Genomic DNA, 42,275 nt, shown 5'->3' with positions numbered 1-42,275 from the left:
AAAGAAAAATACTGGAAATGATTTATACGATCTGGACAACAGAAAAGAAATATGATAAAGCATACTTACAAAAAACAAATGCAGCAGCAGTATAAAAAGAGTTAGGGCGAATAAAACACGAAGTTATACCGCCCTAAACAGGCTGACATAAAGCCGCCTTAAGTAAACAAAATTAAAAATTATTTGATAATTAACACAGAATCTCTCTTCAACTTCGTTGGAAAGAGGGTCAAAAAAGTTAATTCTAAGTTTCAATTCCCTCTTTCCAACGAAGTTGAAGAGAGGGGTGTCGGGCGCAGCCTCGACGGGGTGAGTCTTAACCTTGGTTAGTTTCCGTCATTTCACCTTCAGAGTTTCGCGAAATTTTATCGTTCAGGATGACAAAAATTTTTTCAAAAAGCATCATGAAAAGTTGTAAAATTTGGAGAACTCTAAAGGAGGAAATAACAAGCGGCGAAAGACTTACGAAGTTTTAAAAACTTCGTAAGTCTGGGATTCTCCCCTTGTTATAAATACCTCACAATCGCAGCCTTATTAATGTGCTTCCAGCCAATTCAAGCCTGTACCAATCTCAACCATAATGGGTACAGTTGTTTGAATAGCAGTTTTCATATTATGCATAATAATAGGCTTCACTATTTCAATCTCGTTATTTGGCACGTCAAACACCAACTCATCATGCACCTGCATAGTCATGCGGGCCTCCAGGTTTTGGGCTTTAAATTCGCGGTGAATATTGATCATGGCTATCTTGATCATATCTGCAGCCGAGCCTTGTATGGGCGCGTTGATGGCATTTCGCTCGGCGAAGCCACGTACAGTCGCGTTGGCCGAATTGATATCCCTTAAATACCTGCGCCTACCCATCAGTGTGCATACATAACCATTCTCGCGGGCAAAGTTCATGGTATCACTCATGTATTGCTTAATACCAACAAACTGCGCAAAGTATTGCTCAATAATATCGGCAGCTTCCTTACGCGGAATGCCCAGGCTCTGCGATAAACCAAATGCCGATTGCCCGTAAATGATCCCGAAGTTAACGGCCTTGGCATTACGGCGTTGTTCGCTGGTTACTTCATCCAAAGCAATACCATAAACATTGGCAGCGGTTGCGGTGTGTATATCCAGGTTATCAACAAAGGCCTGCATCATGTTGGGATCTTTGCTGATCTCGGCAATAATGCGCAGCTCTATCTGCGAATAATCGGCAGATATAATGCTATGCCCGTTATCTCTTGGAATAAATGCTTTACGCACTTCGCGGCCACGCTCTGTACGGATAGGAATATTTTGAAGATTAGGATTAACGCTGCTCAATCTGCCTGTTGCAGCTACGGCCTGGTTATAAGAGGTGTGCACCCTGCCCGTTTTAGGATTTACCATGAGCGGCAAGGCATCAACATAAGTAGATTTTAGTTTTTGCAGCTGACGAAAATCTAATATATCCCTTACAATATCGCTTTTGGCAGCCAGGGAAAGCAATACATCTTCGCCTGTTTGATACTGACCGGTTTTGGTTTTCTTTGCCTTGGGATCAAGCATCAGTTTTTCAAAAAGCACTTCACCCAATTGTTTTGGTGACGCAATATTGAACCTCACTCCTGCTTTCTCAAAAACTGTTTTCTCTAATTTGGCTACATCCGTTTCTAACTCTTTGCTAAACTCACGAAGGGTATCATGGTCTATTTTCACGCCTTCGTACTCAATATCAGCCAGTACATATATCAATGGATGCTCTATTTCATGAATCAGCTTTTCGCTTTCAACTTCTTTTAATTTAGGTTCAAATACGGCTTTCAACTGCAGGGTAATGTCTGCATCTTCGGCTGCATATTCTTTTATTTTCCCTATCTCTACATCGCGCATGTTGCCTTGGTTTTTACCTTTGGCACCAATGAGCGAAGTGATAGAAACCGGCTTATAGTTCAGGTAATTTTCTGACAAAACATCCATACCATGGCGGGTATCCGGGTCTATAACATAATGCGCCATCATGGTATCAAACAGCTTGCCCTTAACCTGCACATCGTACCATTTCAGCACCAGGATATCAAATTTGAGGTTTTGCCCTATTTTACTGATTTTTTCATTTTCCAATACCGGCTTAAACTCGTTAACAATGCTTTTAACAGCTTCCTGGTCAACAGGTACAGGTATGTACCAGGCCTCGCCTGCCTTTACCGAGAATGAAAGACCTACCAATTCACAATTATTGGCGTCGGTGCCGGTTGTTTCCGTATCAAAACAAAACGACTCCTGCTGTTTCAGCATGGCAATTAAGCTGGCGCGTTTTTCAAAGGTATCGGCCAGGTGGTATTCGTGCGGAACGTTATCTATATTTTTAGAGGCAATAATAAAATCCTCCCGGATATCCTCTATATCAACGGTCATGGTAGTACGCCCGGTTGCAACCTCGTTGCCAAACAAATCTGTTTGCGTACCAGCAGGTTTCATTTCCGTAATGCTGAAATCATCGCCAAAAACACGTTTCCCCAGCGTGCGGAACTCCAGTTCGGCAAAAAGCGGCTCCAACAGTTCCTTGCTTGGCGCGCAAATCTCCAGCCCTTCCTCGTCCAACTCCACAGGCACATTCAAAAGAATAGTAGCCAGTTTTTTTGACAGCAAACCCTGCTCGGCAAATTGCTCTACGTTTTCGCGCTGCTTCCCTTTTAACTCATGGCTATGGGCGATGATCTCTTCCATAGAACCATATTGTTTAATAAGCGACTTCGCGGTTTTTTCGCCAATCCCCGGGATACCAGGAATATTATCTACCGCATCGCCCCATAAACCCAAAATATCTATTACCTGTTCAACACGTTCAATTTCCCATTTCTCCAGCACTTCCTTAACGCCCAATATCTCCATTTCGTTACCCATACGGGCGGGTTTGTAAATGCGGATATTATCAGATACCAGTTGTGCAAAATCCTTATCGGGTGTCATACAGTAAACCTGGTAACCTTTCTGTTCGGCTTTTTTGGCCAGGGTACCAATGATATCATCTGCCTCATACCCGTCTGATGTAATAACAGGGATATTGAAACCTAAAATCAGCTTAACCACATAAGGCAATGCTTTGGACAGATCCTCGGGCATGGCTTCGCGATGTGCTTTATAATGCTCATAATCTGTATGCCGTTCGGTTGGCGCTTCGGTATCAAAAACAACTGCCATGTGAGTTGGCTTTTCTTTTTTCAAAACATCCAGCAGGGTATTGGTAAACCCCATCACTGCCGATGTATTCATCCCGCCCGAGGTAAACCGCGGACTTTTACTCAAAGCAAAATGCGCCCGGTAAATAAGGGCCATACCATCCAAAAGAAATAGTTTTTTCATAATTAATTTTTCACGAATTACACGAATAGGGTCAAATTTTCACGAAACCCGCGTGCAATGGGCTTTTGCAAAGTACACGAATTTATACGATATTTTAGAATCACGCTTAATCAAATTCATCATTAAATAGATGCAAATCAATTTGTGTAAGTCAAAAAACCTCCACCACTAATTCGTGTAATTCGTTCTCATTTGTGCCATTCGTGTCTATTAAAATTCATGTAATTCGTTCTCATTTGTGCAATTCGTGTTTATTAAAATTTATAGCTACACTCCGGAATATGATCATTCACCATTCCTGTTGCCTGCATATGGGCGTAACAAATAGTGGTACCAAAGAATTTGAAGCCCCGCTTTTTCATGTCTTTGCTAATAGCGTCAGATTCGGCTGTGCTCGCAGGTATTTTGTGGAAGTGATTTATAATAGGCTTACCACCGGGCATAAAACTGTACAGGTATTTATCAAACGAGCCAAATTCCTGTTGAATGCCGATAAACAGCTTCGCATTGCTGATAGCCGCCAGAATTTTAAGTCGGTTGCGAATAATACCCACATCCTGCATCAGGCGTTCCACATCCTCATCTGTAAAGGCAGCTACTTTATGCACATCAAAATCTGCAAAGGCTTTTCTATAGCCATCTCTCCTACGCAAAATAGTGATCCAGCTTAAACCGGCCTGGGCCGATTCGAGGATTAAAAACTCAAACAGAATGTGGTCATCATGAACTTCCTTGCCCCATTCTTCATCGTGATACTTGATATAAAGTTCGTCGGTCCCGGCCCATGAGCAGCGGGTTATTTCGTTGGTTTGTTGATTCATCGTTGCCATAAAAATGTGTATGCTATGGTAAATTTATTGATGCATTGTTTTTGTAACACACTTATAATATTTTTAATAATCGGGTAAGGGGTCTCTCCATCAGCTTGAATTTCGATGGGTAACGTTGCGTAATGTAATTTAACTGAGGCTCGTTCTGCACACTTTACCCAATTATAAAATTCATCATTACATGATAAATCCGGCAGAATACCGGCCTGGGAGTAATAGTCAGAAACATTGTAATAATTGTTAATATACCGCTTTAATGCACTCAGGGGCATGCCGATAACATCGGTTTTGCCAAATTTGGTTACTTCTCCCCCGGTAAATGGGATATGATATATTTCGGCCATTTGTTTTAAAACATCTTCGCGTATTTCAGGAGATTTAAGTGCGAGCATAACTTTGTTTTGTCCAACCAAAACACTTATGAAGTCAAAATCCGGATCACGCGTATTAAATGAATGCCCAGCTGGTAAATTGATATTGATGGGATAACGTGCAACCGGTTTTCCGTAAACCAGCAAAAACATCAGTATAATTAATGCTAAATTAACCATAGGAAACATGTCAACATAAAACAGTTTGCGGCTTGATTTAGACTTATACATAAGTTTAGGATTAAGTGATAACAATTATAAACATGCACCGCACAACTATTGGATCTCCGCTGCACTGGCCGACCTTCTTTCACCTACGGTGCAAAGAGGGTAAGGAAATTTATTTTTCTGCCCCTCTATGCGCGAAGCGGAGAGAAAGGTGACAAGCGAAGCGATGTCGGGGTGAGTCGACTCGTCGCCATGCATCCAGATATCACGGATTTACCAATTGCAACCACTCAGCGGTTAGCTAAACCTCATTCAACTCATCCCAATACTCCACTGCCCGGCGGTAATGCGGTATAACGATGGAGCCTCCTACCAGGTTGGCAATCATAAAGATCTCGTTCATTTCATCGTGCTTTACACCAGCCTCAAAGCATTTGCCGAGGTGATATTTAATACAGTCATCGCAACGCAACACCATGCTGGCTACCAGGCCCAGCATTTCTTTGGTTTTTACATCAAGGGCTCCATCGGCATAACTGGTGGTATCAAGCGCGAAAAAGCGTTTGATGTTGGTGTTAGCAGTCTCCATTATCCTGTCGTTCATTTTAGAACGATAGGCGTCAAATTCTTCTATTAGTTTTCCCACTTTTTAATTATTGAGTTATTGAATGCCTTAACAATAGCAAATTGTTGGATTAGTGATTGCCTCAAATAATTTATAAAATTACCTTTAGCCATTTACCCTACAATTTTACTAATTTATTTAGCATTTAAAGTTATAAATCTTTATTTTTATCTCAAGAATTTTATTTCAATTTTTACCGAACAATCAAAGAAAACATGGAAAGTTTATCACCCAATATTTTTGTTAAGGATATTAACGAAACCATCAAATTTTACCAGCTGCTGGGTTTCGAGCTGGTAGTTACCGTGCCCGAAACCGGCAACAACCTGGTGTGGGCTATGATGGCCAAAGGTAATGTTACGTTTATGTTTCAAACCATGGCCAGCCTGGGCGAGGAACTGCCCGATATCAGCCGGCAGGATGGAGCCTCCATGCTATTCTATATCAAACTTAAAAACATCCGCACTTTTTTTGAGGGGATAAAAGAGCTTGTACCTGTAATTAAAGGACTGGAAACCACTTTTTATGGGGCTACCGAATTTTCTATCAAGGATAATAACAATTATGTGCTGACTTTTGCGGAGGATGAGTAGTAACTCCTGTTTTAAAAGTTTTTTTTGCACCCCCTCATGAGTAATGACGGTAATTTATATTCTTTTCAATGATCAACTTTAAACGTGCCGACCACATTCACATTTGCGTTTCACCAGAAAAACTGGAGGAGGCAAAACTATTTTATACCAACGTTATCGGGCTGGAATTGATTGAAAGGCCCGATGTATTCACTTCTGCAGGTTATTGGTTCGCTATCGGCAATATTGATCTACATATTGGTGTTGAACACTTATTGCCGCGCACCATCAGGCATAGCGCTTTTGAGGTAACGAGTATTGTTGCTGCCCGAAAACATCTGCAAGATCACGGTATTGAAATTGTGGAAGAGCCCAAAATTGCAGGGCGTGAACGGTTTGCTTTTATAGATCCCTTTGGTAACCGGATGGAGTTGCTAGAGATGACCAGGTAGTGTTATTTATTCCAATTACTGAGCCAAAGCATCCTCTAACTGCTTAATTAATACATCTCTGTTCATGGGGAAACCGGCTTTTGATTGTTCGTACGATCCATCTTTTTTGATCACTACATAAGTAGGATAACCGTTGCCTTTTACCTTCGCCATAATATCTTGAGATAGGTTTTTGTTGGCCAAGATATGTGTACCTTTTAAATCAAAGTAGGCTATAAGGTTTTTCCATTCCTTTTCGTTTTGTAAATCAAAATTGGCAACATATAAATAACTTAACCCTTTATCTTTAAAATGGGCTTTTATAGCAGCACTATTTTTTTCAATTTCTCCACGGCATGGTCCGCACCATGTTCCCCACATATCTAATAGTATGGTTTTCCCTTTTGTAATTGCAAGTACCTCATCAAAATTATTAAGCCTTATACCATTATCGGTAACAAAAACCATATCAGCTGTCAGGCTTTGCCGCTGCTTTCTTTTAACGGTATCAATTGAAGGACTAAACCACTCCACATATTTACTGTGTGGGTACCGCTGTTTAAAGCGCTCAAAGATCTGGACTATATTTTTAGGATTTCGATCCCCCATAGCATTGTCAAATAACACCGCGTAAAGGTATTCGGCCGCCCTTCCTGTAAAATATTTATTGATGATCTTTTCTTTCAGAAAGTTTTGCTGATCTTCATTAAATAGTTTTGGCCCGACGGTTGTATCGGACTTATACCATTCTTTAAAAAAAGCTACGGGATTTTTAAAACTTTCACCCCATAGCCTTTCCTTTTCTCGCATTAGAAAACTGCGAATCAAGCCTGTATAACTATTGGAGATTAGAGCATCGTTATTGTTAAGTTTAATTATTGCAAACAAGCTGTCGTTTACATGTTGCCATTTGTCAAAATTTCGGGTATATGCATCCCGTACCTGGAATTTATTATTTTCTTTAAAATTATAATAAGTGTTTGCCGCATTATATTGCACATTATAATTGATGTTTTTTATAAAAGCCGCTGTGGGTTTAAATTGTTTAATATAACTTTCGGCGTTACTTTTATAAAATGATTGTTGATGGTTGATAACATCTATAACCCGATTAGGTATTGTATCACCGTAATACTTCATTAAATCAATGTCGCCGAAACTCCCAATTAATGGTTGGTTGTTGTTTGCTCCTTTGCCGGTAACAACAATACCATTATTGTTTTTACTAAAATCGACCTTAAAAAAAAGATTATCTCCCGGCGACAAAAAGAAAACATATCTCAACGAATTAGAACGGGTTGAATCTCTTGAACAGAAAAAGGAAACAAATCTTGGCTGAGTTAAATTGAAGGCATATGACAATTTATATCCTTTACCTAAATGAATATCGATATCTCCTTTTTTCAGATAATCAAAATCAAAGGCATCACTGGTGGACAATGAACAATCAGGATTAGCAGAATTTAACAAGGTGATATGTAAAACCGCTTTCTGAGCTGCGGCTACTTTTAGAATAAATAAAAAAACAATAAATCCGACAAAAGGTTTTTTCATGATTAGGTAGGATTTGTAGAGTGAATAACGATATTTTTTAAACATTGTTATATCCTACCCTCAATCACAACGCCAGCTCAATATTAGGATCCCAATACACCGTTTTAAAATCCTGCACCTGGTCGTCAACTACTTTTACGCCTTCGCTTTCCAGCATCTCCTGCATGGTGCTACCGCCGAAATGAAATTTAGCGGTGAGCAAGCCTTGCCTGTTAACTACCCTATGTGCCGGAACCGGTGGATTAACCCTGCCAGCCGCTTGCATGGCGTAGCCCACCACGCGCGAGGAGCCTTTGGTGCCCAGGTATGAGGCAATAGCACCATAAGAAGTTACCCGGCCTTTAGGTATCAGCCGGGCAACCTGGTAAACTTTATCGAAAAAATTGATATCTTCCATTGATTAACCTACGCAAAAGAAAACTTAAGGTAGTTAATGTTCTTATTATCTTTTAAATATTTTTTCTCGTAGTAAGTTTTAATGGATAAAACCTCATCTGCATATTCCGAATGATATAGATCTTCGGTTTTAGCATGCAGTTTCAGTTTTAGCTCTTCTATCTTTTCGGCAGTATAAGCATGCAGGTCGTCATTATCCGTTTTAAGGTTAACACAGCCCGATGGTTTTAGGATTTCAATATACTTATCTAAAAAGCGTGGCGATGTGAGGCGTTTCTTTTCGCGACTTAACTGCGGCTGCGGATCGGGGAAGGTGATCCAAATTTCATCAACTTCTCCATCGGCAAAGTAATCCAGCAGGTTCTCTATTTGTATCCTCAGGAAGGCAACATTAGTTACGTTATCTTCAATAGCGGTTTTAGCGCCGCGCCATATACGGTTACCCTTGTAATCAATACCAATAAAATTTTTATCGGGGAATAAATTGGCCAGGTTTACGGTGTATTCGCCCTTACCACAGGCAAGCTCCAAAACTACAGGGTTGTTGTTATTGAAAAAACCGGTATTCCATTGTCCCTTAAAAGGTTTACCGGCATCTAACTGTAATACATTACTAAAGGTATCAATCTCAGCAAAGCGTTTTAACTTATCTTTTCCCACTTTATATTTTAAAAATAAAGTGCAAAAATAGGTTTTTATGTTAATTGAGCAGAACGCGGTTTAAAATAGCTTTAAACAACTGCCCCGGTTGCCGGTTTTTTATAAGGTTCAGGCTTATAATCGCCAGTTGATTTCTTTTTGGTGAATTTTTCAAAAATCCCCTTTACTGTACCCCAAATGCCCGAAACCGAATCTTCGTTAACGTAGTTTGATGCTTTTTGTGATACCAGCCCTACCAATGTTTTAATTAAAAAATTGGAGTTTTTAAAAATGGTTTTATTTAGGGTTAAGGGAATAACGAACCGCGAAATAAGGTTTATAATATCCGGATGAAAAAGCCCTGAACTGCGCACACCATCACTATCAACAGAGCGCGGAAACATTGACAGAACAGATGAAAATATGGCAGAAGGACTACTAAAACGCGCCTTTAATGCAAAGCTTTGCTGACTCTCCAATGTTTTCAGCCTGAAAATCTCGTCCTGCAAATCGTTTATACTTCTTATTTTATAACTCATTGTGACTACCGTTTAAATATTTTCTGGATAAAGATGTTAGCCAAAGGCTTTTCAAAAGCACGTTTATTAAGCTTTATAATAATGGCGATTATTAAATAAATAAGGGCCACGCAACCAAAGCCCTCCCACAATGATTGAAACAGATCACCTAAATAAAAAGCGAGTGTAAAACTGGCAAATATAAAAGCCAGTAACATGCTTATTGCAACAATAACATCGGTAATAACGCTTGCTAAAATTGAAGTACTCCCGTCTATAGCCTCATATTTTAAAAGTTTAAAACGCGTTTCGGCGTATTCCTTTAACTGATCGATAATGGGCGGTAATGGTGGTGGTGTTTCTTTTTGGGCTTCCATAGGTGTTTGTTTGTTTTATAATTTTATAATCCCGGATAATTCACACAAAATGAATTATCCGGGTAATTTAAAATTATGCATGTTCCAAATCGTCCTGGTACTCTTCTTCGGCACCCCTTATCTTTGATTTAATGTTTTCAACTACCTTGTCTTTTAACCCAACAAGGTTATCAATTTCTGCCGCAGCGGTTTCTTTTATAGAGTCGCCAAGGTTCTTTAATGATTCTGTAAGTTTATCGCGTGTTTCGCCCCCTTTATCCGGAGCAAATAAAATACCTAAAGCTGCTCCTGCCGCCAGGCCTGCAAGTAAAGCAACAACTACTTTTGTGTTATCGTTCATTGGAATATAATTTAAAGTTGAACATTGATTGATTAATACTAAATACCTTGCCAAATATCATCAATTGTATTATTTGTATACAATTTCTGTATAAATAGTTTTTTTACTTATTGTGTTTTTGATACTGTGTTTACAAAAGTGAGCATTATAACTGTCAGTTTTCTGGCACTGTACGTATCCTTTCCAGTCGGTCGGCAGCTAAACGGTTCGTTTCATAAATCTCCAGTAACAATAAAAAGTAAGATAACAAAACCGGACCAAAAACCAAGCCCAAAATTCCAAAAAGAGGAATTCCGATGAATACCCCAACGATAGATATAATAGGATGCGTATTGGCTATGCGTTTGTTAATGATCATTCTTAGAAAATTATCAACGTTGCCAATAAACAATAAGCCATAAGCCAGCAACAAAACTCCCTGCCAGTTATGGCCCTGTGCAAATAAAACTATACTTGCCGGTATACACAATGTTGGCGCGCCCACAACCGGTAAAAACGAAATAAATACAGCTATAACTCCCCAGAATACCGGGTCGGGTATGCCAAATATCAAAAAGCCATTTGCCAGCAGCACACCCTGTGTCAGGGCTATTATTCCTTGTCCTAAAACGTTAGAATAGGTAGAATCGCGCAGGGCGGCTGCAAATTTTAACGCGTGCTGTTCACGAAAAGGCGCATATTTGAGCAATCCGGCTTCAAACTCACTCATCTGTGTAAGCATAAAGTACAAAATAAAGTACAAAACCAGCAATGTAATAATAATGCTGGCCGCGCTGCTTAATATGGATGGGAACAAACCTGCGCCAATGCTGCCCAGTTTTTGAAGTGTATCTTCGGCAAAGTGTGGCTGATTGAGGTTTGCACCCGCAAAAGCATCAATTTTTGAAGTCCATTGATCAATAGGAAGATCTTTAATATTTATACTCGATATTTTGCCTACCACCATTATGCTTAGCGTAAGAAAAGGGATAACGATAATAATAAGGGAGGTGAAAATAATGAGCAGGGCTACCAGCGAGCCGTTCCAGCCCCTTTTATCGGACAGGTTAATATACAAAGGCCTAAAAATAGTGTATAGCACAATGGCGCCGAGTATGCTGCTAAACAAACCGCTAAGCGCGTAAAGCAAAAAGCACCCCAATATAATGATGCTTGCCAGGATGATGTTGTTGCGCTGCTTATAATTAAAAATTGACATTAAAGGCTTAGCTAAAGAATCAAAAGGTTAAAGTCAGGAATCCGGGTAGAAAAAAGCACCAAAACCAATATCTCTTGATTCCTATATCTTAATTCTCTTCCATATTAAACAAAAAAACGCCAAAAAGTTTTGGCGTTTTTTAAAAGAATATCCTTTGTATTTAATTTAATGAGTATCGTTTAACAGGTCATTTATTTTGGTTGAACTTGTTGAAATAGTATCAATATAAAACATGCAATCCTCGCTGATATCGGGCAGTTCATACTTTAGCTGTTCAAGCGCAAGGTGAATGTTTGAAAGCTGATTTTTTATGTCGTGCTTTAACTTGCGCAGGTTTTCATCCTCGCCTGTCCCCTGATTTTGTAGTAAATCCATCTTTTATTTAAGGTTGATGGCTTTCATTTTGTTATACAGCGTTTTCCTGTCTATCTTCAATATCTCGGCGGCCTTGGTCTTGTTAAAGTTCACTTCTCTTAAAACCCTTATAATGGTTTCATATTCTGCTTCAAGCGCCGCGTTTTTCAAATCATGACGATTTTCCCTTATTTCCGGCGCATCATGTGGTATTGAATTAGAATTATGGGAGTGCTCAAACGATGGTGTTTTAAAATTTGATATCTCCAAAGGCAATGCCTTCATCGTGATCTCATTATCCTCGGCAAGTAAAGCCGCCCTCCTGATCACGTTCTTCAGTTCGCGGATATTTCCCGGCCAGCGGTAATTCATAAAACAATCAATTACCTCGGGCGAAAAAGTATCTACATTACGTCCCAATTCATTGTTGGCTATCCTTAAAAAATGATCGGCCAGCAGCATGATGTCATTACCACGTTCGCGCAAAGGCGGCATATATATAGTAAACTCGTTAAAACGATGATACAGATCTTCCCTGAATCTTCCTTTTTGTATGCCCTCCTGCAGACTTTCATTAGTGGCTATAATAATGCGTACATCCAGATCAATCTCCTTAGTACTGCCTATTCTTTTAACCTTACGCTCCTGTACGGTACGCAATAAGGCAGCCTGAATTTCATAGGATAGGTTGCCTACCTCGTCCAAAAACAAAGTGCCCCCATTAGCCATTTCAAAGTGACCTATTTTTGTATATAGCGCCCCGGTAAATGATCCTTTTTCGTGACCAAAAAACTCACTTGCAGCAAGCTCTTTTGTTAATGAGCCGCAATCCATAGCTATAAAGGGCTGATTATGACGAGGGCTGTTCAGGTGGATGCTTTTGGCTACAGATTCTTTACCCGTACCGCTTTCGCCCAAAATAATCACACTGTAATTGGTTGGTGCAACCAATTCAATCTGCCGCAAAAGCTCCTTGGAAGTTTTGCTGACACCTGCAACAAACTCACTTGCAAAAACCTGCTTTTTGTTCTCCTTGCTTTTTGATTTATCAGCAACTACCGTAACAGCATTTCCCGACTCTTCGACCAGTGCGTAATGGGTTTCAAAGGCTTTATTAATGGTATTTAATATCTCGTCGGGGTACAAAGGCTTGGTGATATAGTCATAGGCTCCCATTTTAATGAGCTCGACAGCCATTTTTATATCCGAGTAGCCTGTAATAATAATAACACCCGTTTTGGGATAATGCATTTTTATATTACGCAACATTTCGCGGCCATCGGTATCCTCCAGCCTAAAATCGCAAAGCACCAGGTTGTACTCGCTTTCTTTAAGTGCCTCCATTCCGCCTGTGCCGCTTGTTGCGGTCTTTACATCAAAACCATTGCGTATTAAAAATTTAGATAGCAATAAGCCTACATTAACTTCATCATCAATGATGAGGATTTTCTTCATATCAGTTATAACAGGTGATGGTAAATGTATTAAAGGCGTTAAGTTACAAACAATGTTGCTAATTTGATGATGTTTTGTTGAATAATAGTTGTTCACAGGTTAAAAAAATGTCAGAGAACAAAAAAGGGAGACCAAATCTGGCCTCCCTCTTTAATAGGTATAAGTAGGATCGATATTAAAATCCGTAAGCTACACGTACACCAATAAAGTTTACTTTACTTGCATCAACGCCAGTAGCATACTTGGTAGTAGCCTCGTAACGTACACCGGCATCAATAAAGCTGCTTTTGCTTACAGGGAACTGAACACCAATTTGCGGAGCATAAACAAACGCGGTTGATTTAGTATAGCCAAGATCACTTTTGTTTAACAAAAACGCGGCTCCTGCTTCACCCTGAACATAAAAGTTTTCGATAGGGAAGAATTTTAAACCAGCTTTTACAGGTATTAAATGAAAATCAGTTACATCTGCATTAGCAACACCACCAATATTCTTTTTACCAAAAATGTTATTGTAACCCGCATTAACAGTTACAAACAATTGGTTTTTGTAAACCGGGATATCTGCCTGTACCGAACCGCCTAAGTTCCATTTGTAGTTATCTTTAAAGTTACCTACAGGTATACCTGCATCAACACCAATGCTGTAACGGATACCGCCCGGGGTAGTAGTTGTAGTAGAAGTAGTTGTTGTGGTAGTTGTTGTTTGGGCTGATGCGCCAAGGCCTAAACCGGCAAAAGCTAAAATTAAAGCTGAAATTTTGAATGAATTTTTCATAACAATTGTTGTGTTTTGATATTTGTTTTTGTTTTAAACACAGGGCAAATTAAAGCACCAAATCATATATGATTTTTCATCCCAAAGTCACGAGTATTTAATCAATTGATTAATAGTATTTTATTTTCTGACCATAAGGGTACCATGGTCAGGCTATTGTCAAATGGGATTACAATTGCCTTTTTACTGTCAAAATTAACACAGAATTAACATTGGACTTCAAGGCACAGAAAGGGGTTTTCTGCGTGAATTGATCTTTTTTCAGTTTAGATTGAAATTTATAAAGCATGAACGTGGCGAATTCAGCTATTAAGCACCCCGGGCGGGTTACTAAAAACAATCAGGATGGGGTAGATATTGAATACCCCATCTTAGCCAATTTTTGTTCTCTGGAATTACTTCCCTTTAAATTCTGCTTTACGTTTCCCTAAAAAAGCGGCAACACCTTCTTTAAAATCTTCGGTACCGAAACATTTTCCAAACTCTTCTATTTCGGTTTCAAATCCGTTTACCCCATCATTAAAACCGGCATTTACAGACCGGATAGCAGCAGCAAGGGCTAAAGGAGCGCGAAGCAATATTTTTTTCATTAACTCTTCGGCTTTTTCCAACAACGCTTCCGGAGCAACCACATGGGTAACTAATCCATAATGAAGCGCATCGGCCGCATTGATCATGTCGCCTGTTAAAATCATCTCAAAGGCTTTGCCTTTACCCACCAATTGGGGTAAGCGTTGGGTACCACCATACCCCGGAATTAATCCCAGGGTAACTTCGGGCGTGCCCATTTTTGCGGTTTCGGCAGCCACGCGGATATGGCAGGCCATGGCCAGTTCAAGGCCTCCACCCAAAGCAAACCCGTTTATGGCCGCAAGCACAGGTTTATTGCCATTAGCAATCTGGTCAAAAACTTCAGTTTGGTTATTGCGGGCAAGCGCGGTACCCCCGTCAACAGCCAGGTCTGCAAATTCACTAATATCGGCGCCGGCTACAAAAGCCTTTGTTCCTGCCCCGGTTAAAATAATGCCTCCCACAGCCGGGTTATTAAACGCATCAAAAAATGCGGTATGCAGTTCGGCAAGGGTGGCTTTGTTGAGCGCATTGAGCTTGCTTTCCCTATTGATAGTAATATACTGTATACGATCTTGATTGGTGATCAACAAATTTTGAAACTCCATTGCAATAGCTATTTAAAAGTTACGGTGCTTATGCACCCAATCCGTTATATATTTAACAATGTCCTGCGTGCTGGTTCCTGGCGGAAAAAGTTCACCTACGCCCTGCTCTTTCAGGGTTATCATATCATCATTTGGGATAATCCCGCCGCCGGTAACAAGCACGTCATCCATCTGCTTCTCTTTTATAAGCTTGAGTATTTTGGGGAAAACCGTCATGTGCGCTCCGGATAATATGGAAATACCAATGGCATCCACATCTTCCTGCAGGGCGGTGTTCACCACCATCTCGGGTGTTTGGCGCAAGCCGGTATAAATTACTTCCATACCGGCATCGCGCAGCGACGTAGCTATAATGCGTGCGCCGCGGTCGTGCCCGTCAAGCCCTACTTTGGCAACTAAAACGCGGATGGGTCGGTTAAAGGTATTACTCATGTAAACCGGATTGGTTGCCGTAAAAGTAATAAGAATGAAAGATAATATCGAATACTGAATTTAGAGTCCCGAACATCGAAATTGATGATCAATTAAAATTCATTTTGATATTGGTTATTGAATGTTCGGGAGCAAACAAGCTGAGGCAAACTGAACAGGCAATTTATTGTTTTTTTAGCCGGTAGGTATAACTATAGCCATCGCCACCTTTAACCAGTATTAAACTGTCTCCTTTATATTCTGCAGAATAAGTACCACTTAATAAAAGACTCCAGTTAAAATTAGCCGTGTGTACCAGGCTATCTGTAAAAGCAATCTGATCGTTATTATTTAAGGCAAAGGTTCCTTTGCTGCTCAGTGGCAAAAGTCCCGTAGTAGGAAAAGCGTGATAATTATTGCCTGTTATTTCCACTTTAAAATCAATAACGCCCGGTGTTGATTGAACACCCTGGGTAACCAGCCTGCCTGTGTAATTACCCTGAAGCTTTTGCGATGAAACGTTATCCTTTTTGCAACCACCCGCCACTACAAGCGCGATGAATAAAAACAGTAGGCCAAATGCTTTCATAAAATCATTTTTATACCATTACGATAAGCATTGCACTTGTGTTACAGTTTGTTAAATAACATTTATTTATTGGCTTAGTAACGGCCTGGTAAACATCTCAAAAAATAAATTTTAACTTTGCCATGTTATGATGATCAGTGAGGCCACAACTTTCAACTTGCTTGAACAAGATCTTTTACTCCTCCCACAAAAAGCCATTTACTGGCAACAGCAAAAAGCTTTAATCATTACCGATGTGCATTTTGGTAAGGTGGGGCATTTTCGTAAAGCCGGCATAGCCGTGCCCCGCGACATGGAGCAAAGCGACCTGGCTACCCTATCTGATCTCATCCACGAACACAAACCCGAAAAGCTGTTATTCCTGGGCGATTTGTTTCATAGTGATATGAATAACGACTGGGATTGGTTCATACTTTGGCGTAGCCAGTTTCCGCAATTACAGATTATCCTCATAAAAGGTAACCATGATATTATTGCCGACAGCCACTACCAAAAACTTAACGTCGAACTACATAACGAACTGTTGATCGCCCCGTTCCTGATGCTTCACCATCCTTTGCCCGATGATAAGCTGCAAAACGCCGCCGCCTATGTTTTTTGTGGCCACATTCACCCCGGTATAAACTTAAGCGGCCGTGGCAGGCAAAGCATAACCCTACCCTGTTTTGCTTTTGGCAGCAGGCAGGCCATACTACCTTCTTTTGGCAAGTTTACTGGCAGGGTGGCTATCCGCAGCGCCCAAAACGATAAAATATTTGCCGTTTTAAAAGATAAGGTAATAGCAATTGCTTAATTCTCCCTGCTTTAACCCTTATTTTAATCATAATTACGGTGTAATTGCACCGTAATTTCTTAGATTGATTCTAAATAACTTTTTAGCCGCTAATAAGCCGAATCCATTTATATCTTTTGGCATTTAATAAATACTTTTGCCAAAATAAATCTATTTCATAATGAGCGAAATTAAACAAACCTTTAACTCATCGCTGGGAAAAAAGCTTATCATGGCTTTAACAGGCTTGTTTTTGTGTACTTTTATCATAGTACACCTTGGGGGCAACCTGTTGTTATTTAGCAACGATAATGGTTTTGGTTTTAATGTGTATGCCAATTTTTTAACACATTTTCCACCTATCGAAGTTATTGCATACCTGCTTTACCTGTCTATCCTGGTACATGCGTTGTACGCAATTATTTTAACAGTAAAAAACCGCAAGGCACGCCCTGTAGGTTATGCTGTAGCACCAAAATCAGATGCAACATGGTCGTCAAAAAACATGGGACTGCTTGGTTCAATCCTGTTTTTATTCATCGTGATTCACATGAGCGATTTCTGGTTCAGTTATCATAACGATAAAACTATGGGCTTTAAAGAGTACCGTACCGACCTGAAAACCGGCGTGACTACAGATGTTGATTACAACCCTGGCTATGCCGAGTTCAACAAATCAGTTTCTGTTGTAAACGATGTGGAAATTGTAAGGGTGAAAGACCTGCATGCACGCGTGGTTAGAAGCTTTAGCAGCTTATGGTATGTTGTATTCTATGTAATTGCCATGGGTGCTTTATCATTCCACCTGCTACATGGTTTCCAGAGTGCTTTCCGCACGTTGGGCTGGGTACACCGTAAATACACACCTGTAGTGTATGCAGTAGGCACCTGGTTTTTTGCGGTAATTATTCCGCTGGCTTTTGCAGCGATGCCGGTGTATTACTTTTTTGTGCACAGAGGTTAATTAAGTTGGATTTGGTTGATGAAGTTAAATTGTAATTGATTAAAACCATGCACAATTCTCCCTATCAACTACTCACTAATATAAAATTATAAAAGAAATGAGTTTAGATGCTAAAATTCCTCAAGGCCCATTAGCCGAAAAATGGAGCAAGCATAAATTTGACCTGAAGCTGGTTAACCCGGCCAACAAGCGTAAATACGATATCATTATTGTAGGTACGGGTTTGGCAGGCGCATCAGCCGCGGCTTCATTGGCCGAGCTTGGTTATAACGTAAAATCTTTTTGTTTCCAGGATAGCCCCCGTCGTGCACACTCCATTGCAGCACAGGGTGGTATCAACGCAGCAAAAAACTATCAAAACGATGGTGACAGTGTTTACCGTTTGTTTTATGATACTATTAAAGGTGGTGACTACCGTGCCCGCGAAGGTAACGTTTACCGCCTTGCCGAAGTATCTGTTAATATAATTGACCAATGTGTTGCACAGGGTGTTCCTTTTGCACGCGAATACGGCGGCTTGCTGGATAACCGCTCATTTGGTGGTTCGCAGGTATCACGTACGTTTTATGCACGTGGCCAAACCGGACAACAATTACTTTTAGGTGCTTACTCGGCATTAAACCGCCAGATACACGCCGGTAAAGTTAAAATGTACACCCGTACCGAAATGCTGGATGTTGTTACCATAGATGGCCATGCCAAAGGTATTGTTACCCGCAACATGATCACCGGCGCTATTGAAACACATGCAGGCCATGCGGTATTGTTATGTACCGGTGGATATAGCAACGTTTTCTACCTGTCAACAAATGCCATTGGCTCCAACGTAACTGCGGCCTGGAGGGCACACAAACGTGGCGCTTTCTTCGGTAACCCATGTTATACACAAATTCACCCAACATGTATCCCGGTAAGCGGTGATCACCAGTCAAAGCTTACGCTGATGTCTGAGTCGCTGCGTAACGATGGACGCGTTTGGGCTCCAAAAACTGTAGAGATTGCTGAGCAATTGCGTAAAGGCACTATCAAGGCCGACCAGGTAAAAGAGGACGATCGTGATTACTTCCTTGAACGTAAATATCCGGCGTTTGGTAACCTTGTTCCGCGCGACGTGGCTTCACGTAACGCCAAGGAAATGATTGAAGAAGGTAAAGGCGTAGGTGGTTCAGGCTTTGCGGTTTTCCTTGACTTTGCCGATGCTATTAAACGTTTGGGCGAAGAAACAGTGAAAGCCAAATATGGTAACCTGTTTGATATGTATATCCAGATAACCGACGAGAACCCGTACAAACAGCCAATGCGTATTTACCCTGCTGTTCACTATACCATGGGCGGCCTTTGGGTTGATTATAACCTGAGCACCAATGTACCGGGATTATATGCTTTAGGTGAGTGTAACTTCTCTGACCACGGCGCTAACCGTTTAGGTGCATCTGCTTTGATGCAGGGTTTATCTGATGGTTATTTTGTAATACCTTATACACTTGGCGATTACCTGGCAAAAATTGGCCCTAAAAAGGTTGACATTTCACACCCTGCTTTTGAGAAAACCAAACAGGATGTAATTACATATATCAATAAACTGTTGGCTTTAAAAGGCAATAAAACTGTTAACGAATACCACCGCGACCTTGGCCATATTATGTGGGAATATTGCGGAATGGCACGTACAGAAGAAGGACTGAAAAAAGCTAAAGGATTGATCCAGGCACTGAAAGTTGATTTCTGGAAAAACGCCATCGTAACCGGCGAAAACGAAGAAGTAAACGCTTCGTTGGAAAGAGCGGGCCGGATTGCCGATTTCATTGAACTGGGCGAACTGATGGTTGATGACGCTTTGATGCGCCGCGAATCATGCGGCGGTCACTTCAGGGTTGAATCACAAACCGCCGATGGCGAGGCACTGCGCGACGATGAAAACTTCGCGTTTGTGGCAGCCTGGGAGTTTAAAGGTGAAAACCAGCCAGAAGTATTACATAAAGAAGCATTGGTATTTGAATCAGTTCATCTATCGCAAAGAAATTACGCGTAAGTAGCGATATAGTAGCAATTAGTTAGTATCAAGTATCAGGACGGAAGCAAAAAAATCTTGATACTTGATACTTTCGAGTTGATACTAACAACAAAACATTTGATACAAAATCTTAAAGAGATGAGTAACGGAAATATGAACCTGACGCTGAAAGTATGGCGTCAAAAAAACGCTCAAACATCGGGCAAATTTGTGACCTACAAGGCCGAAAGTATTTCGCCTGATATGTCATTCCTGGAAATGCTTGACGTTGTTAACGAAAGTTTAACCCACAAAGGCGACGAGCCTATCAACTTTGATCACGATTGCCGCGAAGGTATTTGTGGCATGTGCTCGTTATATATCAATGGCCACCCACATGGGCCTAAGCGAGGTGTTACTACCTGCCAGCTGCACATGCGTACTTTTCATGATGGTGAAACCATTACTATTGAGCCATGGCGCGCATCAGCATTCCCTGTTGTAAAAGACCTGGCTGTTGATCGCTCTGCTTTCGACAGGATCCAGCAGGCTGGTGGTTATGTATCAGTTAATACCGGTGGTGTACCCGATGGTAATGCCATCGCTATCCCTAAAGTTATTGCCGACGAAGCATTTAACTCTGCAACTTGTATCGGTTGCGGTGCCTGCGTTGCAGCATGTAAAAATGCTTCGGCCATGCTTTTTGTTGGAGCAAAGATAACCCAGTTAGGCTTGTTGCCGCAAGGCCAGCCAGAGCGTTACCGTCGTGCACAATCAATGGTTGCCCAAATGGACGAAGAAGGATTTGGCAGTTGTACCAACACTGGTGCATGCGAAGCTGAATGCCCTAAAGAAATTAAGCTGACCAATATTGCCCGCATGAACAATGATTTTTTCAGTGCTAAGCTGTTTAGAGAAGAAGAGATCCACGAAGACAAACACTAAGATTGTTCTGTTTAAAAATATTAAAAGGTCTGGAGTTTTCCAGACCTTTTTTGTTAATTAGAAATATTAAAACCATCTGCCATGTCGGGCAGATCGTCGAACGTTTTCCCTGGATATTGTTTATCCATAGTACCAATCCACGTAAAAGCATCTGAAATATAGTTTCCTTGCGCTATTAGTTCAGCAACAGCATCTCTTAAGGTTGTTTTAGTTATATTTTTTACAATAAACATATCAGTAGCCCAAAATACTGAACCATCATCCCTGCTCATGAGGGACCCAATGTTTTGCAAAGTAAATGCTGTTGCAAAATACACATCTCCATTTTTGAGAATAATGTTGATGTCAATATTATCCATCAATTCATCGGCTTCACCGTATCCACCGGGGAAAATAATTTTAAAGTCTTTGAGGATATGCATTTGCGTGTTATTACTTAGCCGTTAAACATACATATTCCCCTTGAAAATTCAATTACTCTATCACATCCACCACCAACTTCCCTACAGTCTTCCCATTTTCTATGATCTCATGCGCCTGTTGTGCTGTTGCCAGGGTAAATTTTCTTTCATCAACCAAAGGCTGCAGTTTACCTGCTTCGGCAAGTTTGGTAGCCGCCCGCATAATCTCCCCATGACGTTTACGGCCTTTTCCGGTGATCATTGGCATGAGCGTAAATACGCCTGAATAGGTTGCTCCTCTGAATGATAGTGGCGCCAACTTGTGCTCGCCCCAACCGAGGCTACTTAATACATGACCTGTATAATAACGTGCGGCGTTAAATGATGCATCAAGCGTTGCGCCGCCAACGGTATCATACACAATATCAAAACCATCTCCCCCGGTATATTTATTTACATATTCATCAACCGTAGTAGTCCGGTAGTCAATAAAAGTGGCGCCCAGGCTTTCTATATATCCCTGTTGCGCTGCGCTGCCCGTTGCAAAAACATCGGCGCAATAAGCTTTGGCTATTTGTATGGCCAAATGCCCTACGCCACCTGCCCCACCGTGAATCAACACCTTTTGCCCAACGCTTACTTTAGCCCTGTCAACCAGGCCTTCCCAGGCGGTAATAAAATTCAATGGCAATGCGGCCACCTGGCGCATACTTAGGTTAGCCGGTTTTATAGCCAGCAAGTCGGCGTCAAATGCGCCATATTCGGCAAGAGTGCCCTGCAGGCCGCCGATACCCCCTGCCATACCATAAACCTCGTCGCCAGGTTTAAAGTTAGTAACGCCTGCACCAACTTCCTCTACTATTCCGGCAAGGTCCATCCCTAAAATAGCGGGTAAAGCCTGCTTTGCATGCGCGCCGCCGCCTGTACGGATTTTATTATCAAGCGGACTTACGTCGCTGGCCACTATACGCACCAGAACCTGGCCCGCGCCGGCAACCGGCCGATCAACCTCTGTAAGTTTAAATGGGGTATTGGCAGCCTCTAATACAAGCGCCATCATTGTTGTTAGGTGGTTAGTTTTCATCGTTCTATTTTGTTTTAGCGATGTAAAATTATGCAAGAAAAGAACCAAAATCCTTGCACAATATTTCGTAATAATTGTACATTTATGCTATGGTAAAAGATAACCTGTATCAGCCGTTTGAGATAGTACTCAGAGAACCTATGGATGTATGCCCCCGTAACATGCACTCGCACAGTTTCTTTGAGTTTATTTATATTGTGAGCGGTACAGGTAAGCAGTGCATCAACCAAAGTAAATTTACCTATAAACCGGGACATTTGTTTTTACTTACGCCCAATGATTCGCACTATTTTACTATTGAAACTACCACACAATTTCTGTTTATCCGGTTCAATTTAGATTATATTAAACAGCACAACCTATCCGGTGAGATGCTGAAAAACCTGGAATTTATTTTAAAAAATGCTAACCAGGCGCCGGGCTGTGTGATCAAAAACTATGATGACCGGCCGGTTATGAAATCTATAATGAATGCTGTAATAACCGAGCATTTAAATCATGGCCTATATAGCAAAGAGCTATTGCAACAGTATATATACACGGTTATTATGATTGTTACCCGCAACATTGCCCTTAGCTTGCCCCAGGAAGTTGACGAAACAACCGAAGAAAAGGCATTGAATATTTTGCAATATATCCAGGCGAATATCTACTTCCCCGAAAAATTAAAGGCAGAAGTTATAAGCGATAAAATGGGGATCTCCGAAACCTATCTGGGCCGCTATTTCAAAAAACATACCAGCGAAACCATGCAGCAGTACATCATCAATTACAAGCTCAAACTAATTGAAAACCGCTTGCTTCATAGCAATATGCGCATGGCCGAAATTGCCAATGAACTTGGTTTTAATGACGAAAGTCACCTTAACCGGATCTTTAAAAAATATAAACATGTAAACCCATCTGATTTCAGGAAGATGGGCGTGAAAGAAAAGTTAACGGCAACAATCTGATTAAAGAAGAGCCTCCGTTATTTAGCCACCAATACGCCTTTCAACGGCCATACCGGCGATTGCAAACCTATATTCAAAAACCCAGCCTGCTGTTTATCGGCCAAAGTGTTTAAATAATTATTTAACATATTGCCTGCTTGTGTAATACTATTGCTTGTGCTATTCATCCCTCTTCTATAGCTTTTTTTTGCGACTTGAATAGTTTCAAAACCACTGATAATTTGCCATTTAACAATACTAATCCTTATGGCCCAGGCATAATAAAAATTATAATCGATACGGAATACCTCAACCTCTGAATTATAAAAGCTTGTATCGCCACTAAGTTTACTGGTATATAATTGCAGTTGTTGGTTAGTTATTGTTTGCAGCGGTATCTGAGCGGCGTCGCCCCCGCAATCGTTATATTTATCGTCATACTCTTCCTTAAAGCGATTAAAATCGGTCATGTACTCCGTGTAAAGATCATCATACATTTGCCGGGTGGCTATAGCATGCCTGTTATGGGCTGCACCATCTTTTATGTGTTGGGCAAAACTAATATTTACCCGTTCTTCAATTTCGCTTTTAGTTCGCCGGCACTCACTGCAGAACAGGCCATCCTTGTATTCCTGCACATTAAATTCGTACTTTCTTCGCCTGTCGTCAATTTTTACTTTGATTTTTTCGAACTTAATTTTGCACCCATCATCGGGATTATCGGCCAGAACAGTAGTTTGCGCCAATGCCTGAAGGCACCCTGCCAGGAAAATAACTATGCTCCATACGATTTTCATATTCAAAACCCACCTACGTTTGAATCAGGGTAAAATAATTGGCACTTCCTTACAATAACCCTCCAACTAATTTAAATATAATATTTGATACAAATCTTATAATCAGGACATTATTTAAGAAGTTACCTTGCTGGATCTCAATTTATATTTTGTGCAAAAGCCAATACATTGACTACCTACTTAGTTTTTTGCTAATATGTTTTGGTTTGACCTAACTACAATGAGTAACAACACGCTCCCCCCAATAAAAAGCAGGAGTTTTTGACAATTTGAATGAGCATAAAGAGAATAATATAGCTTTAATCCGGTTAATAATTGATATCTTATCCAAACAAAACAGCCATTGTGAGTTAAATTTACTCGTATTATTTACCATATTAATACCTAAATCCTGTTAAAAATGAAAAATCAATTAAAATATTCACAAAAAAATCAAAATAATTTGCTTTTTTATCAAAAACACTTCATAAATTACATTTTTAAAAATAACTGATTAGTAACTTTTACATTTTCATCATTTTTTTATGCAGGAATCAGCTTATTTTGATAAATATAACCCCATTGAAGGTGTTTGGGACGAAATGTACGGCTCGGACAGCAATGTTCGCGAGCATTATCGTAAGGTAATTGAATATATTTCACAAGAATCGGCCGATGATCTCAACAAAAAGGAAGAGCTGGCCAAGCGCCTGTTCATGAGCCAGGGTATCACCTTCACCGTGTACAACAGCGGCGAGGGTATCGAAAAAATATTTCCGTTTGATATCATCCCCCGTATTATTACCGCCAGTGAATGGGCCTTTGTTGAACGCGGTATTAAGCAACGCCTTACCGCGCTTAATCTTTTCCTGAAAGATATTTACCATAACCAGTTTATTGTAAAGGACGGCATCGTGCCTATTGATATTATATATTCGTGCCCGCATTTTTTGCGCGAGATGTACCAGCTGAAAGTACCGTATGATATTTATGTACATATTTCGGGCATCGACCTGATCCGCGATGAAGACGGTATCTTTTACGTACTCGAGGATAACCTGCGCACCCCATCTGGAGTAAGTTATATGCTGGAGAACCGGGAGATAACCAAACGCCTGTTCCCTGATCTGCTGCCGCAATGCGGGGTCAGGAGCGTGACGGAATATCCAACCATATTGTATAAAAACCTACTGGCATTATCGCCCAGGCAAATCTCCAACCCCACCATTGTATTGCTGAGTCCGGGGATTTATAACTCTGCTTATTTTGAGCATACTACTCTTGCCCGTTTAATGGGTGTTGAACTGGTTGAGGGGCGCGACCTGGTGGTGAATAACCACAAGGTTTATATGAAAACCACTACCGGTTTGCAACAGGTTGATGTAATATACCGCAGGGTTGATGATGAATATTTAGATCCACTTGTATTTAACCCGGCAAGCATGCTGGGTGTTGCGGGTATTATGGGCGCTTATCGTAAAGGCAATGTTGCCATTGTAAACGCTATAGGCACCGGGGTTGCCGATGATAAGGCGGTATATGTTTATGTACCCGATATGATTCGCTATTACCTGAACGAAGAACCGATACTGAAAAACGTACCCACCCACCAATTAGGGAACCGCGATGAGCGCGACTATGTGTTTAAAAACCTTAATAAAATGGTGGTTAAAAAAACCAATGGCAGCGGTGGATACGGCATGCTGATGGGGCACGCGGCATCTGAGCAGGAGATTGACGATTATAAAAAAGAGATCCTGAAAGATCCCCGTAACTTTATAGCGCAACCAACTATCAGCTTGTCATCGGCGCCATGTTATATGCAGGGTTCACTAACACCCCGCCGTATTGATCTGCGCCCCTATGCATTATATGGCCCGGATGGCATAGAAATAGTGCCCGGCGGACTAACACGTGTTGCCTTAAAAGAAGGCTCACTGGTAGTTAATAGCTCGCAGGGCGGTGGCAGTAAGGATACATGGGTATTGGCGTAGGGTTTGGGAGCAAGGATTAAAAGACAAAAGAATAAGGACAAAAATAAAGGATAAGTAAATCCCAAATCGAACATCCCAAATCCGAAATTAAAAGATATATGTTAAGCAGAGTTGCAGCAAGTTTTTATTGGTTAAGCCGCTACATTGAGCGCAGCGATGGTATGCTACGGATGCTCAAAATTAATTATGCCTCATCGCAGGATACCATCCAGGAGTTTACCTGGGAGCCGGTGATCAGGATATTTGCCGGGGTGAATGAAGATGAGGCCGATAAGCTGGATAATGACAGCCGTGCGGTTTTAAAATATATGGTTACGGGCAAAAACAACCCTAACTCGATCCTCAGCATTATAACGCTGGCCCGCGAAAACGCGCGTGGCGTACAGGAACACATCACCAAGGACTTATGGCAATGCCTTAACGAGTATTACCATACGGTGAAAGACTCGCGCCTGGAGCGCTCCCTACAGCGCGAGGACCCTATTGGTGTGCTTGACGTATTAATAAAACAGGTGATGCTTTATTATGGCACGGTTGAGATAACGATGGAACGGGGCGAAGGCCGGAGTTTTATGAATATTGGTAAATACCTGGAGCGGGCTATACAATCAGTGGATATTTTGGATACCAAATTTAGTTCGATAAGTGATAACCCCGATCTGTTGACGGATACCACTTATTGGAAACATTTATTGCTTTCTTTAGGCGGATATGAGTTATACCTTAAAACCTACAGGGAAGGCTTTGAGGCCGAGAATGTGCTGGAACAGGTTGTTTTAAACAACGATTTCCCACGCTCGGTTATCTATTCGGTAAATAACATCCAACGTTATTTTGATAGGTTAAAGAATGATACCAATGTTGATACATTCCGCGAGATGTCATTCCAGATCGGTCGTTTACAAAGCCGGATCAAATACAGTTCGGTAAGGAGCATCCGGGCCGAGGGATTGCATTTGTTTTTAACACAAATCCGAACGGAGCTCTATGGTATAGGTAACTCACTAAACGAATATTACTTTGCCAACTCATAAATTAATTTGAGAGTTCGCTGATTTGAAAATTTGAAAATGACTAATAAACAATTTGAGGATTAATAATGGATGAGTTGATTCATTTTCAAATCGTCAAATTAAACAATTGAAAACATGCCTGAATTTAAAATACAACATATAACCAAATACACCTATGAAGGGATGGTACGCGATAGCGCCAACCAGATCATACTGTACCCCATCAAAGATGAATACCAGGATGTAATTCACCAGGAGATGCAAATTACTGGTAACCCTGTTGTGGATACGCATACTGATTATTACGGCAACGAGGTGGGTAGCTTTACTTACAGCGAACGGCATTCGGTAATGCTCATCAATTCAAAGCTAAGTGTTACCACCAGGCAACGACCATTACCGGTAAATGATATCTTCCCCGAGCAACAATGGGAATACCTGAAAAACATTCAATATATGGTACCTTATATTGATTTTTTAAAGCAGGAGTATTTTGAAGGCTTACCCGAATTGCAGGTTGTAGTTGACCGGGAACGGAACAAAGATGATACCCCCTACCAGATTGCCCTCCGTTTTTGCAGCTATGTTTATCAAAACTTCAACTACATAAAGGGCGTTACCACGGTTGAAACCACCCTTGATGAGGTATGGAATTTAAAAGCTGGTGTTTGCCAGGATTTCGCGCATATTTTAATGGTGATGCTGCGCTTATTAAAGATCCCTGCACGTTACGTAAGCGGCTATATATGTACTCATAGCAGTAATATGCGTGGAGAAGGCGCTACCCATGCCTGGGCCGAAGCCTATATCCCGGATTATGGCTGGCTGGGTATCGATCCTACCAATAACTGCGTCGCCAATGAAACCCATGTGCGCCTGGCTGTTGGTCGTAACTTTTCTGATTGTTCGCCGGTGAAGGGCGTATATAAAGGCTCATCAGGCCATAAACTTGAAGTTGCTGTTACCGTTGACGATGGGAACGGGTTTTGCATTGACGATAAACCACATTATGACACCCCGCTTCAACAAGTAACCGATATTCCTAAAAATAGCTACCAGCGCTATATGGAGATCATTCAGCAACAGCAGCAACAACAACAGCAGCAATAGATGTGCAGGTGTGTTAAGCAAAAAACGTCATTGCGAGGTACGAAGCAATGACGCGTGGGAGATATCAGACATCAAAACAAATCATCTGCTCATTTGAAATCTGAAATCTGCAATCTTCAGCTTACACTTTCTTAATCGTCTCCATCAATACCGGAATTTTTGGCACTTTATCAAAGGCCTGGAATAACTTTCCGTTTTTGTCGTAAATGGCGATGTATGGCGTTGTTTGCACGTGATAATATCGTTGCACTACATAAGTGTACCCTTCGGTACCAATGGTAATATTGTGGTATTTGGCCAGGTCAAAATCACGCTGAAAAACCTGGATAGCTTTTAACTGATTAACAAAGGTGATCATAACTATCTGTACTCCTTTCAGCTTATCCATCTGTGGTTTCAGGTCATACATCAAATGTTGGCAATGGCTGCAATCCGGCGAAAAATAGATCACCATTACAGGCTTATTCTTTTTCAGGTCGGCGGGCGTTACGTAAACGCTGTCGGTTGTCAGTATGTGATATGGTGCAATTTTGCTGTTGGCAGGCATGGTTTGAGCCTGGCTGCAGCCTGCAGCTACAATAAGGCAAAGCAACAAGTATATTCTCTTCATTGTATTGATAAAATTTTTCATTAAAGCATAGTTACGATATTTTTAACTCTCCAGCAATTCCAACTGCCAGGCAATATGTTCTTCTGTTACAGGGAATAACGCGTTTTCGCGCACGGTATGATACACCGCATCAAATAATCCATTGTAATTACCTTTGTCTGACGGAAACCACTCCACTGTTTTCTGATTATCGGTGCCCATCAGCACCAATTTTCCTTCACTACCTAAAGGTTCTATACCAAAACCTTCGTCGGTTGGCATCATGCCTGTATCCAATTGGGCTTCCTGTACATCGGTGCGTAATTTAACAAAACTGCCTAATGTTCCGTGAATCACAAAGCCGGGCAACGCCTCGGCAATAAGTAATCCCGAAGTTAAATAAACATGCAGCTGATTAGGATAGGTTAAGTGAATATTGAAGTAATCATCCACCTGCGAGCCGGGCCGGTGAGTGGCAGTAGTTTTTATATAGCTTAATGGTCTGCCAAATATACTGATCGCGTTATCAACAAGGTGTGCACCCAAATCATAAGTTAAGCCATTACCGGGGGTGCCTTTGGTTTCTTTAAATTGTTTTACACCAATAGGCATCCGGTACCTATCCAACCGAAAATGAACCTCTATTAACTCACCAAGACGCCCGCTTTCAATTACCTTTTTCACCGATAGAAAACCGCTGTCGTATCTGCGGTTCTGGTAGATCATTACCTTAAGATTCAACTTTCTGCCTAAATCAAACAAAGCCTTTACCTCTGCAGAAGTTACTGCCGCAGGTTTTTCTATCAGCACATGTTTCCCGGCATTAAGGGCCTGCATGGCATAGTCAAAGTGGGTATTGTTGGGTGTGTTAACTACGATCAGTTCAATTTCAGCATCATTAAGCAGTTCATCAACTGAATTATAGCTAATTACATCCGGATATATTTTACCGGCCTTTTTTTCATGACGTTCTACAACTGCTTTAAAAGTAAAGCCGGGGTTAGTGGTTAAAAATGGAGCATGAAAAATTCTGCCCGACATGCCGTAGGCCATCAGGCCGGTTACTATTGGTTTTGTTGACATAGGTGTTTGCCTTTAGTTTGGGAGTAAAAATAAGATTATTTGCGGGAGGTTTTTAGATAATGATAAAGTTCTTCTGTAACGTCATTGCGAGTTTTAAAACCCCGGATTCTTGAGGGAGAATGATGTTGTTAAAAGGGCTGTCATGCTGAGCCCCGTCGAAGCATAGTGGGCAATGGCCTCAACGCGCGAGTCTTCGACAGGCTCAGACTGACAGGCCTACCCACCTCGAAAGACAAAACATCATGGGTAGAAACGAAGTAATCCCCTATCAACAGAGTAGCCAGGTAAATCCGATCTGCATAGTTGAAGATTGCTTCGTCCCTCGCAATTAGGGGTTGGAAAAATCCTTAACACAAAAAAGCCCGGCTGAACTAATCCAGCCGGGCTTTACAATGTATTTAACTAAAACTTAGTTTTTTTCGTCTTTAACTTCTTCAAAGTCAACATCAGTTACAGTATCGCCATGATCCTGCGCACCTGCTCCTGTGTTACCTTCAGGCTGACCACCTTGCTGAGCGTCACCTGCAGCTTTGTACATCTCTTCAGATGCAGTAGCCCATGCAGCATTCAGTTCAGTTTGAGCGGCGTCTATCGCATCGAAGTTTTTAGCAGCATAAGCTTCTTTCAACTTAGCTAAACCAGCTTCGATAGGACCTTTTTTGTCGGCAGAAATTTTATCGCCGTACTCTTTCAGTTGTTTTTCTGTTGAGAAGATCAAAGCATCAGCACCATTCAGTTTTTCAACTTCTTCGCGTGCTTTTTTATCTGATTCAGCATTTGCTTCAGCCTCATCCTTCATCTTCTTGATCTCAGCATCAGTTAAGCCAGAAGAAGCTTCGATACGGATTTTTTGCTCTTTACCGGTTGCTTTATCTTTAGCAGATACATGCAATATACCGTTGGCATCAATATCAAAAGTTACTTCCACCTGTGGTACACCACGAGGTGCTGGTGGAATACCATCCAGGTGGAAACGGCCTATAGTACGGTTACCCGCAGCCATTGGGCGCTCACCCTGTAATATGTGAATCTCTACAGATGGCTGGCTATCAGACGCAGTTGAGAAAGTTTCAGATTTTTTAGTTGGGATAGTTGTGTTTGCCTCAATTAATTTTGTCATTACACCACCCATAGTTTCAATACCTAATGAAAGTGGAGTAACATCCAATAACAACACATCCTTAACCTCACCTGTTAACACACCACCTTGAATAGCAGCACCAATTGCAACAACTTCATCAGGGTTAACACCTTTTGAAGGAGTTTTACCAAAGAATTTTTGAACAGCTTCCTGTATTGCAGGGATACGTGTAGAACCACCTACAAGGATAACTTCGTCGATATCAGAAGTGCTGTAACCAGCATTTTTCAATGCAGTTCTGCAAGGCTCAATAGTACGTTTGATCAGGCTATCTGCCAGTTGCTCAAATTTAGCACGGGTTAAAGTTTTAACCAAGTGCTTTGGCATGCCATCAGCAGCAGTAATGTATGGTAAGTTAATTTCTGTTTGTGCAGAACTTGATAACTCAATTTTAGCTTTTTCGGCAGATTCTTTTAAACGTTGCAAAGCCATTGGATCTTTCCGCAGATCAATACCTTCATCGCTTTTAAATTCATCAGCCAACCAGTCAATAATTACCTGGTCAAAGTCATCACCACCTAAGTGAGTATCACCATCAGTTGATTTTACTTCAAAAACGCCATCACCTAATTCAAGGATTGATACGTCATGTGTACCACCACCGCAGTCAAAAACTGCAATTTTCATATCCTTGTGTGCTTTATCAAAGCCATAAGCTAAGGCAGCAGCAGTAGGTTCGTTAATGATACGACGTACTTTTAAACCAGCAATTTCACCGGCTTCTTTAGTGGCCTGACGTTGTGCATCGTTAAAGTAAGCTGGTACAGTGATAACAGCTTCTGTAACTTCATGTCCTAAAAAGTCTTCAGCAGTTTTCTTCATTTTCTGAAGGATCATTGCAGAGATCTCTTGTGGAGTATATTTACGGTCGCCAATTTCAACACGCGGAGTGTTGTTGTCACCTTTAACTACATTATAAGGTACACGTGCAGCTTCACTTGTAACCTCGTTAAACTGGTTACCCATAAAGCGTTTGATAGATGAGATGGTTTTTGTAGGGTTAGTGATTGCCTGACGCTTTGCAGGATCGCCAACTTTACGCTCGCCGTTATCTATAAAAGCTACTACGGACGGCGTAGTACGTTTGCCCTCGCTGTTTGCTATAACTACAGGTTCGTTACCTTCCATTACAGCCACGCAGGAGTTTGTTGTTCCTAAGTCGATTCCAATTATTTTAGACATATGATTGTTTTTTCTTGATTTTATTAATTTACTACAACACCTATTTAACAACGTTTGTGCCAATACCTATTTGGCAGGGCATATGGTCAGGATGACAATTATTGAGTCAGAAAAGTCATTCCCAGTGGTGACAGGTTGGCAGAAAAAAGTTTCTTATATTAGCGTCATGGCTAAAATGAGTAATGAAGATTCTGTAAAGTGGTATATTCTAAACAAATCAATTTATGAAAAACTTTCTGATAAAATATTTAGCATAGTTTTGGAATTAATTGAAGAAAGTAGAATTGCAATTCACGCAATAAGCCATAGAACCAAAGAAGTAGAGAGTTTCAAAAACAAGATATATGATCCTAAATATGACGATCCTGTAAATCAAATTACAGATTTTTCTGGAATACGTATAATTGCATATGTAGAAGATGATTTAAAGCCTATCTGCAAGATAATAGAAGATGCTTTTGATATCGACCATCTGAACAGTGGCGATAAATCAAATGAATTAGGGATAGATAAAGTAGGATATAAATCCATACATTATATAGCTAAAATAAAAGCGGATCGCCTCGATTTACCAGAATATAAAAAGTTTAAAAATTTAAGATTTGAGATTCAAGTAAGAACCATACTACAGCATGCCTGGGCCGAAATAGAGCATGACAAGAATTATAAATTTCGGGGTGTATTGCCCCCTGAAATAAAACGTCGATTCAAAATAATAGCCGGAACATTAGAATTAATTGACAGGGAATTTAATTCTTTATCAATAGAAATTGACAAAATCAAAGAAGATGTGCAAAACGCATCCAGTAGCCAAACCTTAGAAACAATTGAAATTAGCACAACTACAGTTAGGGAGTTATTATTAGAAAAATTCAATTCTCAAATTGATGCAAAAAAGGTAGTTGATAGATTTAGTGACCCAGAAACAGGGATTATAGAAGAAGTTATCGATTACGGGATAAATAATCTAAAAGACTTAGATGCGATATTAGATGAAAGATTAATGAATTTCATCAACGAGACGATTCAAATTAGAAGCGTTAATCTAACTTCTATAATAAGAATTGCTCTTCTTGCTAATGACTACAAAAAATATTTCGCAAAATCTTGGAAAAAGAAATGGGTGAAAATCCACAAAAGCTTTGCTCAAACCTTAGAAGACATTGATAAAGAAATCATAGTAGAAATTCATAAACATAAAATCGAGATCAGTTAGATTTTATTAACTTTAATCCAACAAACAAAACGCCTCTGTTACCGAACACTCCAAACAGGCTTATTACTACGCCTGGAATTGCATAACAAAAGCTTTGTACACAAAGCTTACCTTTCACTTTAAAAAAGAGAACTGGTTTACTATTGTTATTTAATTCTAAACAAATCAAATGTTTTTTATCGAATCGGAACGGTTAAAACTGATGCCGCTAACACACCAGCAACTTTTGCTGCTGAGGCAAGACCGCGCACTCATGGAAATTTCTATTGGGTTAATACCGTCATTCATGCTTGTCGAACCCTTTTACTATGCCGAAATCATAGATGCCCTCGACAACTTCTGGCTACCCAACACCCTCGCCCACCCCGAAAAATATCTATGGTATACAGATTGGGAACTGGTGCATAAAAGTGCAAATACCTCGGTAGGCGGCATGGGCTTTGCAGGCTACCCAAATGAAAATGGCGAAGCAGAGATTGGCTATATGATTGATGGCAATCATCACAACAAAGGCTTCGCGACAGAAGCTTTACAAACAATGATTGCCTGGGCATTCACGCATCAATTTGTAAAAGCCATTATTGTGCATACCTATGCAGATAACCTGCCTTCGTGCCGCTTGTTAGATAAATGTGGTTTTGAACAGGTGGAAGACGTGGAAGGGTTGCTTACTTATAGGTTGGAGAAGTAATCAATTTATCAGCACCGGGATTAATCAGATTCAGCTGATTCCTGGATTTGATTGTGAGAGACGCGATGGCGGCAGGTAAAATCCCTTAATCCGAAAAATCCTGTTAATCCCGGTTCAGACAAAAAGTATTTCACAAAAAAACGCCCTGCTCAAATGAACAGGGCGTTTTTCAATATCTAAAAGGTAGATGAAATTATTCTCCTTTTTCTTCTGCTTCCGGAGTTGCAGGAGCTTCAGTTTCAGCAACTGGCGCTTCTTTAACTTCTTCGGCAACAACAGCTTCTTCAGCAGCAACAGGTGCAGCAGTTTTAGCTTTTGCAGAAGCACCACGACGACGAGTTGATTTTTTAGCCGCAGCTGCAGTATCAACGCCGTAAACGGTGTTATAATCAACTAACTCAATCATTGCCATTTCAGCGTTATCACCTAAACGGTTTTCTAACTTAATGATACGAGTGTAACCACCTGGACGGGTTGCTATTTTCTCAGCAATTTCGCGGAAAAGGATAGTAACTGCATCTTTATCCTGCAGGTAGCTAAATACTATACGACGAGAGTGTGTAGTATCGCTTTTTGATTTTGTTAAAAGTGGCTCAACATAACCGCGTAAAACTTTCGCTTTAGCTAATGTTGTAGTGATGCGCTTGTGTAAGATAAGCGAAGTTGCCATGTTGGCCAGCATCGCTTTGCGGTGGCTGGTAGTACGGCCTAAGTGATTGTTTTTGTTTCCGTGTCTCATTGTTTTTAATTATTTCACGTGCATACCGTCTGGCGATCAACTCAAGCCTTCGGAATTATGCCTTCGCTATTTTTATTATTAGATTGAAGAATTAAGAGTCAAGAATCAGGATCTTTTCTTATATCTTGATTCTTAACTCTTGATTCTTTTTTATTATTCTTCGTCTAACTTAAATTTAGACAGGTTCATACCAAAAGATAAACCTTTTGATTTAACCAGGTCCTGAATTTCAGTTAATGATTTTTTACCAAAGTTTCTGAACTTCAACATATCAGCAACATCATACGATACTAAATCGGCAAGGCTGCGGATATCAGCAGCTTTAAGGCAATTCAATGCACGTACAGACAAGTCAAGATCAACCAATTCAGTTTTAAGGATCTTACGCATGTGTAATATCTCTTCATCAACTTCTTTGGTTTCTTCTTTGGCCTGAGCTTCAAGCATCATGTTCTCATCGCTAAATAACATAAAGTGCTGGATAAGGATCTTAGCAGCTTCTTTTAATGCATCTTCAGGATGGATAGATCCATCGGTAGCAATATCTAAAACTAATTTTTCATAATCAGTTTTTTGCTCAACACGATAGTTCTCGATAGTATATTTTACGTTTTTTATAGGCGTAAAGATAGAATCGATAGCAATAACACCAACATTTGCATCCGGGTTTTTATTTTCCTCGCTTGGAACATAACCACGGCCTTTACCAACAGTAAGCTCAATTTCAAGCGTTACTGATGAATCCATATTGCAAAGTATCAGATCAGGATTTAATACAGTAAAGTTGTTGGAGAATTTAGTGATATCACCAGCTTTAAATTCATCCTGACCATTTATGATAACAAATACTTTCTCGTTATCGCCAGATTCACCTGTTTTTTTGAAACGAACTTGCTTAAGGTTCAAAATGATCTCGGTTACGTCTTCAACAACACCTTTGATGGTTGAAAACTCATGCGTAACTCCTGAAAAACGAACAGAAGTTATTGCATAACCTTCTAGTGATGAAAGTAAGATACGACGTAGAGCATTACCAATGGTTATACCGAAGCCTGGTTCTAACGGACGAAATTCAAACGTTCCATCAAAATCATTCGATTTCTGCATGATAACCTTGTCTGGTTTTTGAAATGCTAAAATTGCCATTTATATCCTTTATTTATTGTTTGCTAATTGAAATGATTTAAACCACGAAAATGATTGACATAACATGCCAATCATCACGTGGATAAGTATCGTTATTATTTTGAGTACAACTCAACGATTAAATTTTCCTTAATGTTTTCAGGTATCTCATCGCGGTTAGGATAGTTAAGGAATTTACCTGTTAAGGCATTTGCATCCCACTCTAACCAGCTGTATTTGTTGATTCTTCTCCCGGCTACTGATGTAGTAATAGCTTCAAGTGATTTAGATTTTTCACGTACAGAAATCACATCACCTGCTTTTAACGCGTAAGATGCAATGTTTACAACAGCACCATTAACGTTAATGTGTTTGTGATTAACCAGCTGACGGGCTCCAGAACGTGTAGGTGATATACCTAAACGGTAAACAGCATTATCTAAACGAGCCTCTAAAAATTTCAGCAGGTTTTCGCCTGTGATACCTTCTTTAGCCGATGCACGGTGAAACAAGTTTTCGAACTGACGCTCTAATACACCGTAAGTGTATTTAACTTTTTGTTTCTCCATTAACTGGGTTGAATATTCTGATTGCTTTCCACGACGTTTGGAAGCACCATGCATTCCGGGTGGATAGTTTTTACGTTCTAACGCCTTATCCGGACCGAAGATCGGCTCACGGAAACGACGTGCTATTTTGGACTTTGGTCCTGTATATCTTGCCATTGTTGTGTGTTCTTAAAGTATCATGCAACCTTACGCTGCAGAATCTTAGCTTTAAAATCTGTTAATTAAACTCTTCTTCTTTTAGACGGACGGCAACCATTGTGTGGAAGCGGCGTAATGTCTTTTATCGTGGTAACTTCAATACCTGCAGTTTGCAAAGTACGGATAGCTGACTCACGACCGGCACCAGGGCCTTTTACAAACACTTCTACCTTGCGTAAACCTAAATCATAGGCAACTTTACCGCAATCGCCGGCAGCTTGACCTGCAGCGTAAGGAGTATTCTTTTTTGAACCCTTAAAGCCCATTTTACCAGCTGATGACCATGAAATAGCCTGGCCGGTTTTGTTGGTAAGGGTGATAATGATGTTGTTAAAAGTTGCATTGATGTGTGCTTCGCCAACCGGCTCTACAATTACAATGCGCTTTTTGGTAACTTTTTTACTTTTAGCCATTTTTTTGATTATTGATTTTACGAATTACTTGGTTAATACCATAACCAGGACCCGTAACCATTCTTTATAACTTATTCCTAATGATCTTAAAGCAATAATAAATTACCACCTCTCAACCACTAATCAATTATTATTTAGTAGCCTTCTTTTTGTTGGCAACTGTTTTACGTTTTCCTTTACGGGTACGTGAGTTGTTCTTAGTACGCTGACCACGTAATGGTAAACCTTTACGGTGACGTGTACCACGGTAGCAACCTATATCCATTAAACGCTTAATGTTTAATTGAACTTCTGAACGAAGTGAACCTTCAACCTTGATCTGATCGTTAATGATTCCACGAATTGCGGCTAACTGATCATCGCTCCAGTCTTGCACCTTGGTATTAAAATCAATACCTGCTTCAGTCAAAATCTTTTGAGCTGTTGAGCGGCCTATACCGAAAATGTAAGTAAGTCCGATTTCTCCTCTTTTATTTTTTGGTAAATCAATACCTGATATCCTTGCCATATTTCTTTTTTATTTATTGAGTTATCGAATCATTGAATTATCGAATTCCTTAAAATCAGTAATTCAATCTTTCTCCAATTCAAAATTGTTCTTAGCCCTGGCGTTGTTTGTACTTAGGATTCTTTTTGTTAATAACATAAAGTTTCCCGTTACGGCGAATGATCTTGCAATCAGCGCTGCGTTTCTTAATGGATGCTCTAACTTTCATCTCTTTTATTATTTATATCTATAGGTTATTCTACCCTTACTCAAATCGTACGGACTCATTTCTAATTTCACTCTGTCGCCAGGTAAAATCTTGATATAGTGCATACGCATCTTGCCGGAAATATGTGCAATAATCTCGTGACCATTTTCAAGTTCAACCCTGAACATTGCATTTGACAATGCCTCCCTAATTGTACCGTCTTGCTCAATCGAAGATTGTTTAGCCATATTTTGTTGATTATTACTTAATTATCCGCCCTAAAACCGGGATGCAAAATTAATAAAAATTATTTAATTATTATTCTTTTCTTTTAAAACATTATCAACATATTCAAACGTTGATAAAATGTCTGGTTTACCTTTGCCAATAGCAACTGTATGCTCATAATGCGCCGATACCTTTTTATCTGCAGTTGATACTGTCCAGCCATCATCCCAAAACTTAACACCGGCACGGCCTGCATTAATCATTGGTTCAATAGCAATCACCATACCTTCTTCCAGTTTGGTACCTGCACCACGCTTGCCGTAGTTTGGTACTTCGGGCTTTTCATGTAACTGAAGCCCTACCCCATGCCCTACAAGCTCTTTAACAACACCAAAGCCATTCTTCTCAGCATGTTCCTGTACAGCATAGCCTATATCGCCTATGCGCATACCTACAACAGCTTTTGCAACGCCCAAGTCTAAACACTCCTGCGTAACACGCATAAGCTTCTTAGTCTGTTCTGATACCTCGCCAATGGCAAAGGTATATGCAGAATCGCCAAAGTATTTGTTTAAGATAACACCGCAGTCAACAGAAACAAGATCACCGTCGGTTAAAACATGCTTGCCCGGAAAACCATGCACCACCTGATCGTTCAGGGAGATGCATAGTGAAAATGGGAAGCCGTGATAGTTTAAAAAAGCAGGTATACCGCCATTATCGCGTATAAAAGTCTCAGCCAGCTTGTCAAGCTCGATAGTTCTCACACCGGGTCCGATAACCTTAGCTATTTCCCCAAGGGTCTTAGATACGAGTAACGAACTTTCCCTTATGAGTTCTATCTCCTCGACAGACTTATAATTGATTTTTGACATCTTATATGTTAGATCGCTGTCGGACTTGTTCCGGCAGCAGCAGGCATTGCTGTACGTCCTTTAATTCGTCCGGTTTTCATTAAACCATCATAATGGCGCATCAACAGGTGACTTTCTATTTGTTGCAATGTATCCAACACAACACCCACCAGGATGATCAGCGACGTACCACCAAAGAATCTTGCGAAAATTGGAGACACACCAACCAAACTGGCAATTGCAGGAATGATTGCTATAATAGCCAGGAAAATAGATCCTGGTAAAGTAATTTTTGAAATTACACCATCTATATAATCTGCAGTTGTTTTACCTGGTTTAACGCCTGGGATAAAACCGCCATTCTTTTTCATATCATCAGCCATTTGGTTAGGATTAACCGTAATTGCTGTATAGAAATAAGTGAACAGGATTATCAGTACGCCAAACAGCAAATTGTGCTGCCATGAGTTATAATTTGATAACGCAATTAAAATACCGTTTGATGAAATGCTTGGCAAAAATTGTTGTACCGTTTGTGGTATAAACATTAAAGCCTGGGCAAATATGATAGGCATTACACCTGCCGCGTTTACCTTTAAAGGAATGTACTGACGTACGCCGCCGTATTGTTTGTTACCTACTATTCGTTTAGCATACTGCACCGCAATTTTACGGGTACCCTGTACTATCATGATAGTGAACATTACCACACCAATCAAGGCTACAATTTCAACAATGAAAGTTATCAAACCACCAGTACCTGTGGTACGTGATGTAAACTCTGTTAAGAAAGCGCCTGGCAATTGGGCAATAATACCAACCATGATGATCAGTGATATACCATTACCAATACCTTTATCCGTAATTTTCTCTCCCAGCCACATTACAAATAATGTACCCGCGGTTAAAACAAACGTATTAAGTATAGTAAACATTGGATTGCTTATCAGCATAGCATCAGGAGCAACCTGCGATTTAAGGTAACCTATAGCCTGTAAAAACGTGATACCTATAGTTAGGTACCGCGTCCACTGGTTAAGTTTATTACGACCGCTTTCGCCTTCTTTTTGCAATTTGGTGAAGTAAGGAACAGCGATACCTAATAATTGCACCACAATTGAAGCCGAGATATAAGGCATTACACCCAATGCAAAAATTGAGGAACGTGAAAACGAACCTCCCGCAAACATATTCAGCAATCCTACTAATCCTTCTGCTTTTTGGCTTGATACTGATGCGGGATTAACCCCTGGCAGAACCACAAATGAACCGACGCGATATATTAAAAGAAATAAGAGTGTGTTTATAATACGCACTCTCAGATCTTCGATTTTCCAGATATTGGATAATGTGGTGAAAAATTTCTTCATCCTAAAATTATAGCTTAACTATGGTACCACCAGCTGCTTCAATAGCTTTTTGAGCTGTAGCAGTAAATGCATGTGCCTCAACTTCTAATTTGGCTTTTAACTCGCCACGACCAAGGATCTTAACCAGGTCATTACGAGATGCTAAACCGTGTTCTTTCAAAGTAGCGAAATCAACTTTTGTAAGTGTATATTTTTCAACTAATTCTTGAAGTACATCAAGGTTAACGCCTGTATACTCTACACGGTTAGGGTTTTTAAAACCAACCTTAGGCACACGACGCTGTAAAGGCATCTGACCGCCTTCAAAACCAACCTTTGTGCTTGTACCTGAACGTGACCCGGCGCCTTTATGGCCACGGGTTGACGTTCCACCACGGCCAGAACCTGTACCACGGCCAATTCTTTTTCTATTTTTAGTAGAACCTTCTGCAGGTTTTAAATTACTTAAATTCATGATATTAAATATTTTCTACCGCTACCAGGTGATTAACTTTTCTAACCATACCTACTATAGCAGGAGTTGCCTCAACTTCCACACTGTGGTTAATTTTACGCAAGCCTAATGCTTCGATCGTCCTTTTTTGGCGCTCACTTCTATCGATCACGCTTTTAATCTGAGTTATTTTGATTTTGGCCATGACTGATTATCCGTTAAATACTTTACCTAAACTAACGCCACGTTGCTGAGCTACAGTATGTGCATCACGTAATTGTGATAATGCAGATACAGTTGCTTTAACCACGTTGTGCGGATTTGATGAACCTTTTGATTTTGCCAATACGTTGTGGATACCTGCAGACTCTAACACTGCACGCATTGCACCACCCGCAATAACACCGGTACCATTAGCTGCTGGTTTAATAAAAACAAAACCACCGCTAAATTTACCTATTTGCTCATGAGGTACAGTACCGTTAATAATTGGCACTTTTACCAGGTTCTTTTTTGCATCATCAATACCTTTAGCAATTGCTTCAGTAACCTCTTTTGCTTTACCTAAACCGTAACCTACAACACCGTTCTCATCACCCACTACCACAATGGCACTGAAGCTAAAAGTACGACCACCTTTGGTTACTTTGGCAACACGTTGTATGCTTACCAAGCGGTCTTTTAATTCGATTTCGCTTGTTTTTACTCTTTTTATGTTGATTGTTGACATTTCTCTTTTCGATTAAAAGTTTAAACCACCTTCACGTGCACCTTCGGCCAGTGACTTAACACGACCATGGTACAAATAACCGTTCCTGTCGAAAACCACATCTTTAATACCTGCTGCGATAGCTTTCTGAGCTACCAGTTTGCCTACGGCTACTGATTGATCAGATTTTGTGCCTTCTGCTGCAACAAAGTCTTTTGATAAAGATGATGCTGATACGATAGTTTTACCGGTTAAATCGTCAATGATCTGCGCGTAAATACCTTTATTGCTCCTAAATACTGACAGGCGAGGACGCTCTGTTGATCCTGAAAGGCGTTTTCTGATACCTTTTTTAATCCTGTCTCTTCTTGATAATTTAGCTCCCATGACGATTATTTTTTAGATGCTGATTTACCTGCTTTTCTTCTCAATATCTCGCCTACAAACTTAATACCTTTACCCTTGTAAGGCTCTGGAGTACGTAACGAGCGTATTTTTGCAGCTACTTGTCCAATTAACTGTTTGTCAATTGATTCAAGTATGATAGTTGGGTTTTTACCCTTATCAGCAGTGGTTGTAACTTTAATTTCTTGTGGTAATTCAAATACATAGTGGTGAGAGTAACCCAACACTAAATCCAATGTATTACCTGTATTAGTAGCACGGTAACCCACACCCACTAATTCCTGTTGTATTTTGTAACCTTCTGTTACACCTACTACCATGTTATTTAAAAGCGCACGGTATAAACCATGTAATGCTTTGTGACGTTTTTGATCAGACGGGCGTGTAACCAGTAACTGACCGTCTTCCTGTGCAATGGTGATATCGCTATCAACCGCTTGCTGCAATTCACCTTTAGGGCCTTTTACAGTAACAACATTATCTGCTGATACGGTAACAGTTACTCCCTGTGGCATTGCTATCGGT

49 protein-coding genes (1 of these 49 cut by a window edge) are annotated in these 42,275 nt (G+C 40.5%); 12 read left to right on the top strand and 37 right to left on the bottom strand.

Annotated elements, in window-relative coordinates:
- Positions 1 to 534: 534 nt before the first annotated feature.
- The 4 genes from polA to AC1D0K_RS21190 form a co-directional block, all read right to left on the bottom strand.
- Positions 535 to 3,342 (bottom strand): DNA polymerase I, encoded by a 2,808-nt coding sequence (gene polA, locus AC1D0K_RS21205; protein WP_477398897.1) that lies wholly within the window; start codon positions 3,340 to 3,342, stop codon positions 535 to 537.
- 254 nt (positions 3,343 to 3,596) lie between these two features.
- Positions 3,597 to 4,163 carry a DNA-3-methyladenine glycosylase I gene (locus AC1D0K_RS21200; RefSeq protein WP_477443457.1) on the bottom strand — a complete coding sequence of 189 codons (567 nt, stop codon included), beginning with the start codon at positions 4,161 to 4,163 and terminating at the stop codon, positions 3,597 to 3,599.
- A complete protein-coding gene (locus AC1D0K_RS21195; RefSeq protein ID WP_477398893.1) occupies positions 4,160 to 4,774 on the bottom strand; it encodes a biopolymer transporter ExbD in 615 nt (204 codons plus the stop codon). The genes AC1D0K_RS21200 and AC1D0K_RS21195 overlap by 4 nt, the downstream gene beginning before the upstream one ends.
- A 238-nt stretch (positions 4,775 to 5,012) precedes the next feature.
- Complete coding sequence (locus AC1D0K_RS21190) at positions 5,013 to 5,357, bottom strand: carboxymuconolactone decarboxylase family protein (RefSeq protein WP_477398891.1); 345 nt, start codon at positions 5,355 to 5,357, stop codon at positions 5,013 to 5,015.
- A gap of 194 nt (positions 5,358 to 5,551) precedes the next feature.
- Between AC1D0K_RS21190 and AC1D0K_RS21185 the strand changes: the two genes are divergently transcribed.
- Both AC1D0K_RS21185 and AC1D0K_RS21180 read left to right on the top strand, forming a co-directional pair.
- Positions 5,552 to 5,929: a VOC family protein gene (locus AC1D0K_RS21185; protein ID WP_477398889.1), complete on the top strand. Its 378-nt coding sequence runs from the start codon at positions 5,552 to 5,554 to the stop codon at positions 5,927 to 5,929.
- 68 nt (positions 5,930 to 5,997) lie between these two features.
- Positions 5,998 to 6,360 (top strand): VOC family protein, encoded by a 363-nt coding sequence (locus AC1D0K_RS21180; protein ID WP_477398887.1) that lies wholly within the window; start codon positions 5,998 to 6,000, stop codon positions 6,358 to 6,360.
- A gap of 15 nt (positions 6,361 to 6,375) precedes the next feature.
- Here the strand turns inward: AC1D0K_RS21180 and AC1D0K_RS21175 are convergent, their stop codons facing one another.
- The 13 genes from AC1D0K_RS21175 to AC1D0K_RS21115 all read right to left on the bottom strand — a co-directional run bounded on the left by AC1D0K_RS21175 (position 6,376) and on the right by AC1D0K_RS21115 (position 16,126).
- A complete protein-coding gene (locus tag AC1D0K_RS21175; protein WP_477398885.1) occupies positions 6,376 to 7,893 on the bottom strand; it encodes a TlpA family protein disulfide reductase in 1,518 nt (505 codons plus the stop codon).
- A 64-nt stretch (positions 7,894 to 7,957) separates the two neighbouring features.
- Entirely contained in the window at positions 7,958 to 8,290 is a 333-nt protein-coding gene (locus AC1D0K_RS21170) for an MGMT family protein (RefSeq protein ID WP_477398883.1), read from the bottom strand.
- An 8-nt stretch (positions 8,291 to 8,298) separates the two neighbouring features.
- Positions 8,299 to 8,949: a tRNA (guanosine(46)-N7)-methyltransferase TrmB gene (gene trmB / locus AC1D0K_RS21165; RefSeq protein WP_477398881.1), complete on the bottom strand. Its 651-nt coding sequence runs from the start codon at positions 8,947 to 8,949 to the stop codon at positions 8,299 to 8,301.
- Between the two features lie 71 nt (positions 8,950 to 9,020).
- Entirely contained in the window at positions 9,021 to 9,467 is a 447-nt protein-coding gene (locus AC1D0K_RS21160; protein WP_477398879.1) for a hypothetical protein, read from the bottom strand.
- A 5-nt stretch (positions 9,468 to 9,472) separates the two neighbouring features.
- The gene (locus AC1D0K_RS21155) at positions 9,473 to 9,823 is read right to left on the bottom strand and encodes a phage holin family protein (RefSeq protein ID WP_477398877.1); all 351 of its coding nucleotides are present in this window, start codon (positions 9,821 to 9,823) and stop codon (positions 9,473 to 9,475) included.
- A gap of 73 nt (positions 9,824 to 9,896) precedes the next feature.
- Complete coding sequence (locus tag AC1D0K_RS21150; protein WP_147052900.1) at positions 9,897 to 10,163, bottom strand: YtxH domain-containing protein; 267 nt, start codon at positions 10,161 to 10,163, stop codon at positions 9,897 to 9,899.
- A gap of 154 nt (positions 10,164 to 10,317) precedes the next feature.
- Entirely contained in the window at positions 10,318 to 11,361 is a 1,044-nt protein-coding gene (locus AC1D0K_RS21145) for an AI-2E family transporter (RefSeq protein ID WP_295721420.1), read from the bottom strand.
- 165 nt (positions 11,362 to 11,526) lie between these two features.
- Positions 11,527 to 11,736, bottom strand: coding sequence for a hypothetical protein (locus tag AC1D0K_RS21140; RefSeq protein ID WP_295721422.1), 210 nt, complete (start codon positions 11,734 to 11,736; stop codon positions 11,527 to 11,529).
- Between the two features lie 3 nt (positions 11,737 to 11,739).
- The gene (locus tag AC1D0K_RS21135) at positions 11,740 to 13,170 is read right to left on the bottom strand and encodes a sigma-54-dependent transcriptional regulator (protein ID WP_477398403.1); all 1,431 of its coding nucleotides are present in this window, start codon (positions 13,168 to 13,170) and stop codon (positions 11,740 to 11,742) included.
- A gap of 175 nt (positions 13,171 to 13,345) precedes the next feature.
- Complete coding sequence (locus AC1D0K_RS21130; protein ID WP_295721427.1) at positions 13,346 to 13,948, bottom strand: hypothetical protein; 603 nt, start codon at positions 13,946 to 13,948, stop codon at positions 13,346 to 13,348.
- Positions 13,949 to 14,343: 395 nt separating this feature from the next.
- A complete protein-coding gene (locus AC1D0K_RS21125; RefSeq protein ID WP_477398405.1) occupies positions 14,344 to 15,126 on the bottom strand; it encodes an enoyl-CoA hydratase/isomerase family protein in 783 nt (260 codons plus the stop codon).
- A 12-nt stretch (positions 15,127 to 15,138) separates the two neighbouring features.
- Positions 15,139 to 15,558, bottom strand: coding sequence for a cobalamin B12-binding domain-containing protein (locus AC1D0K_RS21120; RefSeq protein ID WP_477398407.1), 420 nt, complete (start codon positions 15,556 to 15,558; stop codon positions 15,139 to 15,141).
- A gap of 163 nt (positions 15,559 to 15,721) precedes the next feature.
- Positions 15,722 to 16,126: a hypothetical protein gene (locus tag AC1D0K_RS21115; RefSeq protein WP_477398409.1), complete on the bottom strand. Its 405-nt coding sequence runs from the start codon at positions 16,124 to 16,126 to the stop codon at positions 15,722 to 15,724.
- 127 nt (positions 16,127 to 16,253) lie between these two features.
- On the opposite strand from AC1D0K_RS21115, the gene pdeM reads away from it, so the two are divergent.
- The 4 genes from pdeM (at position 16,254) to AC1D0K_RS21095 (ending at position 20,800) form a co-directional block, all read left to right on the top strand.
- The gene (gene pdeM, locus AC1D0K_RS21110; protein ID WP_477398411.1) at positions 16,254 to 16,919 is read left to right on the top strand and encodes a ligase-associated DNA damage response endonuclease PdeM; all 666 of its coding nucleotides are present in this window, start codon (positions 16,254 to 16,256) and stop codon (positions 16,917 to 16,919) included.
- Between the two features lie 160 nt (positions 16,920 to 17,079).
- Positions 17,080 to 17,862, top strand: a complete 783-nt coding sequence (locus tag AC1D0K_RS21105) for a succinate dehydrogenase cytochrome b subunit (protein WP_477398413.1) — start codon at positions 17,080 to 17,082, stop codon at positions 17,860 to 17,862.
- A 97-nt stretch (positions 17,863 to 17,959) separates the two neighbouring features.
- Positions 17,960 to 19,894, top strand: a complete 1,935-nt coding sequence (locus AC1D0K_RS21100) for a fumarate reductase/succinate dehydrogenase flavoprotein subunit (RefSeq protein ID WP_477398415.1) — start codon at positions 17,960 to 17,962, stop codon at positions 19,892 to 19,894.
- Between the two features lie 120 nt (positions 19,895 to 20,014).
- The gene (locus AC1D0K_RS21095) at positions 20,015 to 20,800 is read left to right on the top strand and encodes a succinate dehydrogenase/fumarate reductase iron-sulfur subunit (RefSeq protein ID WP_295721441.1); all 786 of its coding nucleotides are present in this window, start codon (positions 20,015 to 20,017) and stop codon (positions 20,798 to 20,800) included.
- Between the two features lie 53 nt (positions 20,801 to 20,853).
- On the opposite strand, the gene AC1D0K_RS21090 is transcribed toward AC1D0K_RS21095, so the two are convergent.
- Complete coding sequence (locus tag AC1D0K_RS21090; protein ID WP_477398417.1) at positions 20,854 to 21,222, bottom strand: hypothetical protein; 369 nt, start codon at positions 21,220 to 21,222, stop codon at positions 20,854 to 20,856.
- Between the two features lie 52 nt (positions 21,223 to 21,274).
- Positions 21,275 to 22,285: a zinc-dependent alcohol dehydrogenase family protein gene (locus AC1D0K_RS21085; RefSeq protein WP_477398419.1), complete on the bottom strand. Its 1,011-nt coding sequence runs from the start codon at positions 22,283 to 22,285 to the stop codon at positions 21,275 to 21,277.
- An 89-nt stretch (positions 22,286 to 22,374) separates the two neighbouring features.
- Here AC1D0K_RS21085 and AC1D0K_RS21080 point away from each other — a divergent pair, with 89 nt between their 5' ends.
- Positions 22,375 to 23,238 (top strand): AraC family transcriptional regulator, encoded by an 864-nt coding sequence (locus AC1D0K_RS21080; RefSeq protein WP_477398421.1) that lies wholly within the window; start codon positions 22,375 to 22,377, stop codon positions 23,236 to 23,238.
- 17 nt (positions 23,239 to 23,255) lie between these two features.
- Here AC1D0K_RS21080 and AC1D0K_RS21075 read toward each other — a convergent pair whose 3' ends face one another.
- Complete coding sequence (locus AC1D0K_RS21075) at positions 23,256 to 24,014, bottom strand: hypothetical protein (protein WP_477398423.1); 759 nt, start codon at positions 24,012 to 24,014, stop codon at positions 23,256 to 23,258.
- Between the two features lie 524 nt (positions 24,015 to 24,538).
- On the opposite strand from AC1D0K_RS21075, the gene AC1D0K_RS21070 reads away from it, so the two are divergent.
- The 3 genes from AC1D0K_RS21070 (at position 24,539) to AC1D0K_RS21060 (ending at position 28,110) form a co-directional block, all read left to right on the top strand.
- Positions 24,539 to 25,987 carry a circularly permuted type 2 ATP-grasp protein gene (locus AC1D0K_RS21070; RefSeq protein WP_477399303.1) on the top strand — a complete coding sequence of 483 codons (1,449 nt, stop codon included), beginning with the start codon at positions 24,539 to 24,541 and terminating at the stop codon, positions 25,985 to 25,987.
- Between the two features lie 98 nt (positions 25,988 to 26,085).
- A complete protein-coding gene (locus tag AC1D0K_RS21065; protein ID WP_295717595.1) occupies positions 26,086 to 27,021 on the top strand; it encodes an alpha-E domain-containing protein in 936 nt (311 codons plus the stop codon).
- 114 nt (positions 27,022 to 27,135) lie between these two features.
- Positions 27,136 to 28,110 (top strand): transglutaminase family protein, encoded by a 975-nt coding sequence (locus AC1D0K_RS21060; protein WP_295717596.1) that lies wholly within the window; start codon positions 27,136 to 27,138, stop codon positions 28,108 to 28,110.
- A gap of 121 nt (positions 28,111 to 28,231) precedes the next feature.
- Here the strand turns inward: AC1D0K_RS21060 and AC1D0K_RS21055 are convergent, their stop codons facing one another.
- The 3 genes from AC1D0K_RS21055 to dnaK all read right to left on the bottom strand — a co-directional run bounded on the left by AC1D0K_RS21055 (position 28,232) and on the right by dnaK (position 32,105).
- Positions 28,232 to 28,720, bottom strand: a complete 489-nt coding sequence (locus AC1D0K_RS21055) for a TlpA family protein disulfide reductase (RefSeq protein WP_295717597.1) — start codon at positions 28,718 to 28,720, stop codon at positions 28,232 to 28,234.
- Positions 28,721 to 28,762: 42 nt separating this feature from the next.
- A complete protein-coding gene (locus AC1D0K_RS21050) occupies positions 28,763 to 29,782 on the bottom strand; it encodes a Gfo/Idh/MocA family oxidoreductase (RefSeq protein WP_477399297.1) in 1,020 nt (339 codons plus the stop codon).
- Positions 29,783 to 30,191: 409 nt separating this feature from the next.
- Positions 30,192 to 32,105: a molecular chaperone DnaK gene (dnaK, locus tag AC1D0K_RS21045; RefSeq protein ID WP_295717601.1), complete on the bottom strand. Its 1,914-nt coding sequence runs from the start codon at positions 32,103 to 32,105 to the stop codon at positions 30,192 to 30,194.
- Between the two features lie 91 nt (positions 32,106 to 32,196).
- Between dnaK and AC1D0K_RS21040 the strand changes: the two genes are divergently transcribed.
- Together AC1D0K_RS21040 and AC1D0K_RS21035 are read left to right on the top strand one after the other, a co-directional pair.
- A complete protein-coding gene (locus AC1D0K_RS21040) occupies positions 32,197 to 33,321 on the top strand; it encodes a GTP pyrophosphokinase (RefSeq protein WP_477463094.1) in 1,125 nt (374 codons plus the stop codon).
- A gap of 169 nt (positions 33,322 to 33,490) precedes the next feature.
- Positions 33,491 to 34,012 (top strand): GNAT family N-acetyltransferase, encoded by a 522-nt coding sequence (locus AC1D0K_RS21035; RefSeq protein WP_477399204.1) that lies wholly within the window; start codon positions 33,491 to 33,493, stop codon positions 34,010 to 34,012.
- Positions 34,013 to 34,205: 193 nt separating this feature from the next.
- Here the strand turns inward: AC1D0K_RS21035 and rplQ are convergent, their stop codons facing one another.
- From rplQ to rplF, 14 genes are all read right to left on the bottom strand, one after another.
- Positions 34,206 to 34,751 (bottom strand): 50S ribosomal protein L17, encoded by a 546-nt coding sequence (rplQ, locus tag AC1D0K_RS21030; RefSeq protein WP_295717603.1) that lies wholly within the window; start codon positions 34,749 to 34,751, stop codon positions 34,206 to 34,208.
- Positions 34,752 to 34,904: 153 nt separating this feature from the next.
- A complete protein-coding gene (locus AC1D0K_RS21025) occupies positions 34,905 to 35,897 on the bottom strand; it encodes a DNA-directed RNA polymerase subunit alpha (protein ID WP_295717604.1) in 993 nt (330 codons plus the stop codon).
- 95 nt (positions 35,898 to 35,992) lie between these two features.
- Positions 35,993 to 36,601 (bottom strand): 30S ribosomal protein S4, encoded by a 609-nt coding sequence (rpsD, locus tag AC1D0K_RS21020; RefSeq protein WP_295717606.1) that lies wholly within the window; start codon positions 36,599 to 36,601, stop codon positions 35,993 to 35,995.
- Between the two features lie 65 nt (positions 36,602 to 36,666).
- The gene (gene rpsK, locus AC1D0K_RS21015) at positions 36,667 to 37,056 is read right to left on the bottom strand and encodes a 30S ribosomal protein S11 (protein WP_259097382.1); all 390 of its coding nucleotides are present in this window, start codon (positions 37,054 to 37,056) and stop codon (positions 36,667 to 36,669) included.
- 130 nt (positions 37,057 to 37,186) lie between these two features.
- Positions 37,187 to 37,564, bottom strand: a complete 378-nt coding sequence (rpsM, locus tag AC1D0K_RS21010; protein WP_295717612.1) for a 30S ribosomal protein S13 — start codon at positions 37,562 to 37,564, stop codon at positions 37,187 to 37,189.
- Positions 37,565 to 37,655: 91 nt separating this feature from the next.
- Positions 37,656 to 37,772 carry a 50S ribosomal protein L36 gene (gene rpmJ, locus AC1D0K_RS21005; RefSeq protein WP_074487407.1) on the bottom strand — a complete coding sequence of 39 codons (117 nt, stop codon included), beginning with the start codon at positions 37,770 to 37,772 and terminating at the stop codon, positions 37,656 to 37,658.
- 8 nt (positions 37,773 to 37,780) lie between these two features.
- On the bottom strand, positions 37,781 to 37,999 hold the full coding sequence (gene infA / locus AC1D0K_RS21000) for a translation initiation factor IF-1 (protein WP_090643449.1): 219 nt from the start codon (positions 37,997 to 37,999) through the stop codon (positions 37,781 to 37,783).
- 63 nt (positions 38,000 to 38,062) lie between these two features.
- A complete protein-coding gene (gene map / locus AC1D0K_RS20995; RefSeq protein WP_295717619.1) occupies positions 38,063 to 38,854 on the bottom strand; it encodes a type I methionyl aminopeptidase in 792 nt (263 codons plus the stop codon).
- An 8-nt stretch (positions 38,855 to 38,862) separates the two neighbouring features.
- Positions 38,863 to 40,203 carry a preprotein translocase subunit SecY gene (gene secY / locus AC1D0K_RS20990; RefSeq protein ID WP_477442195.1) on the bottom strand — a complete coding sequence of 447 codons (1,341 nt, stop codon included), beginning with the start codon at positions 40,201 to 40,203 and terminating at the stop codon, positions 38,863 to 38,865.
- Positions 40,204 to 40,210: 7 nt separating this feature from the next.
- Positions 40,211 to 40,657, bottom strand: coding sequence for a 50S ribosomal protein L15 (gene rplO, locus AC1D0K_RS20985; RefSeq protein WP_295717624.1), 447 nt, complete (start codon positions 40,655 to 40,657; stop codon positions 40,211 to 40,213).
- A gap of 4 nt (positions 40,658 to 40,661) precedes the next feature.
- Positions 40,662 to 40,841 carry a 50S ribosomal protein L30 gene (gene rpmD / locus AC1D0K_RS20980; protein WP_477391525.1) on the bottom strand — a complete coding sequence of 60 codons (180 nt, stop codon included), beginning with the start codon at positions 40,839 to 40,841 and terminating at the stop codon, positions 40,662 to 40,664.
- Positions 40,842 to 40,847: 6 nt separating this feature from the next.
- Positions 40,848 to 41,366: a 30S ribosomal protein S5 gene (gene rpsE / locus AC1D0K_RS20975; protein WP_295717627.1), complete on the bottom strand. Its 519-nt coding sequence runs from the start codon at positions 41,364 to 41,366 to the stop codon at positions 40,848 to 40,850.
- A 12-nt stretch (positions 41,367 to 41,378) separates the two neighbouring features.
- Positions 41,379 to 41,732: a 50S ribosomal protein L18 gene (gene rplR / locus AC1D0K_RS20970; RefSeq protein WP_295717628.1), complete on the bottom strand. Its 354-nt coding sequence runs from the start codon at positions 41,730 to 41,732 to the stop codon at positions 41,379 to 41,381.
- Between the two features lie 5 nt (positions 41,733 to 41,737).
- On the bottom strand, positions 41,738 to 42,275 hold the 3' portion of the coding sequence (rplF, locus tag AC1D0K_RS20965; protein WP_295717630.1) for a 50S ribosomal protein L6. 20 nt of this gene lie beyond the right edge of the window; only the last 538 of its 558 coding nucleotides appear in the window; its start codon lies off the right edge, out of view — the gene reads right to left on this strand; it ends in the stop codon at positions 41,738 to 41,740.

The sequence above is a fragment of the Mucilaginibacter sp. P1_A3 genome (assembly GCF_056406855.1).
The sequence above is the reverse complement of the archived record's forward strand: the minus strand, read 5'-3'. Positions and strand labels throughout refer to the sequence as shown.

What these genes read in the sequence shown, in the direction of transcription:
- polA (WP_477398897.1), bottom strand. Translation starts at nt 3,342, where the DNA reads ATGAAAAAACTATTTCTTTTGGATGGTATGGCCCTTATTTACCGGGCG.
- AC1D0K_RS21200 (WP_477443457.1), bottom strand. Translation starts at nt 4,163, where the DNA reads ATGAATCAACAAACCAACGAAATAACCCGCTGCTCATGGGCCGGGACC.
- AC1D0K_RS21195 (WP_477398893.1), bottom strand. Translation starts at nt 4,774, where the DNA reads ATGTATAAGTCTAAATCAAGCCGCAAACTGTTTTATGTTGACATGTTT.
- AC1D0K_RS21185 (WP_477398889.1), top strand. Translation starts at nt 5,552, where the DNA reads ATGGAAAGTTTATCACCCAATATTTTTGTTAAGGATATTAACGAAACC.
- AC1D0K_RS21180 (WP_477398887.1), top strand. Translation starts at nt 5,998, where the DNA reads ATGATCAACTTTAAACGTGCCGACCACATTCACATTTGCGTTTCACCA.
- AC1D0K_RS21175 (WP_477398885.1), bottom strand. Translation starts at nt 7,893, where the DNA reads ATGAAAAAACCTTTTGTCGGATTTATTGTTTTTTTATTTATTCTAAAA.
- AC1D0K_RS21170 (WP_477398883.1), bottom strand. Translation starts at nt 8,290, where the DNA reads ATGGAAGATATCAATTTTTTCGATAAAGTTTACCAGGTTGCCCGGCTG.
- AC1D0K_RS21160 (WP_477398879.1), bottom strand. Translation starts at nt 9,467, where the DNA reads ATGAGTTATAAAATAAGAAGTATAAACGATTTGCAGGACGAGATTTTC.
- AC1D0K_RS21155 (WP_477398877.1), bottom strand. Translation starts at nt 9,823, where the DNA reads ATGGAAGCCCAAAAAGAAACACCACCACCATTACCGCCCATTATCGAT.
- AC1D0K_RS21150 (WP_147052900.1), bottom strand. Translation starts at nt 10,163, where the DNA reads ATGAACGATAACACAAAAGTAGTTGTTGCTTTACTTGCAGGCCTGGCG.
- AC1D0K_RS21145 (WP_295721420.1), bottom strand. Translation starts at nt 11,361, where the DNA reads ATGTCAATTTTTAATTATAAGCAGCGCAACAACATCATCCTGGCAAGC.
- AC1D0K_RS21140 (WP_295721422.1), bottom strand. Translation starts at nt 11,736, where the DNA reads ATGGATTTACTACAAAATCAGGGGACAGGCGAGGATGAAAACCTGCGC.
- AC1D0K_RS21135 (WP_477398403.1), bottom strand. Translation starts at nt 13,170, where the DNA reads ATGAAGAAAATCCTCATCATTGATGATGAAGTTAATGTAGGCTTATTG.
- AC1D0K_RS21130 (WP_295721427.1), bottom strand. Translation starts at nt 13,948, where the DNA reads ATGAAAAATTCATTCAAAATTTCAGCTTTAATTTTAGCTTTTGCCGGT.
- AC1D0K_RS21125 (WP_477398405.1), bottom strand. Translation starts at nt 15,126, where the DNA reads ATGGAGTTTCAAAATTTGTTGATCACCAATCAAGATCGTATACAGTAT.
- AC1D0K_RS21120 (WP_477398407.1), bottom strand. Translation starts at nt 15,558, where the DNA reads ATGAGTAATACCTTTAACCGACCCATCCGCGTTTTAGTTGCCAAAGTA.
- AC1D0K_RS21115 (WP_477398409.1), bottom strand. Translation starts at nt 16,126, where the DNA reads ATGAAAGCATTTGGCCTACTGTTTTTATTCATCGCGCTTGTAGTGGCG.
- pdeM (WP_477398411.1), top strand. Translation starts at nt 16,254, where the DNA reads ATGATGATCAGTGAGGCCACAACTTTCAACTTGCTTGAACAAGATCTT.
- AC1D0K_RS21105 (WP_477398413.1), top strand. Translation starts at nt 17,080, where the DNA reads ATGAGCGAAATTAAACAAACCTTTAACTCATCGCTGGGAAAAAAGCTT.
- AC1D0K_RS21100 (WP_477398415.1), top strand. Translation starts at nt 17,960, where the DNA reads ATGAGTTTAGATGCTAAAATTCCTCAAGGCCCATTAGCCGAAAAATGG.
- AC1D0K_RS21095 (WP_295721441.1), top strand. Translation starts at nt 20,015, where the DNA reads ATGAGTAACGGAAATATGAACCTGACGCTGAAAGTATGGCGTCAAAAA.
- AC1D0K_RS21090 (WP_477398417.1), bottom strand. Translation starts at nt 21,222, where the DNA reads ATGCATATCCTCAAAGACTTTAAAATTATTTTCCCCGGTGGATACGGT.
- AC1D0K_RS21085 (WP_477398419.1), bottom strand. Translation starts at nt 22,285, where the DNA reads ATGAAAACTAACCACCTAACAACAATGATGGCGCTTGTATTAGAGGCT.
- AC1D0K_RS21080 (WP_477398421.1), top strand. Translation starts at nt 22,375, where the DNA reads ATGGTAAAAGATAACCTGTATCAGCCGTTTGAGATAGTACTCAGAGAA.
- AC1D0K_RS21075 (WP_477398423.1), bottom strand. Translation starts at nt 24,014, where the DNA reads ATGAAAATCGTATGGAGCATAGTTATTTTCCTGGCAGGGTGCCTTCAG.
- AC1D0K_RS21070 (WP_477399303.1), top strand. Translation starts at nt 24,539, where the DNA reads ATGCAGGAATCAGCTTATTTTGATAAATATAACCCCATTGAAGGTGTT.
- AC1D0K_RS21065 (WP_295717595.1), top strand. Translation starts at nt 26,086, where the DNA reads ATGTTAAGCAGAGTTGCAGCAAGTTTTTATTGGTTAAGCCGCTACATT.
- AC1D0K_RS21060 (WP_295717596.1), top strand. Translation starts at nt 27,136, where the DNA reads ATGCCTGAATTTAAAATACAACATATAACCAAATACACCTATGAAGGG.
- AC1D0K_RS21055 (WP_295717597.1), bottom strand. Translation starts at nt 28,720, where the DNA reads ATGAAGAGAATATACTTGTTGCTTTGCCTTATTGTAGCTGCAGGCTGC.
- AC1D0K_RS21050 (WP_477399297.1), bottom strand. Translation starts at nt 29,782, where the DNA reads ATGTCAACAAAACCAATAGTAACCGGCCTGATGGCCTACGGCATGTCG.
- dnaK (WP_295717601.1), bottom strand. Translation starts at nt 32,105, where the DNA reads ATGTCTAAAATAATTGGAATCGACTTAGGAACAACAAACTCCTGCGTG.
- AC1D0K_RS21040 (WP_477463094.1), top strand. Translation starts at nt 32,197, where the DNA reads ATGACAATTATTGAGTCAGAAAAGTCATTCCCAGTGGTGACAGGTTGG.
- AC1D0K_RS21035 (WP_477399204.1), top strand. Translation starts at nt 33,491, where the DNA reads ATGTTTTTTATCGAATCGGAACGGTTAAAACTGATGCCGCTAACACAC.
- rplQ (WP_295717603.1), bottom strand. Translation starts at nt 34,751, where the DNA reads ATGAGACACGGAAACAAAAACAATCACTTAGGCCGTACTACCAGCCAC.
- AC1D0K_RS21025 (WP_295717604.1), bottom strand. Translation starts at nt 35,897, where the DNA reads ATGGCAATTTTAGCATTTCAAAAACCAGACAAGGTTATCATGCAGAAA.
- rpsD (WP_295717606.1), bottom strand. Translation starts at nt 36,601, where the DNA reads ATGGCAAGATATACAGGACCAAAGTCCAAAATAGCACGTCGTTTCCGT.
- rpsK (WP_259097382.1), bottom strand. Translation starts at nt 37,056, where the DNA reads ATGGCTAAAAGTAAAAAAGTTACCAAAAAGCGCATTGTAATTGTAGAG.
- rpsM (WP_295717612.1), bottom strand. Translation starts at nt 37,564, where the DNA reads ATGGCAAGGATATCAGGTATTGATTTACCAAAAAATAAAAGAGGAGAA.
- rpmJ (WP_074487407.1), bottom strand. Translation starts at nt 37,772, where the DNA reads ATGAAAGTTAGAGCATCCATTAAGAAACGCAGCGCTGATTGCAAGATC.
- infA (WP_090643449.1), bottom strand. Translation starts at nt 37,999, where the DNA reads ATGGCTAAACAATCTTCGATTGAGCAAGACGGTACAATTAGGGAGGCA.
- map (WP_295717619.1), bottom strand. Translation starts at nt 38,854, where the DNA reads ATGTCAAAAATCAATTATAAGTCTGTCGAGGAGATAGAACTCATAAGG.
- secY (WP_477442195.1), bottom strand. Translation starts at nt 40,203, where the DNA reads ATGAAGAAATTTTTCACCACATTATCCAATATCTGGAAAATCGAAGAT.
- rplO (WP_295717624.1), bottom strand. Translation starts at nt 40,657, where the DNA reads ATGAATTTAAGTAATTTAAAACCTGCAGAAGGTTCTACTAAAAATAGA.
- rpmD (WP_477391525.1), bottom strand. Translation starts at nt 40,841, where the DNA reads ATGGCCAAAATCAAAATAACTCAGATTAAAAGCGTGATCGATAGAAGT.
- rpsE (WP_295717627.1), bottom strand. Translation starts at nt 41,366, where the DNA reads ATGTCAACAATCAACATAAAAAGAGTAAAAACAAGCGAAATCGAATTA.
- rplR (WP_295717628.1), bottom strand. Translation starts at nt 41,732, where the DNA reads ATGGGAGCTAAATTATCAAGAAGAGACAGGATTAAAAAAGGTATCAGA.